This window comes from Acidisoma sp. 7E03 (assembly GCF_054665075.1).
In genome coordinates, this window is record NZ_BAAFHE010000001.1 from 276,336 (window position 1) to 332,819 (window position 56,484).

Here is a 56,484-nt window from a genome sequence, read left to right on the forward strand (position 1 = left end):
GACGGGCTGCTCGACGTGAGCCGGCTTGCCCGCGTCGTCACCACGCCCACCGCCTCCCTCTCCTACAAGCGCGAGCGGGACACGGATTTCCGCGACACGGTGGTAACGCTGCTGATCGACAATTCCGGCAGCATGCGCGGCCGTCCCATCACGGTGGCCGCCATGTGCGGGGACATCCTGGCCCGCACGCTGGAGCGCTGCGCCGTGAAGGTGGAGGTGCTGGGCTTCACCACACGCGCCTGGAAGGGCGGGCAGAGCCGCGAGAAGTGGGTGCAGGAGGGCAAGCCGCGCAACCCCGGGCGCCTCAACGACCTGCGCCACATCATCTACAAGGCGGCCGACGCCCCGTGGCGGCGGGCACGGCGCAATCTCGGCCTCATGCTGCGCGAGGGCCTGCTCAAAGAAAACATCGACGGCGAGGCGCTACTCTGGGCCTATCGCCGCCTGATCACCCGGCCGGAGCACCGCCGCATCCTGATGGTCATCAGCGACGGCGCACCGGTGGATGACTCCACCCTCTCGGTCAATCCCGGCAACTACCTGGAGCGGCATCTGCGCCAGGCGATCCAGGACATCGAGACCCGCGGCCTCGTGGAACTCGTCGCCATCGGCATCGGCCATGACGTGACGCGCTACTACCGCCGTGCGGTGACGATCGTGGACGCCGAGGAGCTGGGCGGCACGATGATGCGCCAACTCACCGCCCTTTTCGACGAGAGCGGCGAAGAGGCTTGGGGCCGCGCCGCAGCGGAGCGGGCACCCGCCGTCGTGTGACACGCGGCGCTTCCGGCGCCGAATCCCCGCGCGAACGCTTTCGCTTCATCCGCCGCTTTGTTATGGCATTTCGCTAGTGCACCGAGTGCCAGCGTCAGACCGGGGGGATGAGTAGCGTGATCCGATACGTCTCGAGCGGACAGGTCGTCCGCCAAGCCTCGGTCAGCAGCGGCGACAGCCTCGTCGTCCTCTCCGGCGGCCTCACGGACGTGACCTATGTCTCCGCTGGCGGCACAGAGATCATCGCATCCGGCGGGCGCAGCTACGACATTTTCGTCGAAAGCGGCGGCTCCGCCATCGTCGCGCAAGGCGGCGTCGCCTCCCTCACCAAGGTAGAAGAGGGCGGCAATCTGACAGCCTCGGGCGGGTCTCTCCTTTCAAGCCACATCTATGCGGACGGCGCCGCACTCCTCGTCGCCGGAGCTACCGCGCAGGGGACCATCATCCAGACGGGCCGGGAAACCGTCGGCAGCGACGCCATCGACGTCAGCGGTATCATCTACGACAACGGCACGCAGATCGTCACCGACGGCGGCAGCGCCACCTATCTTCTCGTCAGCGGCGGAACGCAGGTCGTGCAGAGCGGCGGCAGCGCCCTGGGCACCGAGGTCAATGCAGGCGGCACGCAGATCGTCGGCAGTGGCGGCCAGGTTGCCGCTGTGAACGTGCGCGGCGGCGGCACGCAGCTGGTGCAGAGCGGCGGCTCCGCGATCCTGACCACCGTCTATGCGGGCGGCAGCGAGATCGTGATGGGGCGCACCGACTCGACGAGCCTGGTGAGCGGCGCCGTGCAGATCGTCTCGGGTGGCGGACTTGCGATGCATGACATGATCGCCGCCGGCGCCCGGGCCATCGTCAGCGCCGGCGGCGAAGCCGATTTTACTGTCGTCAGCAGCGGAGTCGCGGTCAGCGCCACGACAGGCGGGCTGCTGAGCCAGACGCAGGTGAGCGGCGGCACGGCGGTTCTCGCCGGCGGCACCGCCCTGGCGACCACCGTCATCGAGGGCGGCAGCGAGGTTGTTCTGACCGGCGGGACCGCCCTCGGCTCGATCATCGCCTTTTCGGGGCATGAGATTGTCAGCGGCGGCGTCGCTCTGTCGACGGTCGTGAGCTTCGGCGGCACGCAGTCGGTCGGCGCCGGCGGAGATGCACGCTCAACCATCGTCTCGGGCGGAGGCACCCTGCGTGTCACCTCCGGCGGAGTGGCGGTGGAAACGCAGGTCGCGAGCGGCGGTACGCTGCGTGTCGTGTCCGGCGGCGCAGCGACGCAAACACAGGTCGCCAGCACCGGCAACATGGTTATCGAGGCGGATGGCCGGGCCAGCGCGACCGCTCTCGCCACCGGTGGCGTCATGCAGGTCATCAGCGGGGGCGAGGCCGTGGCGACCACCCTCTCGACCAGCGCCTACCTCATCGCGCAGTCGGGTGGCGTCGCCCTCGATACCGTGATCCAAGGCAGCGCCTACGCCGTCACCGGCGCCACCATGGTCAGTTCCCTCATCACCGCAGGTGGTGAGGAAGTGCTGACCGGAGGCGGCGCCTCCTTTGCGACGGAAGTGCAGAGCGGCGGCCGCGAAACCGTCGCCTATACCGGCGCCGCGACCGCCCTCAAGGTCGACACGGGCGGCAGCGCCGTGGTGCAGGCAAGTGGCACGGTGGTGTCGGCGAGGATCGCGGGCGGCGTGCTCGAAGTCTGGTCCGCCGGCCATGTGACAGGCGACATTACCTTCGCGGGCGGTGCGGGCACGCTGCAGATCGACGGTGCCGCCGCCGTGCCCTCCGCCGATCAGACCATCTCCGGCTTCGTGCGAGGTGCCAGCATCGACTTCGCCTATCTGACCGGTGGCAACGTCACCTACTTCAACGCCTCGGGGAATCAGGTGACGATTTCCGCAGGCAACGAGGGCATCCACCTGACGGTCCTCAACGCCGGCTATTCCGCGGTCAATCTGGAAACGGCCCCCGATGGCAGCGTTCTGCTGAGGGCACAGGGCGGCAGCGCCAACCCGCCGCAGTTGGAGTCCTACGCCGCCGCCTTCCAGACGGCGGGCTTCGCCAGCGCGAGCGGTGCCGCCAGCGCCTTCGCGACGGCCTTCGGCACGGGAGACAGCTTCGGCGATGCGAGCACCCTGCTCGACGATGACGAATTCACCGCCGCCGAGAGCGGCAGCAGCAATGGCAGCCTTCTTCTCGAAGGCGGCAGCAGCCACCAGCTCGACGGCTACTCAACGATCTATGAAGCGGCGGGGAACGACAGCCTGACCCTTGGCAGCACCGATGCGACGGTCTTCCTGGCGAGCGCCACCACGCTTTCGGCGGGAAGCGGCGACCTGACCGTCTATGCCGGCGGGGCAGATGTCATCTCCGGCGGCAGCGGCGCCCTCACCGTTTTCGCCGGCGGCGACACCGTCTCGGTCACGGGCGGGGGCGGCGCTCTCGTCTTCTACGGCGGTACCGGCACGGCCACGGTCTCAGCCGGATCGGGGCCTGCCACGCTCTGGGGTGGCACGGGGGCCGGCGGCACCACCCTCCTGGGCGGCGCCGGCACGGACATTCTCGTCGCCGGGACGGGCAGCGGGCCTTCCACGCTCATCGGCGGTAGCGGCACGACAACCGAATTCGGCAGCGGCAGCGGCGCCGTGACCTTCATCGCAGGTGCCGGCGGCAACACGGTGATGGCCGGCCAATACGGCACCGGCACCGAGACCTTCTTCACCGCCGCTGGCGCGACCACGCTTATGGCGCTGAATGGCGCGGCCGATACGGTGGTGGGCGGCTCCGGCAATGCGACGGTCGTTGCCGGCAGCGGGCCGGATCTCTTCGCCTTCCTGCAGGGGGCCGCCGGTGGCAGCGAGACGATCTACGGCCTGAAGGCGACCGACCGGCTCGCCTTCGGCGGCTATGCCGGCAATCCCATCGTCTCAGAGACGGTGGTGCGCGGCTCGGACGTCATCACGCTGGTTGATAAGACGACCATCACGTTGGTGGGCGTCGGCCACACGCTGTTCTGAGACGACGCCCTCCGCCCGCCGCCGCACGTGGCGGCGGACGGAGCGCCCCGTCACCTCACGCCGCGGCGCTTGCTTCGCCGGCCGCGAGCATCGCGCGGATGCGCGCGACCTCCACGCCCGCGACCTTCAGCGGGGCATAACCCAGGCTCTCCATGATCAGCGTCACGTCCGTCCGCGCCGAGCCCCAGGCCGGATGTAGCGTCATCGTGCCGCCGGCATTCGCGAAAGAAGGGCGGTCCCCGGTATCGAGATAGCTTTCCGCCGGCAGACCTTCCGCCAGGATCACCTCGTGCCGGTCGAGTTCGACATGCCAGTAGGTGACGCTCTCCATCGCGACGGGCGCGATCCCGCCGGCACCCACCAGATGCTTCACCGGCACCAGCACGCCCTCTGCATAGAGCGCGTGGTCGGGCGACAGGATGAGGTCCCGCGCCGGCAAGCCGGCACCGAAGGCACCGGCCGGCACCCGCACCGGGCGCACGCTGTCGGGTTCGGGATGACGGCTCACCACCACCTGCCGCTGGCCGATCCAGCGGATGGGCAACGCTTCTCCCGTCACCGTCAGTACACGGTCGCCGATCGCGAGATCTTCGACCGCGACCTCGCCCTGTTCGGTGCGGATGCGCGTGCCGGTGGCGAAGCACGGCGCAGCCGTTTCCACGATCTCCGCCTGGCCCTGCGCGCCCGAGACGACCGCAAAGCCCACGCCATCCGCCCCGGCAAAGGTGAAGGTCTGCGAAGCGAGACCACCGGCACTCACTGCGGGATCGGCCGAGGTGACGGCGAGCGTCACCTCGGTGAAGCCGCCGGAGGAGACGACGCTCAAGGATGCGTCCGAATACTGATAGACGGTGTTGATGACATCACCGCTCTGCCAGCCCGAGATGGTAGCGCTGATGCCGTGGCCGCTACTCACGATGTCCTGTTCGTCGATCGTGGCGGCACCCGAGAAGACGATAGTGCCCAGCACGTTCGCTTTGGGTGACTGCGTCTCGAGGATCGCGCCGCCGTTGAGCACGACGTTGGAGACGACCGCATTGCCGCTGATGGCGAGCGTTCCGCCGCTGTCGACGACGGTATCAAGCGCGCTCGTCGTCTTGAGGAAGAGGTCGAGCACGCCACCGCCATGCACGGTTTCACCGCTCACCACCGCGTTGGTGGCGCTGACGATCTGCGTGCCGTCGATCTGGTCGCCGCTCGCCGTGCCGAGTACCGTCTCGACACCGCCTGCGGAGATGATGGACCCGCTGTCGATGCCGCTCACCACCGCCTGGCCGCCATCGAGGATGGTGGCGCCGAGGATGGTGCCGCCGCTCTGCACGTCGAGGAAGCCACCGCTGCCGATGGTGAGGCCCGAGGAGGTGACACCGCTCGAGACGGTGACGGTGCCGCCGGAGCTGACGGCGGCACCGAGCACGATCTTCTCACCACCGCTGCCATCGGCGCTCAGCACCAGGCCGGAGACGGTGCCCGCGAAGGTGAAACTCTCGCTCGCGCCGCCGGAGGTGACGGTCGCCACCGTGTTGCCGCTGACGACGGACGAGGTCAGCGTCGCGCCGGAACCGAAGGTCACGAGATCGATCGCGTCCTCGCTGCCGAAGCCCGAGATGACGGCGCTGACGCCATAGCCCGCGCTGATCGTCGCGGTCTCCTGCAGCAGCCCGGCACCGCTGAACACCAGGCTGCCGGACATGTTGGCCTTGGCCGATTCCAGCAGCACCGTGCCGCCGCTCAAAATCGTCGTGTCGTTCGCCGTCGCGTTGCCGCTGATCGCGAGCACGCCACCATTGGTCAGCGTCGTCTCGTTGACGACACCACCTTTCAGGAAAAGGTCGACCGTCCCACCGTTGTAGACGGTTTCACCCGTGGCCGTCGCACCGGCCGCGCTGATCAGCTGGGTGCCCTGCACCACGTCCCCGGCGGCAGAGCCGAACAGGGTTTCACTCGCGCCATGGGCGATGGTGCTGCCGCTGTCGACGCCGCCGGCAGAGACCAGGACCGAGCCGCCGGACAGGATGGTGGAAGCGGAGAGCGTGCCGCCGCTCTGCACCGTCACGGCGGCGCCGCTCGTCACCGTCTCGCTCACCACCGCACCGCTCGAGACGATCGTGGTCGGTGTCGTGGCGCTCGATGCCGTCGGTGCGAAGGAAATGCCGCGGATGTTGGTGTCGGCCGAGGCCGAGAGGATCGCCGTGAAGCTCTCGTCGGTCGGCAGGCTCGTCGCGCTCAGCGTGTCGGCAATCGCATAGACGTAGGTCTGATCGAGATCGCCCACCGTCTCGTTGGTGGCATAGAGATAGACCTCACCACCGACGACGGTGCCGGTGAGGCCGATAAGGCCGGTGGTGCCGGCGGTCGCGGTATCCGCCACGAGATCGAGGCCGGCCGCCAGCGTATAGTCGAGATGCCAGCTGCCGTCCGAATAGCTCCACTTCTGCAGCCCGCCGTCGCCGAGCCCGCCTGCCTTCGGTGCGCCGCCATCGGCTATGTAGAGGGTGGTTGAGTCGGCAAAGAAGTAGCCCTCGGGGCTGAGATGGATCGTGCCGCCGACGTCGGCGTCGTTGATGCCGTTCTCCTCTCCCGCCGTCAGGGTGACAGCGCCGTCGATGCCCGGCAGCACCGTGCCGGTTGTCGCCGAGGTCGGCAGCGTCGCATAGACGCTGATGTTCGACGTGCCGCCGCTTCCCTGCTTCGAATCTGTCGAGACATAGAGCGCACCATTCTGAATTTGCACGTCGCGCACGTCGGTCGCGGTGTTGATGGCGGTGGCGCCGTTCGCGCCGTCCTGCGCGTAGAAGACACCCTGGGTCGTGTCGCCCTTCACGCCCTGCCCGCCGACGTAGAAGCTGGTGCCGTCCACGGTCGCTACGCTGCGGATGTTGTTCGTGTTGAAGACGTTGTAGAGCGCCGTGCTGGTATCGACCGTGCCGGTATAGCTGATGTCGGCGATGACGCGCGGCACCGCGGTGTATTGCGAGCCGACCAGGCTGGTCGACTGGGCCAGCGCCGCATTGCCATACACCGTGGCGCCGCCGGCATTGTAGGTGGCGGCGTTGACCCCGTAACCGCCGATGACGAGGGACTGGCCGTCCGCCGAGAGTTGCAGATAGCCTTCGGAGGACGAGCCGTATTCGCCGGAGATCGCGTATTCCGTTGTGCCGTTCACGACCGTCGTCGTCTGCGGCAGTACCATGGTGCCGACGATGGACCCGGTGGTGCTGATTTCTTTCAGGGTGATGGGCGTTGCCTGGTTGTCCGTATAGGTGCCGCTGCCGTCCCCGTCTCCAACGATGCTGATGACAAGGTCACCGGCGAAAAACTCGAGGGTTCCGTCAGCCGTATTCGACATTGTTGTTTCCACCCGCGCTGGACAAATGCCCGAGCGGAATACCGAATGTCTAGACGATTGCCTAATGACAGCTTGGCGTCAGTTTGGTGACAGTGGCGGGTCTTTTACGGCTGCGCGATCACCCGAAACGGGTCCGCGTCACTTCCTCGCCTGCCGGGAAAGGCGGGCGCATCCAGCGCCCGCCCGCACGCGCCTTATTCCGGCTTGGCCGCGCGATCCATAGCGCTCTTCACCTCGTCCATCGCCGCCAGGAAGCGGCTGTGGATGAGATCGAGCGCCTCGCTGCTCGACTTGCGCAGCAGGTCTTCGACTTCGCGCAGATCCGAAACGCTCTTCTCATAGGCGGACTTCACGAGATCGGTCTGGCGAACGGTCCGCTCTTTCGGATCGGTCACCGTCACCAGCGAGCGCGTGGCCTCGGCCACCTCCGTCATCTGGCGGCGCATCGCCTCCATCTGACGCTGGGTGATGGCCTGCGCCCCTTCGAAGAGCAGCTTGTTGGCGGCGGTCAGCGCCGCCAGGTTGCGCTTCTGCGTTTCCATCAGCGCCGTCATCTCGGTGCTTGCCGGAAAGCTGAAGGACGCGAACAGCTTGGTGAAGTCGGTCGGGAACTGCGGCAGGTCGGACATGGCTTTACCTCCTCGGCTTGACGCCTTGAAAACGCGGCAGCAGCGTCACCATCCGGTTGCTGCCGGATCGTGGCGCCCCATTTCGCATCCCAAATCCACGGTCTGGCAAGCCTCGCCATGCGATCGACACCGAAGCGTCAACCACGGGCCGGCTCAGATCGCCGGGTCGTAGGTCTCCGGCGTCGGCCCATCCATCGGGTCCACCGCAGGCTCATCACCCAGATGCCGCGCCATCTCGCCCGCGCGCTCCAGCGCCTTGTCCGTCGCGGTCATGGTCGCCGAAAGGTCGGCGCTGTCATCCTGCGTCCAGGCACGGACGGCATAGAGCCAGACGCCGAGCAGGCCTTTGACGCGCAGTCGGCCGCGCAGGCCGGCGGCAGACAGCCCCGCGCCTTCCAGCAGCCATTCCATGCTGCGGGCAGAGAGCCGGGCCAGGAACAGAGCCAGTAGCGGGTCCATCTTGGCTGCATCCAGCACGGCGATGACGCCGGCACGATGCGCCTGCAGCACGTCGAAGCGGCGCATGAGGATGTCGAACAGCCGGTCCTTCACGGGGCCATCGGTGGTCGCACCCGTCAGCGCCGCTTGGTCGGCGATGCTGCCGAAGCGCATGAGCGCGACGAGCTTCGAGGGAAACCGCTGGCGGGTACGCGCGAGATCGAGCCCCGCGACCCGCGCCGCCTCCACGAGGCTGGTGCGGTGCCAGCCGCGCAGGCCGGCTTCGGTGAAGACGGCGGATACCACCGCGGCGTCGAAATCGGCGTCGGTCATGCTCATGATCTCCTCAAGCCGCCTGCGGGGCCGGGCGCTGCCCGCGCCCCGCGGCTTCGTCCTGGCGTGTCAGGCTTCGCCGACGCATTCCAGCATGGCGGCGCGCAGCGCCTCGTCCGGTGACTTGCCGCCGGCCAGCACGAATTGGAACGCGGGGAAGAAGCGTTCGCATTCGGTAATGGCGATATCCACCATGTCTTCCATGCTCTCCAGCGAAGCGCCCGGCGCGCCGCGCAGCAGCACGGCGTGGCGGAAGACCGGCATGCCGTCATCCGCATCCATGCCGAAATGCCCGATCCACAGATGCGTGTTGGCCAGCGCCAACAGCTTGTAGAAGTCCGCCCGACGCTTCTCCGGCACCTTCATGTCGAAGGTGCAGGTGAAATGCATGGCCGAGATTTCGCGGGACCAGTTGAAATAGAGGCCGTAGTCGGACCATTGGCCCGGCGCCTCGGCCGCCATCTCGGCGTCGTTGCGGCGCTCGAAAGCCCATTCGTTCGTGGACACGATCTGCTCGATCACGTCGAGCGGGTTCTTCACGTGGGTGGAAGCGGCAATGGTGGTGGCAGACATCGAAGGTCTCCTCAATGCTGGGAGGAAGGCCGGATCGGCGGCGTCCGTTGCCGCTGCCGGATGATGGGCGCCCCGATGGCCCCCAGTTCCGGCGTCGCGAATCGCCGCCTCCGTCGAAACACTAGGGGCTGGATTGCGTGAACCGCAAGCAAAGCCCGCTCCGTGCAAAGGCTTAGTGGCCGTACTGCCACAAAACTCTCATCAAGCGATCGGGCTCGCGGGCGCCGCCCCACCAGCCGCGCCCACGGGCGGGTCCTGCGGCGCCCCCGGCATCGGGTCGCTCGGGCTGGGGGCGGGAACATCCACGGGCACGGCGGTCAACGGATCGACCCCCGGCGCGGGCGCGACGGTGCCGAGCTTCGCCTCCAGCGCGGCCACGCGGGCCTTCAGCGCGGCAAGCTCGGCCTCGGCCGCTTCCTGCGCCAGACGGGCCTTGGCCGCCATCTCCTGCACCGCCGCAAGCTGTTCGCCGCGCGCGATGTCGAGCTTGTGAATGACCGCTTCGACCCGGGCGGCGAAGACCGCCTCCGCCTCATCTCGCAGTCCTGTGAAGGCAGAAAGCGCACCCTGCGCCACACCCGCTAGATCGTCCATAAAGCGGCCGCGCTCTCTCATCGCTCTCTCCTGCCTTCCACCCGAGGGGTGGGTTGCGTATAAGCCGCCGCCATGAATCCGAACTTGACGCCCTGGCGCATCGCTGCGGCTGATCACGTCCTTATCAGACTTGCGCGGCGGAGGGCAGTAGACATGGGTTCACCCAAGGCACCGGCCAAGATGGCGCTGCAACACGGCCGACGGGCCGGGGAATGCGTGCGATGAAGCCGCTGGTCTTCCCGGACTTCAACCCGGTCCTCGTCAAACTCGGCCCCTTCGCCATCCACTGGTATGCCATCGCGTACATCGCCGGGCTCGTCATCGGCTGGCGCCTGGTGCGCCGCTTCGTCGGCTGGGCGCCCAAGGTCGCAACGCCGCTGCTGGTGGATGATTTCCTGTCCTGGGCGACGCTCGGTGTCGTGCTCGGCGGGCGGCTCGGCTACGTGCTCTTCTATCAGCCGGGCAGTTTCTTCCATCATCCGACGGACATCATCGCCGTCTGGCAGGGCGGCATGAGCTTCCATGGCGGCATGCTGGGCGTCGCCATCGCCATCATCTGGTTCTGCCGCCGCCACCGCATCAACGTCCTCGCCTTCGCCGATCGCATCGCCATGGTGGCGCCTATCGGTCTCGGCTTCGGCCGCATCGCCAATTTCATCAATGGCGAGCTCTGGGGCCGACCGGCACCCAAGTGGTGGCCCTATCCGATGATCTATCCGCGCGTCGACATGGTGCCGCGCTTCCCGAGCGAACTCTACGAAGCCTTCCTCGAAGGACTCTGCCTCTTCCTCGTCATGCTGGCCCTCGGCCGGTCGGAGCGGCGGCGCATGCATCCCGGCCTGATCACGGGCTACTTCCTCATCGGCTACGGCATCGCCCGCAGCACGGGCGAATGTTTCCGTGAGCCTGACGCCTTCCTCGGCTTCCTCATGGAGGGGCTGACCATGGGCCAGTTGCTCTGCGTGCCGATGATCCTGGCCGGCATCGGGCTCGTGCTCTACGCCCGCGCCCGCCCTGCGCTGACGGTGGCCGAGGCTTGACGGGCGCCGCCTCCGCGCCCGAGCGGCTGGACCGCTTCATGGGGCGGGCCAACGCCGCCTACTACGCGAACCACGATCCCTTTGCGGATTTCACGACGGCGCCGGAGATCAGCCAGATCTTCGGGGAAATCCTGGGCGCCTGGGCGGCGGTCGCCTGGCAGATGCTGGGGCGGCCCGCGCCGGTGCTGCTGGCCGAGGCTGGCCCCGGGCGCGGCACGCTGATGGCCGATGCCCGGCGCCTCACCGCCCGCCTGGCGCCTGACTTCCATGCCGCGGCCCAAGTGCATCTCATCGAAACCTCGCCCCGGCTCCGTGCCGAGCAGGCGCGGCGGGTGCCCGAAGCCGCCTGGCATGACGACCTCGCCGCCCTTCCGCCCGGGCCGTTCCTCCTCATCGCCAATGAATTCCTCGACGCGCTGCCCATCCGCCAGTTCCGCGTGAGCGACGGCACCTGGCACGAGCGCTACGTCGCCGAGGGCCGCTTCGTGGAGGCGCCCTGCCAGGCGCCTGCCGGTCTCGACCCGGCGGACGCCGATCCCACCGGCATCCTCGAGCGCAACGAGCCGGCCGAAGCCTTCGTCGGCGCTCTCGCTCGGCGCATCGCGGCGGCCGGCGGCGTCGCCTTGCTCATCGACTACGGCAGCGAGACTAATCCGGGTGACAGCCTTCAGGCGATCCGCGCCAAGGGCTTCGCCGATCCGCTCGCCGCCGCAGGCGAGGCCGATCTCACGGCTCTCGTCGATTTCGGGGCAATGGCGCGGGTGGCACGACACGCGGGCGCTGGGATCCAGGGGCCGGTGACGCAGGGCGCCTTCCTCAGGGCCCTCGGCCTCTTCGCGCGCGCCGAACGCCTCGGCCGGGACCGGCCCGAAGCCGAGGCTGCGGCAATCCGCACCGGCGCCCGCCGCCTCGCCGACCCCCAGGCCATGGGCCGGCTCTTCAAGGTGCTGGCGATCACACCATCTGACTTTCCGCTCCTGCCAGGATTTGCCGCATGACCCTGACTTCGGTGACCGATGCGGCGCTCGCCGGCCTGGCCCACGGTTTCTTTACCCGTCTCGGCGGGGTGTCGACAGGCCCCTATGCCAGCCTGAACGCCAGCCTGTCCGGCGGGGACGATCGCGCGGCGGTTCTGGAAAATCGCGGCCGTGTCGCGGCCGCACTCGGCGCCCGGCCGGAGCATCTCCTCGGCCTCACCCAAGTGCATAGCGCCGCGGTCGTCACGGTGACCGAGCCTTGGGCACCGGGCGAAGGCCCGCGCGCCGACGCGCTGGTGACCCGGGTGCCGGGCCTCGCCCTCAGCGTCATCACCGCCGATTGCGGACCCATCCTCTTCGCGGATACGGCCGCCGGCGTCGTCGGCGCCGCCCATGCCGGCTGGCGCGGCGCGGTCGCAGGCGTGCTGGAGGCGACGGTCGAGGCGATGCTCGCGCTCGGTGCCCAGCGTGAGCGGATCGTCGCGGTCGTCGGCCCCTGCATCCGCCAGCCCTCCTACGAGGTCGCGGCCGATCTGCGCGATGCGGTGCTTGCGGCGAACGCGGCCGATGCGCGCTTCTTCGCGCCCGGCCGGCCCGAGCGCTGGCAGTTCGACCTCGCGGGCTATTGCGCCGCCCGGCTGCGCGGCGCGGGTCTCGGCACCATTGCGGTCACCGAAGGCGACACCGCCGCCGAACCCGACCGTTTCTTCAGCCACCGGCGGCGGACGCTCGCCGGCGGCGGTTCGATTGGCCACCAGATTTCGGGAATCCGATGCGACTGACCCTACCTCTTCGCCTGGGGGTTTTCGCCCTCCCGCTCGCCCTTGCTGCCTGCGGCGATTTTCCGCAGCCCATGCAGGGCCATCCCGGCCGCATGGGCGCGATCCTCGCCCATCCGCCGCCGCAGCGCCTCGTCGTCCCCGTGCCGGGAGAAGCGCTGCTGGCGGACCCCTCGGCCAAGCTCTTCGCCGATGATCTGGCCCAGGCACTCGCCAACCAGACGGTGCCGGCCTTCGCCCAGAAGCCGCAACGTGGGGACTGGGTGCTCGGCGTCTCCGCCAGCATGACGGGCGGGCAGGTTACGCCGACCTACGTCGTCCGGGACCCGCGCGGCCATGTGCAGGGCAAGGAGACGGGCCAGCCCGTGCCGAGCCAGGCCTGGGCGGATGGCGACCCGGCGACGCTGCAAGCCGAAGCCGCCGCCGCCGGCCCGAAGATCGCAGCACTGCTCTCGAACATCGACGCCGCCTTGAAGGAGAGCGACCCGAACAGCCTCTACAACCGGCCGCCGCGCCTCGATTTCTCGGGCGTCACCGGTGCCCCCGGAGATGGCGACACCTCGCTCAGCCGCGAGATGCGGAAGGACATCGTGGGCACTGGCGTGCTGCTGGTCGATCAGCAGGACCAGGCCGACTACCTGATGCGGGCGGTGGTCAAGAAGACCTCGGTCAATGCCCAGACCGACCATATCGAGATCGCCTGGATCATCGACGATCCCAATGGCAAGGAGGTCGGCCGCGTCACCCAGCTGCACGACATCCCGAAGGGCTCGCTCGACAGCTTCTGGGGCGACGTCGCGGTGGTCGCGGCCAGCGAGGCGGCCGGTGGCGTCAAGGAAGTCATCGACAACAACATCGGCAAGAAAGTGCCCGGTCCCCAGGGGGCGCCCGCCGCACCGAAGACGGGCGCCAAGCCACCGGGGTCATGAAACCGTCCCTTGACATGCGCGGGGCAGCTCCGGGCGGCAATCGCGTGGACAGGGGGCGGTGCGGTTGCTAGAAGCCGCGCGAGCCCCGCCTTCCCGCCGCTGCTGACGGAATTTGCCGCATGAAAATCGTTGCCTGCAACAGCAACCGCCCTCTTGCGGAAGCGGTCGCCGCCGCGCTCAACCTGCCTCTCACCAAGGCCTCCGTCCGCCGCTTTGCGGACATGGAAATCTTCGTCGAAATCCATGAGAACGTGCGCGGCGAGGACGTGTTCGTCGTGCAGTCCACCGCCTATCCGGCGAACGACCATCTGATGGAGCTGCTGATCACGCTGGATGCGCTGCGCCGCGCTTCGGCCCGCCGCGTCACGGCCGTCATACCCTATTTCGGCTATGCCCGGCAGGACCGGAAATCCGGCTCCCGCACGCCGATCAGCGCCAAGCTGGTCGCCAATCTCATCACCGAGGCCGGGGCCAACCGCGTGCTCACCATGGATCTGCATGCCGGGCAGATCCAGGGCTTCTTCGACATCCCGGTCGACAATCTCTATGCCGCGCCGCTCTTCGCCCATGACATCAAGGAACGCTACGACGGCCGCAACCTGATGATCGTCTCGCCGGATGTCGGCGGCGTGGTGCGCGCCCGCGCCCTCGCCAAGCGGCTCGACGTCGATCTGGCGATCATCGACAAGCGGCGCGAGCGCGCCGGCGTCTCCGAAGTCATGAACGTGATCGGTGACGTCGAGGGGCGGGACTGCATCCTGGTGGACGACATCGTCGATTCCGGCGGCACGCTGTGCAACGCCGCGGCCGCGCTCATCAAGGAAGGTGCGCGCTCAGCCAGCGTCTACACGACGCATGGCGTGCTCTCGGGCGGCGCGGTCGCCCGCATCGCCTCCTCGCCCATCGAGATGATGACCATCACCGACAGCATCCTCGCGACCGAAGCTGTGCGCCTGGCGAACAATGTGCGCCAGGTGACCATCGCGCCCCTGCTGGCCGAAGCCATGCGCCGCATCTCCGACGAAAGCTCGGTCAGCTCTCTCTTCGACTGAAGGACTTCCCGCGCATGGACAGGATCACGCCGGTTCCCTTCTGGTTCCTTCGCCATGGCGAGACGGACTGGAACAAGCAGAACCTGTCGCAGGGGGACGTGGACATTCCGCTCAATGAAACTGGACGCGCCCAGGCGGCGCGGGCGGCCACGCTGATGCAGGGCCATGCGGTGACGGCGATCGTCTCCTCCAACCTCTCGCGCGCCATGGATACGGCCCAGGCTGTCTCCGCCGTCACCGGCGTCGCCGTCACCACCGATCCGCAACTGCGCGAGGTGAAGTTCGGCGAGCAGGAAGGCAAGCCGATGGGCGATTGGTACGACGACTGGATCGCCGGCAGCTACACGCCGGAAGGGGCCGAGCCCTTCGCCGTGCTGCGCGCCCGGGTCGTCACCGCCATAAACCGCGCCCTGGTGCAGCCGGGGCCGGTGCTCATCGTGGCACATGGCGCGCTCTTTCGGGCCGTCCGTTCCGCCATGGGGCTGGAGCCGAACGTGCGCACGCCGAATGCCGTGCCGATCTTCTGCGAGCCGCCACAGGATGCGGACGGCGCCTGGACCCTCACCCCGGTCGTGCCGGCCTAACTAAGCGTTTCGGGCGGGTCTCGGCCCCCTGAGAGTCGTCCTACCCGGCCACTGAGCCGGGCCTCTACCGGCTTGGGCGCCCTGTCGGCGTTTGGGCGCCGCAGCGGGTATACCCGCGGCATGAAGCCGCGGGTGACGATCAACGGCCGCGCCCATCACCTTGCTAGCCTCGAGGTGGGCCTCGGCCCACCTTCCGAAGTTTCTAGAAATGCGCGCGGGTTAGCAGGTCGAAGAGCAGCAGCAGCGCCAGGCTGACGCCCAGCGCGATGGCGAGCCCGCCCGGTCGGAACCCAGCCTCGCCGTTCCGCGAGGTCACCGGTTTTGCCTGCTCCGCCATGCTTGCCTCCGCCTCTCCCCTAGTCTTGGTGCACGACACGCGGGAAGCGTGCCTTCGCCTCCAGGTCGTCCAGCTTCATGTGGTTACGCATATAAAGCTGGCTAGCATCCCGGACAGGCTGAAAATCCCAAGACGTCTGTTGCCCTTTCTGCAAGGCTTGCCACACGAGGCGCCGCCTCTTCTGGCTTGCCAGCACATCGCTCCGAAGGCGTTCCATGTCCCAGCGCTCGGCAACCTCCGCCCGGAAGGCCGCGAGACGCGGATCGTCCGGCGCGCGCGCGGCGATGTCGTCCCGCTCCTCGGGATCGGCCGCGAGGTCGTAGAGCCGGTCAGGGTCGCCCGGGCAGTGGATGAATTTCAAACTGCCGCGGCGGATCATGACCATGGGAGCCACAACACCCTCGGCACAGTATTCGCCGATCACGGTTCCGTGATTTCCTGCGCCGAGCGCATAGGGGAGCAGCGATTTTCCCTCAAGGTCGGTGGCGTAGTCCGGCTCCCGCCCCTCGCCTGCGATGGCGGCGAGTGTGGGCAGGATATCCACGAGCGACACGGGTTCAGCCACGCGGCGAGGCGCGAAATGGCCGGGCGCGTGCATGATCAGGGGAATGCGCGCCGCGCCCTCGTAGAAGTTCATCTTGTACCAGAGCCCGCGCTCACCCAGCATCTCACCATGATCGGCGATGACGAGGACGATCGTGTTCTCCGCAAACGCGCTCTCCTCCACCGCTTTCAGCAAGCCGCCGACGTGATCGTCGAAATAGGAAATGGCGGCGTAATAGGCGTGGCGCGCATCACGCACCTGCGCCTCGGTGATCACCGACTGATCCTGGGCACAGACATGGCGCAGCCGCGCCGCATGCGGATCGCCCTCCGACACCTCGGGACCGACCTTCGGCATGTCGATCTCGTCCTCCGCGTAGCGCGACCAGTAGGGGTCCGCCATGGTGAAGGGATCGTGCGGATGCGTCATCGAGACGATCATGCAGAAGGGCCGGTCGTCCCCGTCCCGTGCCATGTCATAGATTTTCTGACGCGCGAGGAAACCCACCTCCTCGTCGAAATCCATCTGGTTGGTGCGCACGCAGCGCCCGGCCAGCGTCACGCTGTCCATGTTGTGGTACCAACTCGGACGTTCCGATGGCTCCGTCCAATCCGGCGTCCAGCCGAAATCCGCCGGGTAGATGTCGGTCGTCAGCCGTTCCTCGAAGCCGTGCAACTGGTCGGGACCGCAGAAATGCATCTTGCCGGCGAGGATGGTGCGGTAGCCGGCATCGCGCAGGTAATGCGCGAAGGTCGGCAACTGGGAGGGAAACTCCACGGCATTGTCATAAGCACCGGTTGAGGACGGCAGCCGGCCGGTCATGAGAATGGCGCGAGAGGGCGCGCAGAGCGGGCTGTTGCAATAGGCGGCATCGAAGACCACCCCCTCCCGCGCCAGCCGGTCGAGATGCGGCGTCTTCGCGACGGTATTGCCATAGGCCGGCAGCGCGCCCGCCGTCAGCTGGTCCGCCATGAGAATGAGAATGTTCGGCCGCGATGCCACGATGCGTCGTCTCCTCGGTTTGACCGATTAGTCCCGCTTCGTGGCGAAAGCGTGAAGCCTCTCCGTCCTTATGTTGCTATCACATGAACTTATGCCAAAGCTTCGCCATCTGCCGCCCCTCCCCGCCCTCCTCGCCTTCGAGGCGGCCGCCGCGCACGAGAACTTCTCCGTCGCCGCGCGGTCGCTCGGCATGTCTCAGGCGGCGGTCAGTCAGCATGTGCAGCAGATCGAGCAGGCGGTCGGCCAGCCGCTCTTTCGCCGCCTGCACCGGGGCGTGGCGCTGACCGAGGCCGGGCGAAACCTAGCGGAGGCGCTGACCCAGGGGCTCGACCGGATCGAAGCGACGCTCGCCGCGCTGCGCCAGGCGGCGGAAGCGCCGTCGCTCACCATCGCGACCGATTTCGGCTTTGCGAGCTTCTGGCTGATGCCGCGCCTTGCAGACCTGGCCGACGCGCTCCCCGGTGTCGAGGTGCGGATCGTGACGGCGCAGCATCAGAGACGCGGCCCTGCGCCGGATGCCGACGTCACCATCAGCTTCGGCCCCAGGGAACCCGGCGCGTTCAGGCTCTTTCCCGAGCGGGTGGTGCCGGTGTGCAACCCGGGCTTCGCCGCACGCCACCAGCGCCCGGACGGCGTCTTCGACTGGGCACGGCTGCCCTTGCTCGACCTGGAGACGGGTGAGCCAGGGCGCTGGATGACATGGCGGGAATGGTTCGCCGAAGCCGGTTTCGCGGCCCGGCCGAGCCGCTCGCCAAGCCTGCACCTCAACACCTATCCGCTGGTGGTGGAGGCGGCGATGCAGGGCCAGGGCGCGGCCCTCGGCTGGCGTCCGCTGATCGACCGCCCCGTCGCAGCCGGGCTTCTTGTGCCGATGGGGGTCGACATCGAAAACCCGGCCCGCGGCTACGCGCTCACCCTTCCGGAAGAGGTCACCTCCCGGCCGGCGGTGGAGGCTTTCCGCCGCTGGCTTTTGAGGGAATGTGGTTAGCCCGCACCACGCACGGCAGCGACGAGGGCGCGCGCCTTCTTCTCCACGATCTCCGGCGTATCGCCCGGCTTGTAGATGGAGGAGCCGATGCCGAAACCGGCAGCCCCCGCCGCCGTCCAATCCGGAATGTTCTCGACCGAGACGCCGCCCACCGGCACCACCAGCGTGCCCGGCGGCAGAATGGCGCGGATCGCCTTCACCGTTGCCGGGTTGGCAGCTTCCGCCGGGAAGAGCTTGATCGCATCCGCGCCGGCGCGCAGCAGGCTGAAGGCCTCGGCCGGGGTGAAGAAGCCGGGTGCGGCCATCATGCCGAGGCTCTTGGCGGTGCGGACCAGCTCAGGGTCGGCATGCGGCGTCACCAGCAACTGGCCACCCACGCCATGCACCTCCCGCACCATCTCCGGCGTCATCACCGTGCCGGCGCCGATCAGCAGCCGGTCGCCAAAGGTCTGCGCGAGCTTGCCGATGCTGACCAGCGGCTCGGGCGAGTTCATTGGCACTTCGACGATGGCGACCCCGGCGCGTTCCAGCGCGTGGCAGACCTCCACCACCTCGTCGGGCCGCACGCCGCGTAGGATGGCGATGAGCGGGCAGCGGGCGAACCAGTCTTTCATGGTCATGACGTCATGTCTTTCAGGCGCTGGTCCACTGGACGGCGGCGCCGATGCGAGACAGCCCCAGCGGGGCCGCCTCATAGTTCAATAGGCGCGACACGCCGCCGCAGACGGCGATCGCCTGGGCATAGAGGTCGCAGAGCTTCGCGTCCCCAATCAGCACCACCGGACCGCGATCCGGAGTCGCGGCGAGTGCCGCCCGCACCTCATGGCCCAGCAGCAGGCCCGAGAGGTAGGAGGCGGAGGCCGTCTCCGACAGCCGGTCGAACAGGCCGAGGGCACGCACGCCGAAAAGGTGGCGCAGCAACCCGCCCGGGTCGGCGCTGCGCGCCAGGCCCCGGCGCAGCGCATCCGGGTCGGCCGGCGCATCCGCCTTCATCATCCGGCCGAGAATGGTGTGGCCGCTGAAAGCCGCGAAAGCCTCTCCCGTCATATAGGTGGAGAAGCCGGTGATCCGACCGCTCTCCACACTGACCCATTTGGAATGGCTGCCGGGCATGCAGGCAAGGCCTGCCTCCCCGAACTCGGCGAGCGCGCCGATGATCTGCGTCTCTTCGCCCCGCATCACCTCCGGCACGCCGTTCTCCTCGGCAGTCACGCCGGGAATGATGCGCACTTCGGCGCCGTCATAGGTCACCGGGATGGTGGCGGAGGCGAGATCGGCCGCACCCGCCGGGCAAGGCTTGTACGGCGCCTCGACCCAGCCCTGGCGGCTGCCGATCATGCCCGACAGCAGAACCCGGCGCTCGCCGGCGTTCACCCATGGCTGGATGGTTCGCCGCAGCATGTCGGAAAAGCGGCCGTTCTCGACGAACATGATGCCCGCATGGGCAGAGGCGCGGTCCAGCACGGTGCCGTCCGGCGCCAGCCGGTAGGCGCGGAAGCTGCTGGTGCCCCAGTCGACACCGATCATCGGTTACCTGCTGTCATCATGGTCCGTCCGTCTCGGGAAAGGGAAAGTCCAGTATCGAAACATGGGCGGCAACGACGCGCCAATGACCATCGAGCTTCACCCAGCTCTGCATCTGCCGGCCCGTCTTGCCGGTTGACCGGCGGCGGAACAGCGTGCTCGCGGTACCGAATGCCTCTCCGAAGGTCGTGATCACCGTGCGGGCGAGGTCCCGGTCCAGATCGCCGGTGCCGCGCCCCTGGCGGAAGGCGGCGATTTCCTCCGCCCCATAGAGGTTTTCGCCGCCGCCGTAGCGGATGGTGTGCGGGCTCGCCCAGAACAGCGCCGTCAGCGTCTCGACGTCGTTGGTGACGAGCGCTTGCTCATAGGCGGCGAAGGCCGCCGTGAGTTCGGCGAGCGGGCCCGGCTTGTTGATCTCCACGTCTCTCTCCTCAGGCGAAGGCGGGCGCGACCGGCGCCTGGCACAGGCCGAGCGCTTCCAGATGCGCGGCTGTCCGGATCAGCAGGTCCTCGCGCCAGGGTGCCGCGATGAGCTGCACGCCGATGGGCAGCAGCCCCTCGGCCTGCTGCAGCGGCACGGCCAGCACCGGCAGGCCGATGCAGGTGATGGGCTGGGTGAAGAGGCCGAAGGCCGGGCGCAGCGGCATGGTCTGGCCTTCCAGCGTCAGCATCGCCTGGCCCAGCGGCTGAGCCGGCACGGGGGTCGCCGGCGCGATCAGCACATCCGTCGCACGGAACAGTTCGGCCATGGCGGCCCGCCACAGGGCGCGGACCTTCTGGGCATGCAGATACCATTGTGCCGGCACCATCGCGCCCGCCAGCAGCCGGTCCCGCGACAGCGGCTCCATCTCGTCGCGGCGGTGGCGCAGATGGTCCATGTGCTGGCCTGCCCCCTCCACCGCGGTGATGACGAAGGCGGCCGAGCGTCCGGCAGCGGCACTCTCGGGAGCGGCGAGCGGCACGGCCTGCAGCGCCTCCGCGATGCGGGAGACGGCGTGGCGCGCGGCCGCGCCCATCGGCCCATCGAAATAGCCGGTGAGACGGCCGAAGCGCAGCCCGTCGATGCCTGCGCCCAGCACCGGCGCCACCGGCTCCGCCGGGCGCGGCGCCTGGCCGGCATCCGCCGGATCCCGCCCCTGTAGCACGTCGTAGGACAGGGCGAGATCGGCGACGCTGCGGGCGAAAGGCCCGATATGGTCGAGGCTCGGCACGAAGGCGATGGAGCCGGCGCGAGACAGGCGGCCATAGGTCGGCTTGAGGCCGAAGATGCCGTTGAGGCTGGCGGGCACGCGGATGGAGCCGTTGGTATCCGTCCCCAGCGTCAGCGGCACCAGGCCGGCGGCGACCGCCGCCCCAGACCCGCCTGAGGAGCCGCCGGCACTCCGCGCCGTGTCGTGCGGATTGCGGCTCGGGCCGTAATGCGTGTTCTCGGTGGTGAAGCCGTAGGCGTATTCATCCATGTTGAGCGCGCCGATGCAGACGCCGCCCGCCGCCTTCAGCCGCGCAACCGCGAAGCCATCCGCCGCCGCGGGCGGATTGCCCGCCTCGATCTTCGAGCCTGCGAGCGTCACCACGCCTTCAACGTCGAAGAGGTTCTTGACCGCATAGGGCACGCCGGCTAGCGGCCCAGGGTCCTCCCCACGGGCGAGGGCCGCGTCCACCGCCGCGGCATCGGCGAGCGCGCGCGCCTCGGTGATCTCGGTGAAGGCATTCACCTTGGGGTCTTCGGCGCGGACGCGGGCGAGCGTCGCCTCTGTCACCTCCACCGCCGTCACGTCCCCGCTGCGGATGATGGCGGCGATCTCAGCCGCCGATTGGGTGTGGAGGCTCATCGCGAGGCCCCCGCCTGGAAGACGGGCGCAGGTTCGACGGTCACGTCCACCGGCCAGGCGAGCGCCGGTTCCGCGAAGCGCATGACGAGAGCGAAGGCCTCCGTCACCCGGGCGAGTTCCGCCTCGTCCAGCCCCAAGCCCTGCATGGCAGACGCCATGCGCACATAGGCCGCCGCATCGAAGCCCTCATCCATCCGCCGCTCTCCCTCGCACCTGCAACATGGGCAGATTGCCCCAGGCGCAGGCCCGCCGCCAGGGGGCAGACCCTAGAGACGGAAGAGCCGCGTTTCGCCGAAGCCCAAGGTGACGAAGGCCTCCTCCGGCACGCCCGCCGCCGCGCGGGCGGCGGCGAGATCGCGCGGCGGCGCGTCCACCGCTTCGTCGGTGAGCTGGAAGGTGCCGAAATGCATGCCGACGGACTGGCGCGCCCCCAGCGCCTGATGCGCGGCGACCGCTTCCTCCGGATTGACATGAACCGAAGCCATCATGGCGCGCGGCTCATAGGCGCCGATCGGCAGCAGCGCGAGGTCGGGGGCGCCCAGCCGGGCGCCGATTTCCGCCCAATGCCGGCCATGGCCGGAATCCCCGGCGAAGAGCAGGCGCTTGCCCTGGGTCTTCAGCATCAGCCCGCCCCACAGGCTGCGTCCGCGGTCCCACAGCGTGCGGGCGGAGAAGTGCCGCGCGGGCGTGACGGTGACGGTGACATCCTCGGCGATCGGCAAGTCCTGCCACCAATCCCCTTCCATCACCCGATGCAGCCCGGCCTTGGCGAGGTGGCGGGCATTGCCGAGCGGGGTCGCGACCAGGGGATCGTCCCGCCGCTGGATCATGCGCAGGCTCGGCAGATCCATGTGGTCGTAATGGTTGTGGGACATCAGCAGCAGGTCGATCTTGGGCAGGTCGGCGAAGCGCCGCCCGGGCGGCCGTGCGCGCTTGGGCCCCGCCCAGGAGACGGGCGAGCAGCGCGCGCTGAAGACTGGATCGGTCATGACGGTAAGCTTCGGCAGCCGCACCAGGAAGCTCGAATGGCCGATGAAGGTGATGGAGACATGCCCTTCGGGCACGTCCGCCCACGGGTCGCCCACGGGCGCCGGGTCGGGCGGCAGCTTCGGCCAGGGGCGGCGCTCCTCGCGGAAGCGGTAGCGGATCATGGCGAGCGCCATGCTGCGCCGGCGCTGGCCGGGTGGCCTTTCGCGGGCAAGCGCCGGCTCGTCGATCGCCGCATCGCGGCGGGGGATTTCGTCGGGGCCGGAGCGCGGAATGTCCGGCGCCATCTCGGCTGGGTTGAAGAAGACGATTCCGTCGAAGTGATCCGAAAGCGGGAAGGCTGGGCGGTCGGACAAGCGGCGGCTCTCTCTTCAGGGGTCTGGCTTTAGATGTCTGGCCCCCGATGATCTAGGCGCTGCCGCGGCGATGCCAATGGCTTACCATCGACACCCCGGACTCCGCCTGCTTCGAACGCTCACGTCGTTCCGCGCTCGATGATGGAGAATGGCGTCTCGATCCGCTGCGGCGGAAGGCGCGTGCCCCCCCGCGCGGCGGCGATGGAGCGTAGGATCAGGCTGCCCGCCGCGAAGCCGATGCCCTCGGGATCGACCGACACCGTCGTGATCGACGGGTAGCAGTAGCGCGCCACCTCGAAATCACCGAAGCCCGCAATCGCCAGGCGGCCGGGCACCGCCCAGCCGCGGCGCTGGCATTCCGTCAGCGCGCCGAAGGCCGAGAGATCGGCCACGCAGATCACCGCATCGACGGTGGGCCACGCCGCCATCATGCGCTGCAAGGCCTCGCCGCCCTGGGCCATGGTGATGGGCGGTTCGCCATAGGTGACGATGCGCCCCGGCGGCAGGCCGAGTTCGGCGACCGCCGTCTCGTAGCCGCGCTGGCGCGCCACACCGCGGCTGTCCCGCGGGCTCATACCGCCCATGAAGCCGATCTCGCGGTACCCCCTTTCGTGCAGCCGCCGCACCATCGCCGCCATGGCGGCGGCATTGGAGAAGCCCACGACATGGTCGATGGGTTCGGCCGGCAGGTCCCAGGTCTCGACCACCGGGACGCCGGCCGAGGCGAGCAGACGGCGCACGCGCGGCGAATGGTCGGAGCCGGTGGCGATGATGCCTTCCGGCCGGCGGCGCAACATCGCCTCTACCAGCCGCTCCTCCTTGGCGCGCTCGTAGTCGGTGGCGCCCAGCAGCAGCTGCAGCCCACCCTCCTCCAGCGCGCGTTCGATGCCGCGCGCGGTATCGGAGAAGTTCGAGTTGTTTAGGGACGGGATAAGGGCGGCGACGAAGCCCGAGCGCTTGGAGGAGAGGGTGCCGGCCGTCTGGTCCAACACATAGCCCAGCTCCTCCACCGCCTGCAGGATGCGCGCCCGCGTCTCGGCCGAGACCGCGCCGTCCGCCTTCAGCGCGCGCGACACCGTCATGGCCGAAACCCCGGCCCGCTTCGCCACGTCCGTCATCTTGGGCGGGCGGCGCAGCCGGGCGCGTGGGTCGGCGGCGGGTTTACCAGCCCGCGGGATGGGCATTGACGAAGATGGAATAGAGCGAGGTCTGCGCCGTGATGTAGAGCCGGTTGCGCTTGGCCCCGCCGAAGGTGAGGTTGGCCACCACTTCACCGATGGGAATGCGGCCGATCAGCGTGCCATCGGGCGCGTAGCAGGCCACCGCCTGCCCGGCCGAGGTCCACACATTGCCGTCCCGGTCCACCCGGAAGCCGTCATAGAGCCCGTCTTCGAGCGTCGCGAAGACGCCCCGCCGCGTCACGCTGCGGCCATCCGCCGCCACGTCATAGGCGACGATCACCGCCGGACGGTCCGGCTCGTGCGTCTGCCCGGTATCCGCGACATAGAGAATGCGCTCGTCCGGGCTGAAGGCGAGGCCGTTGGGCTTGAGCAGATCGGTCACCACCGCCGTCATCGCGCCGCTTGCGAGGTCGAGCCGATAGACGTTGGAGGCGCCGATCTCGGAGGGCGCGGCATCGCCCTCGTATTCGCTGTCGATGCCGTAGGTGGGGTCGGAGAACCAGACCGTCCCGTCGCTCTTCTCCACGACGTCGTTCGGGGAGTTGAGGCGCTTGCCCTCGAACCGGTCTACGAGCGTAGTCCAGCGCCCGTCATGCTCAAGGCGGGAGACGCGGCGGCCGCCGTGCTCGCAGGCGATGACGCGGCCCTGGCGATCCAGCGTATGGCCGTTCTGGTTGCCGCAGGGCTGTTCGAAGACGCTGACGGAGCCATCGGTCTCGTCATAACGCATCAGCCGGTTGTTCGGGATGTCCGACCACAGCAGGCTTTTGGCGGCCGGAACGTAGACCGGGCCTTCCGCCCAGCGCATGCCGGTATGCAGCTTTTCCAGCCGCGCCGGCCCGATGATGAGACGACTGAACCGTGGGTCCAGAATCTCATAAGTCATGTGACGATCCCTCTCTTTTCCTTCTCGCCGGACAGCAGGAGGACCGGCGGCTGCCCCGACTATCGCGGGACCGCCGCCGTCCGTCCAGTGCCCGGGCTTGCCGGCTCAACCAGGACCGGGATGGCGCGCTGTCAGCCGACGCCCCAGATCGCCTTGTAATGGCCGCGATAGTCGTTGTCCGGGTCGAACATGTTCTGCGGCCCGCCGTCGAAGGCGATGTTGTCCTTGGTGACGACGTGGAAGGGCGCCACGTAGCCCGACCAGGGCTGCCCGGCGAGGGCGCGGTTCAGCTCGTCCACCAGCTGCCATCCTTGCAGGAACAGCGGCTCGGCGACCGTGACGGACTGATACTGGCCTGCGCGGATGCGCTCATAGGCGGATTTGGAACCGTCACCCGCCGCGACGCTCCGCGGATGCCCGGTGCCGTCCACGCCGGCATCGGCGAGCGAGGGGCCCATGAAGTCGAAATAGATGTCGTTGATGGCGAGGCTATGCGTCCATTTCGCGCCGAACTTCTCGAGCAGCGAGGTGGTGAGCTGCGGCATGCGGTTCGAGGTATCGGCGATGGGCGTATTCTCATAGGCGAGCACCTTGCCGCCCATCTCCTCGATGACCTTCTTCATGCGCTGCGCCTTGGCGACCGCAATCTGATACTGGCTGTCGGTGAAGATGACGACGCGCGGCTTGCCGCCGGCATCGACATAGGCCCAGAGCGCCGCAGCCTTGGCCACCAGCATGGGATCGGTCGAGACGTTGACGCGCACCGAGGTGCCGGGGATGGGGCCGAGCGCCGGGCCCGCATGCCAGGCGACGAGCGGGATATGCGCCGCATCCGCCGCCTGCAGCCCGGGCTTCTGCTCGATCGGGTCGAAGCCGAGGATGACGATGCCATCCGGCTTGAGGGCGAGCGCCTGGGAGAAGCCGGAGGTGCGGCCGGATACCGTGCCCGCGCCGTCGATCACCCGCACGGTCCAGCCCACGGCCTTGGCCGCCTGCTGAAAGCCCTGCGCGACGCCGAGGATGCCGCCGTTCTTCATGTCGCCCGCCAGCACGACGATGCTCTTGCCCGGCGCCGTCTTCGGGCCGGTGGTCGGACCGTCCCAGGTGGTGACATGGCCGGTGTATTTGGCGAGGAAGGCCTGCGCCTCCGACATCGGGTCGGCATGCGCCTCGCCCAACCCGAGGCCGAGAGCGGCCGCCATGGCGCCGCTGCCGGCGAGCAGGGTGCGTTTCGTGATCATTCCGTTTCCTCCGTTTCTTGTTGTCGTGACGGTCGTTTTGATTGTGGGCGAAGGGGTTGCCTCAGCCCCCGGCTTTCGGGCGCAGCCGCACGGCGCGGCGGCGGCGCTGCGCATAGGCCGCGATGCCGATGGCGATGAGCAGCATGAGGCCGTTGAAGAGCGGTTCCACCCAGAAGGAGCCGCCGAACTGCTGGATGCCGGCGATGCCGACGGCGAGGATGACGATGCCGATCATCGTGCCCCAGACGTTGACACGTCCTGGCTTGATGGTGGTGGAGCCGAGGAAGGCACCGACCAGTGCCGGCAGCAGGTATTCGAGCCCGACGCCCGCCTGGCCGATGCGCAGCTTGGAGGCGAGGATGACGCCGGCGATGCCGGTGAGCAGGCCCGAGGCGACAAAGGCGCCGATGGTGTAGCGCCGCACCGGGATGCCGTTCAGGGCCGCAGCCTTCGGATTGGCGCCGATCGCATAGAGGTAGCGCCCGATCGGCAGATATTCGAGCACGAACCAGAGCAGGAAAGCGAGCACCAGCACGTAGAAGCCGGTGATCGGCAGGTGGAACAGCCGCGTGCCGTTGAGCGCCAGGAAGCCATGCGGCAGCACGCCCACCACCTGCTGGCCGCCGGTATGCCACAGCGCCAGCGCATAGAGCACCGTGCCGGTGCCAAGCGTCGCGATGAAGCTGTCGATCTGCGCAACTTCGACCAAGAGCCCGTTGACGAAGCCGATGATGCCGGCGAGCAGGATGACGGCGAGCACGGCAAGCGGCCAGGGAACGCCGTAGTTCACCTGCAGGCTGATCGCGAGGATGTGCCACAGCACGATGCCGTAGCCGACGGTCAGATCGATCTTGCCCGACACCATGGGGATCATCGCCGCCAGCGACAGCATCGCGATGATCGCCTTGTCGGAGATGATCGACCGCAGGTTCAGCATGGTCGGGAACGTATCCGGCAGCAGCAGCGAGAAGAGCAGGATGAGCAGCAGGGTCAGGATCGGCAGGCCATAGACCGGCATGAGCCGGAGGATGCGTTCGCGCAGGCCCGCACCCCGCAATTCGGCCCGGGTCGGTTCCAGCGCATCCGAACGGATGGAGTTGATCGCCATGGATGATCTCCCTCAGGCGGCTTCGGAAGCGGAGGCGGCGGTGATCACCGCTTCCGTGGTCAGCGCATCGCCCGCGAGTTCCGCGATGATGCGCCCGCGATTGAAGACGAGTGCGCGGCTGCAGATATGCGCGATCTCCTCGAAATCCGTGGAGATGACGAGCACGGCGAGACCGGCTTGCTGGGCACGCGCAATGAGCCGATAGATTTCGGCCTTGGCGCCGACGTCCACACCGGCCGTCGGGTCCTCGGCGATGAGCAGTCTCCGGTTGGTCGCGAGCCACCGCCCGACGACGACCTTCTGCTGGTTGCCGCCCGACAGCCCTTCGATGGCGAGATCGGGATCGTTCGGGCTGAGGCCGAGCGAAGCGCCGAGGGCGCGGGCCACCTCCGCCTCCGCGCGGGGCGCCAGAGGCTGGAACAGAGTGCGCCCGGCGGCCCCCGGATTGAGGAAACAGTTCTCGCGGATGCTGAGACTGGGCGCGATCGATTCCTCCGCCCGGTCGCGCGCCATGAGGCCGATGCCGGAGGTCAGTGCCGCCCGGGTCGAGGACAAATCCGGCGCCGTCCCGTCGAGCAGCACGGCGCCCCGATGCGGCACCGTGCCGAAGAGGGCGCGCCCTACCTCCTCCTGCCCTGCCCCACGCAGACCGACCAGGCCCAGAAGTTCACCCGCATGCAGGTCGAAATCGACGGGCCCCGCCTGCGGCGTGCTGAGCCCGCGCACGGAGAGCCGCACCGCGCCCATGGCTTGCGGCGTCTTTTCGAACAAGGAAAGATCGGAGCGGCCGACGATCCAGGAGACGAGTTCTTCCGGCGTCGTCTCGGCCACCGGCTTCTCGCCGATCAGCGCGCCATCCCGCATCACTGCCACGCGGTCGGCGATACGGAAAATTTCATCGAGCCGATGGGAGACGTAGATCATCCCGACGTTCTGGGCGCGCAGCCGGCGGATGGCGGCGAAAAGCCGCTCCACCTCGTTCGCCGGCAGGCTCGCCGTCGGCTCGTCGAGGACCAGAAAGTCGCAGTCGACGACGAGGGCGCGGGCGATGGCGACGAGGGATTTCTCGGTGCGGCTGAGGGATGAGACGCGCGTCTCCGGGTCGATGTCGCAGCCGACGAGGGCGAGCGCCTGGCCGGCACGTTGCGCGGTCTCCCGCCAGTCGATGGGGCCGAAGCGGCGGCCGCGCCGGGCGAAGCCTTCGGCGAGGCTCATGTTTTCGGCCACCGTCATCCATTCGATGAGGCCGAGATCCTGGTGGATGAAGGCGACGCGATGCGCGCCCGCGACGACGGCCCCCTGAACGTGGTGCCGGTAGGGCACGCCGTCGATCGAGACGGTGCCTTCGTCGGCCCGCACGATGCCGCCCAGGATCTTGATCAGCGTCGACTTGCCGGCGCCGTTCTCGCCGAGCAGCGCGACCACCTGGCCGCGCGGCACGGTCAGGCTCACGCCCTTGAGCGCGCGCGTGCCGCCGAAGGATTTGGCAACACGCTCGAAGCGAAGTCCGCTTCCTTGGTTCATCCCTGCCTCCCCGGGGATGTGTCTCCCCGTGTTTCATTAAGGCTTTCATGCCGGACGTCTTGGCTCGTCCGGTCGGTCGTCGCGGGCCTCGCCTACGAGGCGCCGCAGATCTCAGAGGCTCGCGGTGATTCCGCCGTCGACGTAGAGGATGTGGCCGTTGACGAAGCTCGATGCGTCGGATGCGAGGAAGATTGCGGCCCCCGCCAGCTCCTCCACCTCACCCCAGCGCCCGGCCGGCGTGCGCTTGGCGAGCCAGGCACTGAAAGTTTCGTCGTCAACCAATGCCTGATTCAATTCTGTCCTGAAATACCCGGGACCGATGGCGTTGACCTGAAGACCATGCTTGCCCCAGTCCGTCGCCATACCCTTGGTCAGCATCTTCACGGCGCCTTTGGTGGCGGTATAGGGAGCGATGCCGGGACGCGCGAGTTCGCTCTGCACCGAGCAGATGTTGATGATCTTGCCACGGCCGCGCGGGATCATGACACGCGCGACGGCCCGGCCCACGTAGAAGACGCTATCGAGATTGACCGTCGTGATGCGGTGCCAGGCTTCCAGCGGAAACTCCTCGAGCGGCGTGCGATATTGCATTCCCGCATTGTTAACCAGGATATCGATCGCGCCGATCTCGGCTTCGATCCGCGCGACCGCCGCACTCACCGCCGCATGGTCGGTGACGTCGAAGCCCGCGGCATGAACCGTCATGCCTCTCTCGGCGAGGGCCACGCGCGCCGCTTCCAGCGCCGCCGCATCCCGGCCATTGAGCACCACGGTCGCGCCCGCGCCACCCAGCGCCTGCGCCATCGCGAAACCGATTCCCTTGCTGGAACCGGTGATGAGCGCGATGCGGCCGGTGAGATCAAAAAGCGTCACGCTTCCCCCGAAACTGTCGTGAGCCCACCCGGGCCCTGCCCGTCTTGCGCGGTGCCTGAATGGGAATGTTAGCGATAACGGACCTTGTGTCAAGAAAGGCGGTGCGCGTCCAGCCCGCGGGCGAAGCTTCGTCAGGTTTGATGACCACGCCCCGTTCATCGTCACCCGCGGCTTCACGCCGCGGGTCTACCCGCTCGGGCGCCCCAACGGGTCGATGCCCGGCTCGGCGGCCGGGCATGACGATTGCTGCGGCGATCCCACCGCGGGTCGGACGTAGTCTAATGCTGCATCAACACCGGCAGATCGGCATCCTGCAAAATTTCGCGCGTCGCGCCGCCCAGCAAGCACTCCGCCCAGCGCGCATGCGTATAGGCGCCCATCACGAGAAGGTCGGCGCCCGCCGCATGCGCCTCGTCGAGCAGCGCGCGGCCGACGCTGCGGCCCGCCAGTCGTACGCGCCGCTCGCGCACGGCGACGCCAGCCGCCCCCACCTCGGCCAGCGGCGGCGGGGACACGGCCTCGCCTTCGTCGATCATCAGCACATCAACCTGCTCGGCCTTCAGAAGGAGCGGCTGCGCGGCGGTGACGGCCCGCTCCGCTGCCGGGCTGGGTTTCCAGGCGATGGCAATATGGCGGCCGAAGGGGCGCGCGCTGCCCGCGGGCACGAAGAGGCTCGGCAGATCGAGCGAGAAGAGAGCCACGTCCATCGCCTGCGCCGCGTCCCGCGCGGCACCCGGCGCATGGCCGATGACGAGAACCTCGTGCGGCTGCGCCAGCCGCGCGATCACCGCTTCCGTCTCCCCCGTCTCGACCTGGAAGCTCGCCGCCGTGCCCGCCACCCCGCAGGCCTCGAAGGCCGTGCGAATCGCCGCGATGCGGGAGGCCTCCGTCGCGTCCCGGCGCTCCAGCGCCGCAGGCCCCGCCACCTCCTCGGTCGGCATCAACCCCTCCGTCGCCGGATGGCGGATGGCGAGGGCGACGACTCGCGCGTCTCCCAAGCGCGCCGCGGCCTCGGCCGCCGCCTGCAGCACCCAGGGCACCGTCTCCACCCGATCGAGCAAAGCGAGAAGAGTCTGAGCCATGGGCAGGGTCCTGACAGGCAGCGGAGAGACCAGACTGCCACGATTCCCGGCGGCTCGCGACCTGGGGCGCCCGCGCCGCCTCGGACACGCTCACAAGGAAGTCAGCGCGCCAGCCCCGCCCGCACCTTCCCGTCGGGGCCGAAATGGGCAAACCTGCTGTTTTCCGGGAAAAGCGGCTTTCGCTTTCCCGCGTTTTTCCAGAGGAAGTCTGCCGTTGCCCGACGTGATGGAGGCCGAGACCATCCGGCCGGTAACGGCCCGTGCTTGGCTGCGCCTGCAGACTGCTGACGCGCATACGGCTGTGGACGATCTCTTCGCCCGCTTCGATACCCGGAGCGAGTCGGAGTATGGCGGCATGCTGGCAGCCCATGCGGCGGCCCTTCTGCCCATCGAGACCTGGCTCGACCGTCATGCCGGTGCCGTTCTGGCCGATTGGCCGGAGCGCCGGCGCGGCCCGGCGCTCCGCGCCGATCTCGCAGCCCTCGATACCGCCCTGCCGGCCGAAGAGTGCTTCGAAGCCTCTCCCTCCCCCGCCGCCATTGCCGGCATCCTTTACGTCCTGGAAGGGTCCCGCTTCGGCGGCCGTGTCATCGCGCGCGGCCTGCCGCCAGGTCTGCCGCGCCGCTATCTGGACCCGGCCGGCGCTCCGAACTGGCCCTCGTTCCTGGCCTGGCTCGAGGACCGGCTTGTCGCGGACGACGCGCGGGCCGAGGCGGCCACCGCCGCGGCCGCCGTCTTCGCACGCTTCCTCAAGGCGGGCACCGCCCGCCCCGAGCCTGCCGCGTGAGCGCCGAGGCCGAGGTCGACCTCACCAATTGCGATCGCGAGCCGATCCACCACCTCGGCGCCATCCAGCCGATCGGTCTGCTGCTCGCCTTCACCGCCGATTGGCTGGTGGCGCGCCTCTCCGCCAATGCGGAGACCTTCCTCGGCATGGCCCCGGATGACGTCATCGGCCTGCGGGCGCAGGATCTGCTGCTGGACGGGGCGCTCCACACCCTGCGCAACCGGCTGACCCTGCTGCACGGGCCAGACGCGGTCGAGCGCGTCCTGGGTCAGCCGTTGCTGAGCCATGCGCCCGGCCAGCTCTTCGACTGCGCGCTGCACGTTTCGGACGGGCTGATCATTCTCGAAGCCGAGCCCGCGGCGGCCTCGGACTACGTCGATTCCGCGAGCCTCGTGCGGTCGATGATGGCGCGGCTGGACCAGCCGGCCGATCTCGCAGGCTATTTCAAGATGGGCGCACGCCAACTTCGCGCGCTCACCGGTTTCGATCGCGTCATGGTCTACCGCTTCGACCGGGACGGCTCGGGCGAGGTGGTGGGCGAAGCGGCGCGCGCCGACATCGGTAGCTTCTTTGGCCTGCACTACCCGGCCTCGGACATCCCGGCGCAGGCGCGCGCGCTCTATCTGCGCACGCCCTTCCGCATCATCGCGGACGTCGGCGCTGCGCCAGTGCCGATCCTACCGGCGCGGAACCTCTCCGGCGCACCGCTCGACCTGTCCCTGTCGGTCCTGCGCGCGGTCTCCCCCATCCATCTCGAATACCTGCGCAACATGGGGGTCGCAGCCTCCATGTCGGTCTCCATCATTCTCGGCGGACGGCTGTGGGGGCTCTTCGCCTGCCATCATTACGCACCGCTGTGTCCAAGCTTCCAGCGCCGCACCATCGCCGAGCTCTTCGGCCAGATGTTCGCCCTCAAGCTCGAAAGCCGGGACCGCCAGGAAGCCGCGGCCTATGAGGAAGGAGCCCGCCGCGCGACAGACCGTCTTCTCGCCGCAGTGGCTGGCGACATCTCGCTGCTCGACAAGCCGGATTGGGTCGGGGAGACACTGAGCGGCATCATCCCGAGCGAAGGCATCGCCATCTGGATCGGCGGCAAGGCCGCCTGCGGTGGAGACGCTCCGCCGCCCCAAGCCATTCCGGGCATCGCGCGGCGGCTGAACGCCCTGGCGGCCGGGCAGATCTTCGCGACCGATCACCTCGCAGCGGTCGTGCCAGGCGCGGAGGCTTACGCCTCCCAGGCTGCCGGAATGCTGTCGATTCCCATCTCGCGCGCGCCGCGCGACTACGTGCTGCTGTTCCGGCCGGAGCGGGTGCGCCACGCCCGCTGGGCGGGTGACCCGCACAAGCCGGCGCAATATGGGCCGAACGGCACCCGCCTTACCCCGCGGGAAAGCTTCGCGGAATGGCGGCAGGAGGTGCGCAACCGCAGCGAACCCTTCTCGGATGCCGAGCTGCGGGTAGCCGAAACCCTCCGCGCCTCCCTGATCGAGGTGGTGCTGCAACTTTCCAGCGTTGCCGAAAGTGAGCGGCGGAGCGCCGCCGAGCGGCAGGAACTGCTCATCGCCGAACTCAACCACCGCGTGCGCAACATCCTGGCGCTGATCCGCGGCTTGGTGCGCCAGTCCCGCGGGGGGCATGCGAGCGCTGCCGATTATGTCGCGGTCCTGGATGGGCGGATCGAAGCGCTCGCCCGCGCGCATGACCAGATCACCGAGGACAATTGGAGCCCGGGCCCTCTCGTCTCCCTGATCGAGACCGAGGCCGCCGCCTATCTGGGCGGGAAGAAGGACCGCCTTCGGCTGGATGGCACGCCCGTGCTTCTCGAACCCACCGCCTTCTCCACCCTCGCCCTCGTGATGCACGAGCTGATGACCAACTCGGCCAAGTATGGCGGCCTCTCGGACAATGGCGGGGTCAAGGTGAGCTGGACGCTGGATGAGTCGGGCGACCTGACGCTCGACTGGCGGGAGCATGGCGGCCCCGTCGTCAAACCGCCGCTGCGCCAGGGCTTCGGCACCACCATCATCCAGCGCTCCATCCCCTATGATCTCAAGGGTCAGGCGCAGGTCTGGTACCGGGCCACCGGATTCGAAGCCCGCTTCGTCATCCCCGGCCGCTACGTGCGCCCGGCGGCCCTGGCGCCGGTCACGGCCCCCATCGTCACTCCGGCGGCCGCGACCCTCTCGGACGAGGGCGAGGAAAAGGTCATCGCCGGCATCGTCCTGCTGGTCGAGGACAGCCTCATCATCGCGATGGACGCAGAGGACATCCTGCTCCGCCTCGGGGCGGATCAGGTGCTGACGGCCGCGACCGTCGCCCAGGCGATGACGGAGCTGGACCGGGCGCAGCCCACCCTGGCGGTGCTCGACATCAATCTCGGAGAGGAAACCAGCCTCGCCATCGCAGACCGGTTGAAGGCGAGCGGCATCCCCTACCTCTTCGCCTCCGGCTATGGCGACCAGCTGGAGCTGCCAGCCGACCATGCCGGCCGGCCGACGGTCCGCAAGCCCTATACGCTCGCGAGCCTGGCGCGCGCCCTGCAGCGCCTGACGGGCTGAGGGCGCGGCGGCTCACATCCGCGGGCCGCGCCCTTCGAGATAAGGGCCGATCAGCGCGAGATCGGCAGGCCCGAGCCGGGTGGCCGCCGTATTGGCCTGATGCCAATAGGGATAGGCGAGCGGTGGCCGGCTGACCTTCTCCAGCCGCGCCACTTCTTCCGCGGTGAGGCTCAACTCTGCCGCCTTAAGATTGGCGGTGAGTTGCGCCTCGGTGCGCGCCCCGATGACGAGGGAGGTGACGGCCGGGCGCGTCAGGCTCCAGGCCAGCGCCACTTCGGCCGCCGATACGCCCCGCGCCTCGGCAATCGCCACCAGCGCCTCGATCGTGTCGTAGAGCCGCCCTTCCTCATAGACAGGCGGCTCGCCCCATTCCTGCAGGTGCCGCGTGCCTTCCGGCGCCGGTTGGCCGCGGCGGTACTTACCGGAGAGAAGTCCGCCGGCCAGCGGGCTCCAGACGAGGATACCGAGCCCCTGGTCGATGCTGACGGGGATGAGTTCGTTCTCGGCGTCCCGGCTCTGGAGCGAGTAGTAGATCTGCTGGCTGACGAGCGGCACGAAGCCGCCGGCGCGCGCTGCCTCCATCGCCTTCATCAGATGCCAGCCCGAGAAGTTGGAGGCGCCGACGTAGCGCACCTTGCCGGAGCGGACGAGCGTATCGAGCGCCTCCATGGTCTCTTCCAGGGGGGTCTGCCCGTCCCACTCGTGCAGCTGGTAGAGGTCGATATGGCTGCGGCGAAGGCGGCGCAGGCTCGCCTCGCAGCCCGCGACGATATGGTGGCGGGACAGGCCTTCGTCGTTCGGACCGCGCCCCATGGGGAAGCGCACCTTGGTCGCCACCAGCAGGTCCTGCCGGCGGCCATCCAGCGCCTCGCCCAGAATCTCCTCGGACCGGCCGTTGGAATAGACATCCGCCGTATCGACGATGTTGATCCCGGCATCGAGGCAGAGGTCGAGCTGGCGGCGGGCGCCGGAGAGGTCGGTATTGCCCGTCTTGGCGAAGAAGCTTTCGCCGCCGAAGGTCATGGTGCCGAAGGTCAAAACGGAAATCTTGAGGCCGGATCGGCCAAGCAGACGGTACTGCACATCATCCTCCCGGGTTTCTTGGCCGGAAGGCTAGGCAGTTTCCGCCCCCGCCGCCAGGGCCCAGCCCGCCGCCATTTCTGCCCCGCGAGAAACGCATATGCGATGGCAGAAACTCTGTATAACGAGGAAGAATGCTGCCCGCGCCACTCTCCCTTCCACGAGATCGGCCGCTGCGCGTCGTGGGGGACGTGCACGGAGACATCGCCGGCTTCCGCTATGCCGCGGACACGGACAAGTTCGTCGTCCAGCTCGGCGATCTGGTGGATTATGGGCCGGACAGCGCCGGCGTGCTCCGCCTCATGTTCGCGCTCATCGATCGCGGACAGGGGCTGTTCCTGCTTGGCAATCACGATCTCAAGCTCGCGCGCTATTTGATGGGCCAGAAGGTGCGCAGCAATGGCGAGCTGGTGGCGACGGCGCGGCAGATGGATGCGCCGCTGCGCGCCCGCTTCCTCGCCGAGGCGGCCCGCGCGCCGCTATGGCTGCACAGCGGCGAGCGGCTGTTCGTGCATGCGGGTTTCCATACCGAGATGCTGCAGGGCCCCTCGACGCCCATGGAAATTGGCCGGGCCATCGGCATCCATGCGAGGGCGCTCTTCGGCGAGCCCACCGGCCATGCGCAGGCCGATGGCTTCCCCGAACGCAGCCTGCGCTGGGTGGGGCGGATTCCGCCGGGCCTTACCGTCTATGTCGGGCATGACCGGCGCAGCCAGGACGGGCGGCCGCTGACGCAATGGGCGCGCGGCGGTGGGCGGGCGATTTTTCTCGATACCGGCGCCGGCAAGGGCGGGCACCTGTCCTGGATCGATCTGCCGCCCGAAAACGAAGCCTGAGGCTCAGGGCAGGCGCAGCGCCGCGGTAATGCGGAGATCGACGCGATCGGCAATCAGCGGCCGATCCGCCGTCATGCCGAAGGCCGTGCGGTCCAGCCCGCCTTCGGCCGCGACCAGAAGCACCGCGACGCCCTGGCGCGTGCCGTGGGTGACAGTGCCCGTCAGCACCATCGGCTGCGTCACCCCCCGGATGGTCAGATGGCCGGTGACGGTGAAACGGCCGCCGCTGCCGATCGCCGCATGGTCGCTTTCGAAGCGGATCTCGGGGAAGCGGGCGTGGTCGAAATAGGCCGCCCCGCGCAGCGTGGCGGCGCCGCCGAAGGGCACGTCGATCGCGTCGTCGGCAACGGTGACGGCGATGCGGGCGGCTTCCGGCTGGGCGGGATCGAGCAGGATGTGGCCGGCGAAGCGGGTGAAGGCACCGTTCACCGGCACGGTGCCGGCAACGACGGTGTGGAAGCGGATGTCGGCGCTGTCCGGCCCGATGGGATAATCGATGACGGCGGCGGAGGCCGAGCGGCCGAGGACCAGCGCAAGAAGCAGAAGCGCGGCCCGCAGGCTCGCAACGATCGGGCGTGTCATCGCGTTGCCTCTCAAGCTACGACAGAACTACGCTCAAAAGCGCCGCCCGGTTTCCCCTTACCGGTGTCGCATCGAGTTTTTAACCGCTCTGGCTAGAAACTGGAGAAGGATAGAGCGATTAGGCGCCCTACCCTTTTCCGAGTTGGGGCTGAGGGATCGGCGTCGCTGTCAACGGCGCCGTTCCAGGCGGAGCGAGATACGCACTCTCGCCCTTGAGCACGTCACGGAACACGTCATGCCCGGCCCCCGAGCCGGGCATCTACCCGGCGAGGCGCCACGACAACGTCTGGGCGCCCCCACAGGTTGACCCGCGGCAGAAAGCCGCGGGTAGCGATGAACGAAGCATTTCAATCAAAACCTGACAGACTTGCCTCGTCCTTCTTGTTCGAAATGAAGTACGAGCACTCACCCCGAAACCCGGCGGCGCGCCTTGAAGGCCGCGACCATCTTCGCCGTCTCGACCTCGCTCGGCAGGGCACTTTTCGGCACGCGCCGCCCGGCAGGCTTGGCCGTCTTCCCTTCGGGCTTGCGGGCCGGGACCGCGCCCGCCAGCAGGTTTGGGGGAATTTCCGACAGGAAGCGGGAGGGCTTGCTCTTCCATTGCCGCCGCCGCTCCACCCAGGAGAGGTGCAGCGTATGCCGTGCCCGGGTCAGGCCGACGTAGAAGAGCCGCCGCTCCTCGGGCAGCGAGCCTTCCGTCTCCGCCCGGCGGCTGGGAAACACCCCCTCCTCCAGCCCGGCCATGAAGACATGGTCGAATTCCAGGCCCTTGGCGCGATGCAGCGTCATCAGCTGGATGCTGTCCGGCCCCTCGGGCTCGGCATCCAGCGCGCCAAGCGCTGCCGCTTCCGCGAAATCCGCGACCGAGCCCAGACGGTCGGCGCGCGCCAGCAGCGTCTGCCAGCTGCGCCGCAGGCTGGGGCTGCGCGCCAGCGGATCGGCGAGGCCGCTGGCCTCGGCCGCCAGCCGCAGCGCCTCCGCCGGGCTGGTGCGGCGCGGATCGATTCCAGCTGCGATCTGGCGGGCGACGGCGAGCACGCCCCGGAACCCGGCGCGCTCGGCCTCGGCCAGCGGCGCATGCTCGACGCAGGCGGCCAGCGGCTCCTGCGCCTCGGTCGCGAACTGCCGCAGCCGGGTGAAGGCCTGGCCGGAAATGTCCCGCTTCGGCATGGCGCAGGTGCGACGGAAGGCATCGTCTGCCGCCGCGTCCCAGGCCTCCTGCCCGCCGCGCATGGCATGGCGGCTGAGGGCCAAGCGCAGCCAAGCAATGGCGCCGAGGATTTCCCGCGGCAATTCCACCTCGCGCTCGCTCACCACCTGGACCGGCAGCCCGGCCTCGCGCAGCGCCTCCAGAATGGGATCGGCGACGAAGCCGGCCCGCACCAGAACCGCACATTCCCGCAAGGGAAGATCGGGCGCCTTGTGCCGCAGACTCTGCACCCAGCCCAGCACGGCGCGGCCTTCATCCTCCGCCGTCTCGACGCCCCTGAGGATGATCGCGGCGCCCGCCGATCCACTGGCATCGGCGACGTGCAGGCGCTTCTGCAGAGCCTCGGGGTCCTGCGCCGAGACGGCATTGGCGGCGGCGAGGATCGTGCGGGTGGAGCGGTAGTTGGTCTCCAGCCGGATGGCGCGGGCGGCGCGCGGAAAATCCTGGCCGAAGCGGCGGATATGGGCGACCTCGGCGCCGCGCCAGCCATAGATCGACTGGCAGTCGTCACCGACCGCGAAGACCCGGCCGTGGCTGCTGGCCAGCAGGCGCAGCAGCCGGTGCTGGGCGGCATTGGTGTCCTGATACTCGTCTACCAGGATTTCGCTCCAGCGGCCGGACCAGCGGTTGGCGAGCGCGGCATCCGCAGCCATGGCCTCGGCCGGCAGGATCAGCAGATCGTCGAAGTCGAGGGCGCGCTGGCGCCGCAGTTCCTCCTGATAGGCGGGCAGCAGGCCCCGAGCCTGGTCCAGCACCTCGGCCTCGAACCGGGCGAAGGCCGGCACGCGCGGCGGCGCCTTCTTGCCGGTGACCCCGTAGTTGCGCAGGAGGGACATGGCCTCGAAAACCTGGGCACTCTCCTTCGCATCGCGGATGCCGGCGACCTGCGCCATCAGCGCACGGGCGCGCGCGGCATCGAGAATGGCGAAGCCGCGCGGCAGGCCGGGCACGGCGGCCACATCCTCGGTCAGGAGCCGCGCCATGCAGGCGTGGAAGGTGCCGACCCAATGCGGCGCGCGGGGGCCGAGCTTCCCCGCCATGCGCGCGCGCATCTCGGCCGCGGCGCGGTTGGTGAAGGTGATGCAGAGCAGGCGTTCGGGCGGCTCGCCGCGGCTGAGGATGAGGTCGATCGCGCGGCGCGCGAGCGTCTCCGTCTTGCCGGAGCCGGCACCGGCGAGCACGAGCTGGGGCGCCTGCGCCAGGACCGCCGCCTGCTGCGCGGGGTTCAGCCCCTCGAGATGATCCGACATGATGCAGCAGCTAGCACGGCGGCGGGCTGATTCGTCAGGGGCAGCGGGACGCAAGGCTGACCATGGCGGCGGAGGGTGACAGGACGGGGCGACCCAGCCGCACCGCGAGGCCAAGGGCGACGGCGATGGAATGTCGCACCTGGCACTCCTCGGCCAGATGATCCTGGCTGTCGAAGAAATCCGCGCGCGGATAGCGGCCCTGATTGGGCAGGGCGAGGAAATCCCCGCCGTAGAGGGCCGCGAGCGTCCGACCGAGGGTGGACGCGGGCGGCGCATCGGCGAATTCGGTGGGCCAGCCGCCGATGACGCGCACGCCCTGGCCCGCGGCGCGTTCGCGGAAGGCCCGCAGTTGCTCCGCCCCATCCCCCGCCGCGATCGCCCCGGGCGACGGGTCCGCGCGATGCAGGTGCGCGAGGAAGGCGCGGTTGGCGGCAGCCTCGGCAAGATCATGGCCGATGCCGTCCCCCACGGCGTTCATCGTCGTGAAGGCGGGATGAGCGAGAGCCGGGCGGAGCGCCGCGGCCGCCATCTCGACGAGGCTCGCGACGGCATCGGGCAGCGTGCCCGAGAAGGCCGCGGCGAGGCTGCGCCGCAGGCCCAAGCGCCACAGCCAAGTGCGGTCGTGGCGCCAGAGGATGGCGGCGTCCGGCCCCGCTCGGCTCGCCGTGGCGCTCGTCACATATTGCTGCAATTCCAGAGGGATATAGACAGTGTCTCCAGCGTCGAGATGCGGCAGCCAAAGGGCGAATTGCAGATCGAGGCCGAGCCCCGAGGCGACGCCCGCATTGATGCATGGGAGATCCAGCATCGGCCCGATGACGGCGCAGCGATGGGAGAAGAGCGCGTTGGACCCCGCGAAGATCACGAGCTTCGGTCCGTGAACGGCCTCGGCTGCCGCGATCTTCTCGGCCCAGGCCCGGCGCAGCGGGCCGAGATCGAGCGGCCGGTCGAGGATCAGGGCGAAGAGCGCGCCATAGAGAAGCAGGGACACGCACAGCAGGGCCACGAGGGTGGAGAGCCGTCGCATCTCAGAAGCGGAAATAGAGGAAGGGCGGCGCGGCGCCCGCGAAGACCAGCGCCTGCAGCGTGAAACCGCCGGAGAGGACGAGGCCCAGGGCGCGCCCGCGCGTGGACAGAGCATGCAGCTGGGGCACCGCGAGGACGATGATCCAGCCGAAGGCGAGGAGCGCACAGGCTTCCGGCAGCGCGAGCGTCCGCGCGTCGCCGAGCGCCGCGAGCACCGGCACCGGCCGCGCGAGCAGGCCGAGCGGTGGCCAGAGCGCGATGAGCCCGCGCGGCAAGGCGATGCCGTTCAGACCACCGAGGCCGCACAGGATGCTCCAGGCGGCTGCCATGTCTGCCGCGCGAAACGGCACCCAGGCGAGCACCACGGCGAGCAGCGTCAAGGCCCGTGCCAGCGGCCAGGGCAGCCGCGCCCAGCTCGGCGCATGCCGGTCCCAGAGCTCATGGGCGATGAGATAGAACCCGTGCAGGCCGCCCCAGAGCAGGAAGCGCCAATCGGCCCCGTGCCACAGGCCGCCGAGCAGCATCGTCACCATCAGATTGAAGCGCCGCCTTGCCTCGCCGTGGCGATTGCCGCCCAGCGGAATGTAGAGGAAATCGCGCAGGAACTGGCTCAGCGTGATGTTCCAGCGTCGCCAGAAATCCCGTATCGTCAATGCTTTGTAAGGGCTGTTGAAGTTGAGCGGGAAGCGCAGGCCGACGAGGCGCGCGAGCCCGATCGCGATGTCCGAATAGCCCGAGAAGTCGAAATAGATCTGCAAGGCGAAGGCCAGCAGCGCGACCCAGGCCTCGGCGAAGGTCAGGGCCAAGCCCTGCGCCGCCGCATCGAAGCCACGATCGGCGAGAGGGGCGAAACTGTCGGCCAATACCAGCTTCTTGGCGAGGCCGAGCAGGATGATGGTCAGAGCCTCCGCCACTTCGGCCGGAAGGACCCGTCGGCGGGGACTGGCCGCGATCTGCGGCATGATCTCGGCCGGCCGCACCAGCGGTCCGGCCAGAAGATGCGCAAAAAAGGCAATACAGTTGGCGTAAGGCAAAAACGGCCCAGCACGACCTGTGCTACGGCAAGAGGAAAGATACATAATCTGTTGAAAGGTAAAGAAACTGATCCCGAGTGGCAGCATCAGGCCGGGCGCGGTCAGCCCCAGCGATCGGGCGATGAGCGTGCCGTATTTGAAGAGCGCCAGCAGGCCGAGATTGAGCGCCACCGCACAGAGGAACCAGGGCCGTGAGGCCACCCGCCGCGCGAGCCAGGCATTGCCGAGGATGGAGCCCGCCAGAAGCGGCACATCCCAAGGGTTTCCAGAGGCATAGAAGACGAAGCTCATACCCAGAAGAAAGATCAGCGCGGCGCGATCCCCACCCCACCATGCCGCCAGCCGGAAGCCCACCAGGGCGAGGGGCAGGAAGCCGAAGAGAAAGAGCGGCGTGCCGAAGAGCATGACAGCACAGCTTGTGCACAGTCTTTATGTTTCGTAAACGAATCAAAGAGCCTGCATTCGTTTTGTCATCGGGCGCCCGGGTGCTATAGCGCCTGCGCATCGCCCTGGGCTTTCCCGGCCTCTCCGCCGATGCGACGTGAGACGGAGCCGACGTGACCGACGACCTGCCCCCCAACCCCGCTCTGCTGCCGGCCGGCCTGCGCGACCTGCTGCCCCCCGCTGCCGAAATCGAGGCGCGGTCGATCGAAGCGATGATGGATGTCTTCGCCGCTCACGGCTATCAGCGCGTCAAACCGCCGCTGGTCGAGTTCGAACACAGCCTGCTGGCCGGCACGGGCGCCGCCGTCTCGGAACAGACCTTCCGGCTGATGGACCCGGACAGCCAGCGCATGCTGGGCCTGCGGGCCGATACCACGCCGCAGGTGGCCCGCATCGCCAATACCCGGCTGGCGGCTGCCCCCCGGCCGCTCCGCCTCTCCTATGCCGAACACTGCCTGCGCGTACGCGGCACGCAGCTCGCGCCTGACCGGCAGGTGGCACAGGCCGGCATCGAGCTGATCGGCTCGGACGCGCCGGAAGCGGATGCCGAGATCATCCTGACCGGAGCCGAGGCGCTGGCCGCCCTCGGCCTGACGGCGGTGAGCTTCGACCTCGCCATGCCGACGATGGCCGCGATGCTGCTCGACCATGGCGGCTTCAAGCCCGAGCATCGCGCGAACCTCGCCCATGCGCTGGACCGCAAGGATGCGGCAGCCGTCAGCCGGCTCGGCGGCGCCATCGCCGAGGTGCTGACGCGCCTGCTGCTCGCGGCCGGCGAAGCGACCGGCGCGCTTGCCGTGCTGGCCGAGGTGGAACTGCCGCCCGAAGCGCGCGCCCTTGCCGACCGTCTCGCCGCCGTCGTCGCCGCCGTCCGCGCACGCGCCCCTGCGCTGCGGCTGACCGTCGATCCGCTGGAGTTCCGCGGCTTCCGCTATCACACCGGCCCCTCCGTCACCGTCTATGCCCTGGGCCACCAGCAGGAACTGGGTCGGGGTGGCCGTTATCTCAGCGGCGAGCAGGAGCCGGCGACCGGCCTCACCCTCTTCCCCGATGCGATTCTGGAGGCGGCGCGGCCACCGCTTCTGCGCCCCCGCCTCTACGTGCCCGCGGGCACCGAGGCGAGCCTCGCCGCCCGGTTTCGAGCGCAAGGCTTCGCTACGATCGCCGCTCTCGGCGACGAGACCGACCGGCCGGAGGCGGCCGCACGCCGCCTCGGCTGCACCCATCTGCTGCAGGATGGCGCCGCCACGGCGCTGGCCTGACCCCGACCCAACCTGACCGACTTATAAGAAGAGTTTCCGGAGTACCCGCTCATGGCGAATGTCGCGATCATCGGCGCCCAATGGGGTGACGAGGGCAAAGGCAAGGTGGTGGACTGGCTGGCGAGCCGCGCCGACGTGGTGGTGCGCTTCCAGGGCGGTCACAATGCCGGCCATACGCTGGTCGTGGGCGACCAGACCTACAAGCTCTCCCTGCTGCCGAGCGGCCTCGTGCGCGGCAAGCTCGGCGTCATCGGCAATGGCGTGGTCGTCGACCCCGAAGCGCTGCTGACCGAGATGCAGCGCCTGCAGGCGCAGGGGCTGACCATTACGCCCGAAACCTTGCGCATCGCCGAGAACGCGCCGCTGATCCTGCCGCTGCATGGCGCGCTGGACCGCGCCCGCGAAGCCGCCCGGGGCGAGCACAAGATCGGCACCACCGGGCGGGGAATCGGCCCGGCCTATGAGGACAAGGTTGCCCGCCGCGCCATTCGCCTCTGCGATCTGGCGGAGCCAGAGACACTGTCGCACAAGCTCGACGAGCTGCTGCTGCACCACAACACCCTGCTGACCGGCCTCGGCGCGGAGCCCTTCGAGAAGCAGGCGCTGCTCGACCGGCTGCTGGAACTCGCGCCCCTCCTGCTGCCCTTCGCCGAGCCCGTCTGGGAGCTGCTGGACGAGGCGCGCCGCGCCGGCCGGCGCATCCTCTTCGAGGGTGCCCAGGCGGTGATGCTGGACGTGGACCACGGCACCTATCCCTTCGTGACGAGCAGCAACACCGTCGCCGCCACCGCGGCCTCGGGCGCAGGCGTCGGCCCCTCGGTCGTCGGCACCGTGCTCGGCATCGCCAAGGCCTATACGACTCGCGTGGGCTCCGGCCCCTTCCCGACCGAGCTGTTCGACGAGACCGGCCGCACGCTGGGCGAGCGCGGCCATGAATTCGGCACGGTGACGGGCCGCCCCCGGCGCTGCGGCTGGTTCGATGCGGTGATGGTGCGCCAGGCGGTGAAGGTCGGCGGCATCCAGGGCCTGGCGCTGACCAAGCTCGACGTGCTGGACGCGTTTCCGGTGCTCCGCATCTGCACGGGCTATGAGATCGACGGCCGCACCGTGCATCACCTGCCCGCGGCGCTCGGCGCCCAGGCGCGGGCCCGCCCGATCTACGAGACGCTGGAGGGCTGGAGCGATTCGACCCGGGGTGCGCGCTCCTATGCCGATCTGCCGGCCCAAGCGATCAAATACATCCGCCGCATCGAAGAGCTGGTGGAATGCCCGGTGACGCTGCTCTCCACGAGCCCCGAGCGAGACGACACCATTCTGATGAAGGACCCCTTCGAGGGGTAAGGCGACGGTGGGTTGAGCTCGGCCATGCTGAGCCCAGCCTACGCCTATCGTCGCCAAACGCGAAAAGGGCGGATAGCCTGCGCCATCCGCCCTTTTCTATCTCGCAAACCAGCCGCGCCAGAGCGCGGCCGCCGCAATCAGCCCTGGCGGGCCTTCATGCGCGGGTTCTTCTTGTTGATCACATAGACCCGGCCGCGGCGGCGGACGACGCGGCAGTTCTTGTCGCGGGTCTTCGCGGAACGGAGGGAGTTACGCACCTTCATGGTTCAGGCCCGATCTTGGCAAAGCCGGAACCACAGAGCGGCCCGGGCTGGAGTTTCATAAACACGACAATGGACGAGGCCGGTCACCCAGCCCGTCGCGGTGTGCGGTGCATAAGGAGGCCGGGGCTCGCTGTCAATCAATGTCGGGCGCTTCCGCCCTTCCCGCAGGGCGATGGAGCCTTGCGCCGCCACGCCGCACAGCACCGCCCTCTCCCTCGGTTCTGACGCATTCGTGAAGCACGCTGCACCGCAACATTTTGGGCAGAATTGCTTGCTCCCCAGCGGCAAACATGCCAGTCCAGCCTAATCCTTAATGCTGGGTAGGATCACGATGCGTCTGCTGATCACGGGTGGGTGTGGCTTCATTGGATCGGCCGTGGTGCGCCACCTGATCCGCGACACGGATCATTCCGTCATCAATGTCGATGCCATGACCTATGCGGCCTCCGAGGAAGCACTGGAAGAGGCCCGCACGAGCAACCGCCACGAGCTGATTCGCGCCGACATCGCCGATGCCGCGGCGATGCGCGAGATCTTCGCGAGCCGTGAGCCCGATGCGGTGATGCATCTCGCCGCTGAAAGCCATGTCGACCGCTCGATCGACGGGCCCGGCGATTTCATGCGCACCAATATCATGGGCACCTTCACCCTGCTGGAGGCGGTGCGCGGCTATTACGGCACGCTGACCGGCGCCAAGAAGGAGGGCTTCCGCTTCCACCACGTCTCGACCGACGAGGTGTTCGGCGCGCTGGAAGAGAACGACCCGCCCTTCAGCGAGACCACCCCCTACGACCCGCGCAGCCCCTATTCCGCCTCCAAGGCCGCGTCCGACCATCTGGTCCGCGCCTGGAACCACACCTACGGCTTGCCGACCTTCGTCTCCAACACGACGAACAACTATGGCTTCTGGCACTTCCCCGAAAAGCTGATCCCGCTCGTCATCCTCAATGCCCTCGAAGGCAAGACCCTGCCGGTCTATGGCGACGGCTCCAACAAGCGCGACTGGCTCTTCGTGGAAGACCACGCGGTCGCTTTGGTGAAGGTGCTGACCCAGGGCAAGCCGGGTGAGACCTATTGCATCGGCGCCCGCCAGCCGCGGACCAACCTCGAAGTGGTGCATGCGATCTGCGCCGAGCTCGACCGCCGCGTGCCCGACCCGGCCGGCCCGCGTTCGCGCCTGATCCAGTTCGTGACCGACCGCCCGGGCCATGATTTCCGCTACGAGATCGACCCGTCCAAGGCCGAGGCCGCGCTCGACTGGAAGGCGGCGCATGATTTCGAGCGCGGCCTGTCCCGCACCGTCGAGTGGTACCTGAACAACCGGGAATGGTGGGAAAAGATCCGCGGCGGCCGCTATCAGGGCCAGCGCCTCGGCACCGCCGCCTGATAACCCTCCCCGCCTGACGATCGCGCGCACAAGAGAGAACGAGAATCCGATGAAAGGTATCCTGCTGGCCGGTGGTTCCGGCACGCGGCTGCACCCGATGACGCTGGCGGCCTCCAAGCAGCTGCTGCCGGTCTACGACAAGCCAATGGTCTATTACCCGCTGACCACGCTGATGCTGGCCGACATCCGCGAGATCATGCTGATCTCGACCCCGGCCGACCTGCCGCAGTTCAAGCGCCTGCTGGGTGATGGCTCCCGCTTCGGCGTGAAGTTCACCTATGCCGAACAGCCGAAGCCGGACGGCATCGCCCAGGCCTTCCTCATCGCGAAGGAATGGCTGGCGGGCGAGGCCTGCGCGCTGGCCCTCGGCGACAACATCATCCATGGCGAGCATCTGTCGACGCTGCTGCGCGCCGCCTCCGCCCGGCCGGAAGGCGCCACCGTCTTCGCCTATCAGGTGCGCGACCCCGAGCGTTACGGCGTGGTGAGCTTCGACGATACCGGCCACGCGCTGGAGATCGTCGAGAAGCCGGCGGTGCCCAAGTCCAACTGGGCGGTGACCGGCCTCTATTTCTACGACAAGCGCGTCACCCACTTCGCCGAAAGCATCAAGCCCTCACCCCGCGGCGAGCTGGAGATCACCGACCTCAACAAGATCTATCTCGAAGAAGGCACGCTGCATGTGGAGCGGCTGGGCCGCGGGGCGGCCTGGCTCGATGCCGGCATGCCGGACAGCCTGATGCAGGCAGCGACCTTCGTGCAGACCATCCAGTCCCGCCAGGGCATGCTGGTCGGTAGCCCCGAGGAAGTGGCCTTCCGCCGTGGCTTCATCACGGCGGACGAGCTGCGGGTGCAGGCCAAGGCGCTGGGCAAGACGGAGCTCGGCCGCTTCCTGAACGAACTCGCCGACGGCCACATCTGATCCTCGAGGAGGCTGCGCCATGAAGGTTGAGAAGCTCGCCATCCCCGAAGTCCTGCTCATCACGCCGCCGAAATTCGGCGATGCGCGGGGCTTCTTCTCGGAAACCTTCAACGCGAAGAAGCTGCAGGAGGCGACCGGCATCGCCGGCCCCTTCGTGCAGGACAATCACAGCCTGTCCGTGCCGCGCGGCGTCATCCGCGGCCTGCACTGCCAGCTTGCCCCCTTCATCCAGGGCAAGCTGGTGCGCTGCGTGCGCGGCGCGATCTGGGACGTGGCGGTGGATGCCCGCGTCGGCTCGCCGACCTTCGGGAAGTGGGTCGCCGCCGAACTCTCCGCCGAGAACTGGCAGCAGCTCTGGATTCCGGGCGGCTTCGTGCATGGCTTCTGCACGCTCGAGCCGAATACCGAGGTCGTCTACAAAGTGACCGGCGATTACGACAAGGCGAGCGAAGCCGGCGTGATCTGGAACGACCCCGACCTCGCTCTGCCCTGGCCCGTGGCGCCGGAAGAGGTCGTGCTCTCCGACAAGGACAAACTCCTGCCCACGCTGCGCGAGGCGGGCACGCTGTTCACCTACGAAGGCTGAGCCCATGACGATCGGACCGATCCTCGTCACCGGCGGCCAGGGCCAGGTGGCTCTTGCGCTGGGGCGTCTGGCGCCTGCCCGCGGCATGGAGGTCGTCGTCCTCGGCCGTCCCGATTTCGACTTCGATCGGCCGGAGACGATCACGGCCGTCTTCGAGAGCCGCCCCTGGGCCTACGTAGTGAACGCCGCCGCCTATACGGCGGTGGATGCGGCGGAAGGCGACGAAGCCGGGGCTGCGCGCGCCAACCGCGACGGCCCGGCGATGCTCGCGACCCTCTGCGCGGGCCGCGACATCCCCTTCATCCACATCTCGACCGACTACGTCTTCGATGGCGACAAGGGCGCGCCCTATGTCGAGACCGACCCCACCAACCCGACCGGCGCCTATGGCCGCACCAAGCGGGACGGCGAGGCGGCGGTACTGGCCGCGGGCGGCAAGTCGGTGATCCTCCGCACCGCCTGGGTCTATTCCGACACGGGCAAGAATTTCGTGAAGACGATGCTGACGGCGGGCGCGAAGCTGCCGAAGCTGCGCGTCGTCGCGGACCAGATCGGCAGCCCGACCGCGGCCGAGGACCTGGCTGCCGCCATCCTCGACATCATCGCGGTGATCGCGCGTGACGGCTGGCAGCCGGGCTTCGGCGGCCTGTTCCACGCGACGGGCGCGGGGGAGACGAGCTGGCACGGGCTCGCCATCGCGACCTTCGAGGAAGCGCAGCGCCATGGCGGCCCCTTCCCCGAGGTCGAGGCGATCACCACGGCCGACTGGCCGACCCCGGCCAAGCGCCCAGCCGACAGCCGGCTGGACAATGGCAAGCTGGCAGAGACCTTCGGCGTGCGTCTGCCGGACTGGCGCGCGAGCCTGGCCCGGACCATCGACCGGCTGCTCGCCCCTCAGGGCTGATCCCATGCCGGGCGAGACGGTGCCCCGCTGCGCCATCCTGCTCTCCACCTATAACGGCGCCGCCTATCTGGCACCTTTCCTGGAGAGCCTGCTGGCCCAGAGCGAGCCCGGCTGGCTGCTGTTCTGGCGGGACGACGGCTCCCGCGACGGGACCGTCGCGCTGATGACCGCTTGGGGGCAGGCTAACCCCGGGCGCCTGCGGCAAGTGGACCAGCCCCAGGGCAATCAGGGGGTGATGGGCAGCTTTATGGCCCTGCTGCGCGCGGCTGAAGCCGAGGGCATGCCGGCCGCCTTCTTCGCCGATCAGGACGATGTATGGCTGTCTGAAAAGCTGGCGCAGGGCTTGAGCCTTTTGGCCGAGGTGCCCGCGGGCCAGCCGGCGCTCTACTGCGCGCGGCAGCGACTGGTGGATCAGGATTTGCGGGAGATCGGGCTGTCCGCCTCCCTCGCCGGCCCGGCAGGTTTTCCCACCTGCCTCACCCAGAACATCGCGACCGGCTGTACGGTGGCCCTCAACCGCCCGGCGATCGCGCTGATCGCGGCGAGCCGCCCGCCCGCAGCCGGCTGGCACGACTGGTGGTGCTATCTGCTGGTGTCGGCCGCAGGCGGTACCATCCTGCGCGACGAGCGCGCCGTGATCCTCTACCGCCAGCATGGGACGAATCTGGTCGGGGCGCCCTCTTCTCCCGTGCGGCGTGCCCTGGCGGCGTTGCGACGCGGACCACAAGAATTTATGTCTGTATTTAGGAAAAATGTAGCAGCGCTCGAAGACAATGCCGCCGCCCTTACGCCCGAGGCCCGGCGCCAGCTCGCGCAGATTTCCGAAAGTCTGAAGGGCAGGCTCCCCGCCCGCTTGCGTGCGCTCGGGATTCCCGGTTTCCAACGCAACAGCCGGGTGCAGACGGCGCTCTTTCGTCTCTGGTTCCTCACCGGCTGATGACAGTCCCGCAATGCGGGCAGTGCAGACCCGCATGAATATACAGAGTAATGGCGCCCGAACCCTTCTTGTCGCACTGCAACACTTGAGCTAGCACGGGCCGTCTTCTTCGCCTCCGCTCCGCTTTCAGGAGCTTCGGCTGCCCTCCCCCGTCCGCCTCCCGTGTCACTCGTGGAAGGACCCTCATGGCCCGGAACAAGATCGCCCTGATCGGCGCCGGCAATATTGGCGGCACGCTGGCGCATCTGATCGGCCTTCGGGAACTGGGTGACGTGGCGCTCTTCGACGTCTTCGGCGGCGTCGCCGCCGGCAAGGCGCTGGACATCATGCAGGCGAGCCCCGTCGAAGGCTTCGACGCCACCCTGGTCGGCGGCTCGGATTACGCGATGATCGCGGGATCGGACGTGGTGATCGTGACCGCCGGCTTCCCCCGCCTGCCCGGGATGTCGCGGGACGACCTCGTGGCCAAGAATGCAAGCGTGATCGCGCAAGTCGCCGAGGGGATCGGCCAATACTGCCCCGGCGCCTTCGTCATCGTCATCACCAATCCGCTCGACGCCATGGTGGGCGTCATGCAGCAGAAATCGGGCCTGCCGCCCGAGCGCGTGGTGGGCATGGCGGGCGTGCTGGACAGCGCGCGCTTCCGCCTCTTCCTGGCTCAGGAATTCGACGTCTCCGTGGAAGACGTCACCGCCTTCGTGCTGGGCGGCCATGGCGACGCGATGGTGCCGCTCGTGCGCTATTCGACCGTCGCCGGCATTCCCGTCCCCGATCTCATCGCGATGGGCTGGACGACGGAGGAGCGCATTGCCGCCATCGTCTCCCGCACCGCCAACGGCGGTGGCGAGATCGTGAAGCTGCTCGAACGCGGCAGCGCCTTTTATGCGCCGGCGTCCTCTGCCATCGCCATGGCGGAGAGTTATCTCCGGGATAAGAAGCGGGTGCTACCCTGCGCCGCCTATTTGACCGGCCAATACGGCATCCACGACCTCTATGTCGGCGTTCCCGCCGTCATCGGGGCGCGGGGCGTCGAACGTATCGTCGAGATCAGGCTGAACGAAGCCGAGCAGGCCGCTTTCGAGCGGTCCTGCGCCGGGGTTCGCAGCCTGGTTGACGCATCCAAGCAACTGGTGGGCTGAACCTCATGAACATCCATGAATACCAGGCCAAAGAGCTTCTGAAGGCCGCAGGTGTGGCCGTGCTCGATGGCCACGTAGCCTGGACCCCGGACGAAGCGGCCGCCGCCGCCGAGAAACTGCCGGGGCCGATCTACGTCGTGAAGTCGCAGATCCACGCAGGTGGGCGCGGCGCCGGCCGCTTCGCCGACGATCCGAACGGCAAGGGCGGCGTCAGGCTCGCCAAGTCCCCGGCGGAAGTCCGCGAAGCGGCCGCCGCCATGCTGGGCCACACCCTGATCACGAAGCAGACCGGCCCCGCCGGTAAGACCGTGAACCGGGTCTATATCGAAGCCGGCTGCGACATCGCCCGCGAGCTGTATCTCTCGCTGCTGGTGGACCGCGCCACCTCGCGCATCCTCATCATGGCCTCCACCGAAGGCGGTATGGAGATCGAAGAGGTCGCCGAGCATTCGCCTGAGAAGATCCTGCGCACGGCGATCGACCCGGCGACCGGCATCTCCGCCTTCCATGCCCGCGGCCTCGCCTTCGGCCTCGGCCTCACCGGCAAACAGGTCGGCGCCTTCACCAAGTTCGTGCTGGCGATGTACAAGGCCTTCGTCGATCTCGACTGCGCGATCGTCGAGATCAACCCGTTGGTCGTGACGAAGGCCGGTGACGTCGTGGCGCTCGACGCCAAGGTGAGCTTCGACGACAACGCCCTCTTCCGCCATCCCGAGCTGGAAGAACTGCGCGACGAGGCCGAGGAAGACCCGAAGGAGCTGGAGGCGAACAAGTACAGCCTCTCCTACGTCGCGCTCGACGGCACCATCGGCTGCATGGTGAACGGCGCCGGCCTCGCCATGGCCACCATGGACATCATCAAGCTCTACGGCGGCGAACCCGCGAACTTCCTGGACGTGGGCGGCGGCGCCACCAAGGAGCGCGTGACGGCGGCCTTCAAGATCATCCTCTCCGACCCGAACGTGGAGGGGATTCTGGTGAACATCTTCGGCGGCATCATGCGCTGCGACGTCATCGCCGAAGGCGTGATCGCGGCGGCCCGCGAAGTCTCCCTCACCGTCCCGCTCGTGGTTCGTCTCGAGGGCACCAACGTCGCCCTCGGCAAGGAAATCATGGCGAAGTCCGGCCTGCCGATCATCGCGGCCGACAATCTTGCGGATGCCGCCGAAAAGGTGGTCCGCGCCGTTAAGGAAGCCGCATAACATGGCCATCCTCGTCGACAGCAATACCCGCGTCATCACCCAGGGTTTCACCGGCGCCCAGGGGACGTTCCATTCCGAGCAGGCGATCGCCTATGGCACGAAGGTCGTCGGCGGTGTCACGCCGGGCAAGGGCGGCTCCGTCCATATCGACCTGCCGGTCTTCGACACGGTGCGCGAGGCGCGCGAGAAGACCGGCGCGACCGCCAGCGCGATCTATGTGCCGCCGCCCTTCGCGGCGGACTCGATCCTCGAGGCGATCGACGCCGAGATGCCGCTGATCGTCTGCATCACCGAAGGCATTCCGGTACTGGACATGGTGAAGGTGCGCCGGGCACTGCTGGATTCGAAGTCCATCCTCGTCGGGCCGAACTGCCCGGGCGTGATCACGCCGGATGCCTGCAAGATCGGCATCATGCCGGGCCACATCCACCGCCGCGGCAAGATCGGAATCGTCAGCCGCTCGGGCACGCTGACCTATGAGGCGGTGGCGCAGACCACGGCGGCGGGCCTCGGCCAGAGCACCTGCGTCGGCATCGGTGGCGACCCCGTGAAGGGCCTCGACTTCCTCGACGTGATCGAGATGTTCCTGAAGGACGACGAGACCGAAGCGCTGATCATGATCGGCGAGATCGGTGGCCAGAGCGAGATCGTCGCGGCCGACTTCATCAAGCAGAGCGGCACGAAGAAGCCGGTCGTCGGCTTCATCGCGGGTGCGACCGCCCCTCCGGGCCGCCGCATGGGCCATGCCGGCGCCGTCATCTCCGGCGGCAAGGACACGGCGGCCGCCAAGACCGAGGCGATGAAGGCCGCCGGCATCCACGTTGCCGACAGCCCGGCCTCGCTCGGCAGCACGATGGTCAAGGCGCTGGGCGGTTGAGCCCAGCGCTAGTTGCGCTGAACAAATGTCCTGCTCTGCGAAATACGACTAGAGTAGGGCATTACTATGCACAGGGATCAACCCAGGCGTTTGACTGGGTTGTCTCCTAATCAACCAGCACGGACTATTTTTGACGGGCGCCGCGGCTTATAGCACGTGCCATCAGCGGCGGCCCCGCCCGACCGGCGGGACTGTATTCAACGGAGCCCCCATGCCAGGCGTCGATCTTCTCGCGACCGCGTTCAACGGTGCCAATGCTGCCTTCATCGCCGATCTCTACGCTCGGTGGGTGCGGGACCCCGCCTCGGTGGACCCAAGCTTCGCGACCCTCTTCGAGGCCCTCAACGACGAAGCCCGCTCGGTTCTGACCGACGCCTCCGGCGCTTCCTGGGCGCCCCGCCACTGGGAAATCGAGTCCGACGCGCCGCCCGCGCCGAAGAAGGCCGAGGGCAAGAGCGCACCTGCCGCCGCCGCGCAATCGAGCCCCGGCGTGCCGATGGCGCGCGCCGCCGCCGCCAGCCACGCGCACGAAGACACGATCAATTCCATCCGCGCCATGATGCTGATCCGCGCCTATCGCGTGCGCGGCCATCTCGGCGCCAAGCTCGATCCGCTCGGCCAGCAGGAGCGCCGGAAGAATCCGGAACTCGATCCCGCGACCTACGGCTTTACGCCGGCCGACTACGACAAGCCGATCTTCATCGACAATATGCTCGGCCGCGAAACGGCGACCCTGCGTGAAATCCTGGCGGTGCTGCAGGCGACCTATTGCGGCACCATCGGCATCGAATTCATGCACATCCAGGACGCCGCGCAGAAGGACTGGCTGCAGCGGCGCATCGAAGGCGTGGCTTGGCGCAACCAGCTCGGGCCCGACTGCCGCAAGAAGCTGCTGCAGGAGCTGACGGAAGCCGAAGCCTTCGAAGTCTTCTGCCAGAAGCGCTACGTCGGTACCAAGCGCTTCGGCCTCGAGGGCGGTGAATCCACCATCCCCGCCCTGCACACCATCATCCGCACAGCCGCGGAAGGCGGGGTCAACGAAATCGCCATTGGCATGGCGCATCGCGGCCGCCTCAACACCCTCGTCAACGTCGTCAAGAAGCCCTTCACCGCGGTCTTCAGCGAGTTCGGCGGCATGAGCCCGAAGCCGGACGACGTCCAAGGGTCGGGCGACGTGAAATACCATCTCGGCACCTCGACGGACGTCGAGATCGCCGGCCACAAGGTGCATCTCTCGCTCCAGCCCAACCCGTCCCATCTCGAGGTCGTCGACCCGGTTGTGGTGGGCAAGGTCCGTGCGCGCCAGGACGAGGCGGGCGACACCAAGTCCCGCCGCTCGGTCATGGGCATCCTGCTGCACGGCGACGCCGCCTTCGCCGGCCAGGGTATCGTGTATGAGACGCTGGCGATGAGCCAGCTCATCGGATACCGCACCGGCGGCACTATCCACGTCATCACCAACAACCAGATCGGCTTCACCACCGTGCCGGCCCATGCCTATTCGGGCCTCTACTGCACGGACGTCGCGAAATCGGTACAGTCCCCCATCATCCACGTGAACGGCGACGACCCGGAAGCGGTCTATTTCGCGGCCCGCCTGCTGACCGAATTCCGCCAGGAATTCGGCTGCGACGTGGTGCTCGACATCGTCTGCTACCGCCGCCATGGCCACAACGAATCGGACGAGCCGGCCTTTACCCAGCCGATCATGTATCGCGCCATCGGCGCGCTGAAGACGACCCGCACCCTCTATGCCGAGAAGCTGGTGGCGGATGGCGTGATGAGCGCGGACGAAGCCCAGGGCGTCTGGGATCGCTTCACCGACAAGCTGGAAGAGTCCTTCCAGGCCGCCAAGTCCTACCGGCCGAACAAGGCGGATTGGCTGGAAGGCAAGTGGACCGGCCTCAACCGGGGTGAGGACGACGAGACCCGCCAGGAAGAGAAGACCGGCGTCTCGCTCGAGACCCTCAAGGACGTCGGCGCCGCGATCTCCCGTGCGCCGGAGAATTTCGATCTCAACCCCAAGATTGCCCGCCAGCTCGAAGCCAAGAAGGTCGCGATCGACAGCGGTGAAGGCATCGACTGGGCGACCGGCGAGGCGCTGGCCTATGGCTCGCTGCTGCTCGAAGGCCATCGCGTGCGGCTTTCCGGCGAAGATTGCCAGCGTGGCACCTTCAGCCAGCGCCATGCCGTGCTGATCGACCAGACCAACCAGAACGAATACACGCCGCTCAACAACATCCGCGACGGCCAGGCGAAGATCGAGATCTACAACTCGCTGCTGTCCGAAGTCGGCGTGCTCGGCTTCGAATACGGCTATTCGGTCGCCGATCCCCGCACCCTGGTTCTGTGGGAAGCGCAGTTCGGTGACTTCGCGAACGGTGCCCAGGCGGTGATCGACCAGTTCATCGCGAGCGGCGAGACCAAGTGGCTGCGTATGTCGGGCCTCACCCTCCTGCTGCCGCATGGCATGGAAGGCCAGGGGCCGGAGCATTCCTCCGCCCGTATGGAGCGCTATCTGCAGCTCTGCGCCGAGAACAATATGCAGGTCTGCAACATCACGACGCCGGGCAACTACTTCCATGCGCTGCGCCGGCAGCTGAAGCGGAACTACCGCAAGCCGCTCGTGATCATGACGCCGAAGAGCCTGCTGCGCCACAAGCTCGCGGTCTCGCCGCTCAGCGAAATGGCCGAGGGCACGAGCTTCCGCAAGGTGATCGGCGAGATCGACGATCTGGCGCCCGCCGAGAAGATCCGCCGCGTCGTGATCTGCACCGGAAAGGTCTATTACGACCTGCTGGCGGCGCGCCGCGAGGGTGGCATCCAGGACGTCGCGATCATCCGCCTGGAGCAGATCTATCCCTTTCCGGCGATGGGCCTGCGCACCGTGCTGCAGAGCTACCCCAATGCCGAGGTCGTCTGGTGCCAGGAGGAGGCCGAGAATTACGGCGCCTGGAGCTTCGTCGACCGCCGGCTGGAGCGCGTGATGGTGGCGATCGACGCCGCCTCCAAGCGCCCCCGCTACGTCGGCCGCGCCGAAGCCGCGAGCCCGGCGACCGGCTCTGCCAAGACCCACGCCCAGGAGCAGGCAGCGCTCGTCGCCGCCGCGCTTCAATAAGCCGCCCGTTACCTTAGTCAGTCCGATCAGGAGCGACGATGCCGACCGAGATCAAGGTTCCCACGCTTGGCGAGAGCGTGACCTCCGCCACCATTGCCCGGTGGCTGAAGCAGGAAGGCGACACCGTCGCCGCCGACGAGCCCTTGGTCGAGCTGGAGACCGACAAGGTGACGGTGGAGGTCAATGCACCAGCTGCCGGCACCCTCGGCCCTATCCTGCAGAAGGACGGCGCGGAAGTAGAAGTGGGCGCGGTGCTGGGCGAAATCGCCGATGGCAGCGCGGCGGCCAAGGCGCCCAAGGCGGCGGCCCCGGCGAAGGCCACACCCTCCTCCCAAGCTCCGGCGGCGGGCGGCGCCACGGTCGACATCGTGGTCCCTGCCCTCGGCGAAAGCGTGACCTCGGCGACCGTCTCCCGCTGGCTCAAGAAGATCGGCGACACCGTCGCGGCGGACGAGCCGCTGCTCGAACTCGAGACGGATAAGGTGTCGGTGGAAGTGCCCGCGCCGACGGCCGGCACCCTCGCCGCCCAGGCCGTCGCCGATGGCAGCGAAGTCGAAGTCGGCGCCGTGCTGGGTACGATCGCGACGGGTGCTGGCGCTGCCGCCCCAGCGCCGCACTCTGCCGCCAAGCCCGCGGCCGGCGTGAACCCGCCGCCGCCGGCGCCCGGCCCCGTGCCGCGCCCGGCCGCCGCGGCCGCTTTCCCCGCAGCCCAGAAGCGCATGACGGAAGCCGGCGTCTCGGCCTCCGACATCGGCGCGGGCTCCGGCAAGGACGGCCGCATCACCAAGGGCGACGTGCTCGATTTCCTATCCAAGCCGCAGCCGGTCGCCGCCAAGCCGGCCCCGGCGCCCAAGGCCGCCCGCCAGGATGAGCCGCGCGACGAGCGCGTGAAGATGACCCGCCTGCGCAAGACGGTCGCGAACCGCCTGAAGGAAGCGCAGAACACGGCGGCGATGCTGACCACCTTCAACGAGGTGGACATGTCGGCAGCGATGCAGCTGCGCGCCCAGTACAAGGACGCTTTCGAGAAGAAGCACGGCGGCGTGCGCCTGGGCTTCATGTCCTTCTTCGTGCGCGCCTGCGTCTCGGCTCTCAAGGAGTTCCCGGCCGTCAATGCCGAGATCGACGGCGAGGACATCGTCTACAAGAACTACGTGCACATGGGCATCGCCGTCGGCGGCCCGAACGGCCTCGTGGTGCCGGTGCTGCGTG

50 protein-coding genes and 1 pseudogene (2 of these 51 running past the window's edge) are annotated in these 56,484 nt (G+C 68.4%); 25 read left to right on the forward strand and 26 right to left on the reverse strand.

What is annotated here, in order from left to right; all coding sequences use genetic code 11:
- Together cobT and ACYQ6W_RS01375 are read left to right on the forward strand one after the other, a co-directional pair.
- Positions 1–774, forward strand: partial view of a cobaltochelatase subunit CobT gene (gene cobT / locus ACYQ6W_RS01370; protein ID WP_459673078.1) — the 3' end only. The gene continues 1,104 nt to the left of window position 1, outside the view; the window shows 774 of its 1,878 coding nt (coding positions 1,105–1,878); the start codon falls outside the window, past its left edge; the stop codon is at positions 772–774.
- Between the two features lie 116 nt (positions 775–890).
- A complete protein-coding gene (locus tag ACYQ6W_RS01375; protein ID WP_459673079.1) occupies positions 891–3,785 on the forward strand; it encodes an AIDA repeat-containing protein in 2,895 nt (964 codons plus the stop codon).
- A 55-nt stretch (positions 3,786–3,840) separates the two neighbouring features.
- On the opposite strand, the gene ACYQ6W_RS01380 is transcribed toward ACYQ6W_RS01375, so the two are convergent.
- The 5 genes from ACYQ6W_RS01380 to ACYQ6W_RS01400 all read right to left on the reverse strand — a co-directional run bounded on the left by ACYQ6W_RS01380 (position 3,841) and on the right by ACYQ6W_RS01400 (position 9,722).
- Complete coding sequence (locus tag ACYQ6W_RS01380) at positions 3,841–7,134, reverse strand: Hint domain-containing protein (protein ID WP_459673081.1); 3,294 nt, start codon at positions 7,132–7,134, stop codon at positions 3,841–3,843.
- Between the two features lie 194 nt (positions 7,135–7,328).
- Positions 7,329–7,763 carry a phasin family protein gene (locus tag ACYQ6W_RS01385; RefSeq protein WP_459673082.1) on the reverse strand — a complete coding sequence of 145 codons (435 nt, stop codon included), beginning with the start codon at positions 7,761–7,763 and terminating at the stop codon, positions 7,329–7,331.
- Between the two features lie 153 nt (positions 7,764–7,916).
- A complete protein-coding gene (locus tag ACYQ6W_RS01390) occupies positions 7,917–8,540 on the reverse strand; it encodes a TetR family transcriptional regulator (RefSeq protein WP_459673084.1) in 624 nt (207 codons plus the stop codon).
- A gap of 63 nt (positions 8,541–8,603) precedes the next feature.
- Positions 8,604–9,107: a type III secretion system chaperone family protein gene (locus ACYQ6W_RS01395; protein WP_459673085.1), complete on the reverse strand. Its 504-nt coding sequence runs from the start codon at positions 9,105–9,107 to the stop codon at positions 8,604–8,606.
- 201 nt (positions 9,108–9,308) lie between these two features.
- Positions 9,309–9,722, reverse strand: coding sequence for an accessory factor UbiK family protein (locus ACYQ6W_RS01400; protein WP_459673086.1), 414 nt, complete (start codon positions 9,720–9,722; stop codon positions 9,309–9,311).
- A gap of 200 nt (positions 9,723–9,922) precedes the next feature.
- Here ACYQ6W_RS01400 and lgt point away from each other — a divergent pair, with 200 nt between their 5' ends.
- The 6 genes from lgt to ACYQ6W_RS01430 all read left to right on the forward strand — a co-directional run bounded on the left by lgt (position 9,923) and on the right by ACYQ6W_RS01430 (position 15,062).
- Positions 9,923–10,741, forward strand: a complete 819-nt coding sequence (gene lgt, locus ACYQ6W_RS01405) for a prolipoprotein diacylglyceryl transferase (protein WP_459673087.1) — start codon at positions 9,923–9,925, stop codon at positions 10,739–10,741.
- A 38-nt stretch (positions 10,742–10,779) separates the two neighbouring features.
- Positions 10,780–11,739 carry a class I SAM-dependent methyltransferase gene (locus ACYQ6W_RS01410; protein ID WP_459673432.1) on the forward strand — a complete coding sequence of 320 codons (960 nt, stop codon included), beginning with the start codon at positions 10,780–10,782 and terminating at the stop codon, positions 11,737–11,739.
- The gene (pgeF, locus tag ACYQ6W_RS01415; protein WP_459673088.1) at positions 11,736–12,500 is read left to right on the forward strand and encodes a peptidoglycan editing factor PgeF; all 765 of its coding nucleotides are present in this window, start codon (positions 11,736–11,738) and stop codon (positions 12,498–12,500) included. The genes ACYQ6W_RS01410 and pgeF overlap by 4 nt, the downstream gene beginning before the upstream one ends.
- Positions 12,491–13,426, forward strand: coding sequence for a hypothetical protein (locus ACYQ6W_RS01420; RefSeq protein WP_459673089.1), 936 nt, complete (start codon positions 12,491–12,493; stop codon positions 13,424–13,426). The genes pgeF and ACYQ6W_RS01420 overlap by 10 nt, the downstream gene beginning before the upstream one ends.
- A 119-nt stretch (positions 13,427–13,545) precedes the next feature.
- Positions 13,546–14,478, forward strand: coding sequence for a ribose-phosphate pyrophosphokinase (locus ACYQ6W_RS01425; RefSeq protein ID WP_459673090.1), 933 nt, complete (start codon positions 13,546–13,548; stop codon positions 14,476–14,478).
- A 14-nt stretch (positions 14,479–14,492) separates the two neighbouring features.
- On the forward strand, positions 14,493–15,062 hold the full coding sequence (locus tag ACYQ6W_RS01430) for a histidine phosphatase family protein (RefSeq protein ID WP_459673091.1): 570 nt from the start codon (positions 14,493–14,495) through the stop codon (positions 15,060–15,062).
- Between the two features lie 202 nt (positions 15,063–15,264).
- Here ACYQ6W_RS01430 and ACYQ6W_RS01435 read toward each other — a convergent pair whose 3' ends face one another.
- Positions 15,265–15,399, reverse strand: a complete 135-nt coding sequence (locus ACYQ6W_RS01435; protein ID WP_459673092.1) for a hypothetical protein — start codon at positions 15,397–15,399, stop codon at positions 15,265–15,267.
- Positions 15,400–15,418: 19 nt separating this feature from the next.
- A complete protein-coding gene (gene betC / locus ACYQ6W_RS01440; RefSeq protein WP_459673094.1) occupies positions 15,419–16,945 on the reverse strand; it encodes a choline-sulfatase in 1,527 nt (508 codons plus the stop codon).
- 91 nt (positions 16,946–17,036) lie between these two features.
- Here betC and ACYQ6W_RS01445 point away from each other — a divergent pair, with 91 nt between their 5' ends.
- Positions 17,037–17,933, forward strand: a complete 897-nt coding sequence (locus tag ACYQ6W_RS01445; RefSeq protein WP_459673095.1) for a LysR substrate-binding domain-containing protein — start codon at positions 17,037–17,039, stop codon at positions 17,931–17,933.
- Here the strand turns inward: ACYQ6W_RS01445 and ACYQ6W_RS01450 are convergent.
- From ACYQ6W_RS01450 to ACYQ6W_RS01510, 13 genes are all read right to left on the reverse strand, one after another.
- Positions 17,930–18,553, reverse strand: coding sequence for a 2-dehydro-3-deoxy-6-phosphogalactonate aldolase (locus ACYQ6W_RS01450; RefSeq protein WP_459673097.1), 624 nt, complete (start codon positions 18,551–18,553; stop codon positions 17,930–17,932). The two genes, ACYQ6W_RS01445 and ACYQ6W_RS01450, sit on opposite strands and share 4 nt — an antisense overlap.
- A 13-nt stretch (positions 18,554–18,566) precedes the next feature.
- Positions 18,567–19,460 (reverse strand): 2-dehydro-3-deoxygalactonokinase, encoded by an 894-nt coding sequence (locus ACYQ6W_RS01455; protein ID WP_459673098.1) that lies wholly within the window; start codon positions 19,458–19,460, stop codon positions 18,567–18,569.
- A gap of 16 nt (positions 19,461–19,476) precedes the next feature.
- Positions 19,477–19,878 (reverse strand): oxalurate catabolism protein HpxZ, encoded by a 402-nt coding sequence (gene hpxZ / locus ACYQ6W_RS01460; RefSeq protein WP_459673099.1) that lies wholly within the window; start codon positions 19,876–19,878, stop codon positions 19,477–19,479.
- A 10-nt stretch (positions 19,879–19,888) separates the two neighbouring features.
- Positions 19,889–21,289, reverse strand: coding sequence for an AtzE family amidohydrolase (locus tag ACYQ6W_RS01465; RefSeq protein WP_459673100.1), 1,401 nt, complete (start codon positions 21,287–21,289; stop codon positions 19,889–19,891).
- The gene (locus ACYQ6W_RS01470; RefSeq protein WP_459673101.1) at positions 21,286–21,483 is read right to left on the reverse strand and encodes an AtzG-like protein; all 198 of its coding nucleotides are present in this window, start codon (positions 21,481–21,483) and stop codon (positions 21,286–21,288) included. The genes ACYQ6W_RS01465 and ACYQ6W_RS01470 overlap by 4 nt, the downstream gene beginning before the upstream one ends.
- 72 nt (positions 21,484–21,555) lie before the next feature.
- Positions 21,556–22,632 (reverse strand): MBL fold metallo-hydrolase, encoded by a 1,077-nt coding sequence (locus tag ACYQ6W_RS01475; RefSeq protein WP_459673102.1) that lies wholly within the window; start codon positions 22,630–22,632, stop codon positions 21,556–21,558.
- 119 nt (positions 22,633–22,751) lie between these two features.
- Positions 22,752–23,750 carry a LacI family DNA-binding transcriptional regulator gene (locus ACYQ6W_RS01480; RefSeq protein WP_459673103.1) on the reverse strand — a complete coding sequence of 333 codons (999 nt, stop codon included), beginning with the start codon at positions 23,748–23,750 and terminating at the stop codon, positions 22,752–22,754.
- A gap of 43 nt (positions 23,751–23,793) precedes the next feature.
- Positions 23,794–24,699 (reverse strand): SMP-30/gluconolactonase/LRE family protein, encoded by a 906-nt coding sequence (locus tag ACYQ6W_RS01485; protein WP_459673104.1) that lies wholly within the window; start codon positions 24,697–24,699, stop codon positions 23,794–23,796.
- A 131-nt stretch (positions 24,700–24,830) separates the two neighbouring features.
- Positions 24,831–25,940: an ABC transporter substrate-binding protein gene (locus ACYQ6W_RS01490; RefSeq protein WP_459673106.1), complete on the reverse strand. Its 1,110-nt coding sequence runs from the start codon at positions 25,938–25,940 to the stop codon at positions 24,831–24,833.
- A 61-nt stretch (positions 25,941–26,001) separates the two neighbouring features.
- Positions 26,002–27,048 (reverse strand): ABC transporter permease, encoded by a 1,047-nt coding sequence (locus ACYQ6W_RS01495; protein ID WP_459673107.1) that lies wholly within the window; start codon positions 27,046–27,048, stop codon positions 26,002–26,004.
- A gap of 12 nt (positions 27,049–27,060) precedes the next feature.
- Positions 27,061–28,572, reverse strand: coding sequence for a sugar ABC transporter ATP-binding protein (locus tag ACYQ6W_RS01500; RefSeq protein ID WP_459673108.1), 1,512 nt, complete (start codon positions 28,570–28,572; stop codon positions 27,061–27,063).
- A 111-nt stretch (positions 28,573–28,683) separates the two neighbouring features.
- Positions 28,684–29,445: an SDR family oxidoreductase gene (locus ACYQ6W_RS01505; RefSeq protein ID WP_459673109.1), complete on the reverse strand. Its 762-nt coding sequence runs from the start codon at positions 29,443–29,445 to the stop codon at positions 28,684–28,686.
- 278 nt (positions 29,446–29,723) lie between these two features.
- A complete protein-coding gene (locus tag ACYQ6W_RS01510) occupies positions 29,724–30,527 on the reverse strand; it encodes a universal stress protein (RefSeq protein ID WP_459673110.1) in 804 nt (267 codons plus the stop codon).
- 214 nt (positions 30,528–30,741) lie between these two features.
- On the opposite strand from ACYQ6W_RS01510, the gene ACYQ6W_RS01515 reads away from it, so the two are divergent.
- Both ACYQ6W_RS01515 and ACYQ6W_RS01520 read left to right on the forward strand, forming a co-directional pair.
- Positions 30,742–31,314 (forward strand): biliverdin-producing heme oxygenase, encoded by a 573-nt coding sequence (locus tag ACYQ6W_RS01515; protein WP_459673111.1) that lies wholly within the window; start codon positions 30,742–30,744, stop codon positions 31,312–31,314.
- Entirely contained in the window at positions 31,311–33,872 is a 2,562-nt protein-coding gene (locus ACYQ6W_RS01520; RefSeq protein WP_459673112.1) for an HWE histidine kinase domain-containing protein, read from the forward strand. Before ACYQ6W_RS01515 ends, ACYQ6W_RS01520 begins: the two co-directional genes overlap by 4 nt.
- 12 nt (positions 33,873–33,884) lie before the next feature.
- Here ACYQ6W_RS01520 and ACYQ6W_RS01525 read toward each other — a convergent pair whose 3' ends face one another.
- Complete coding sequence (locus ACYQ6W_RS01525) at positions 33,885–34,955, reverse strand: aldo/keto reductase (protein WP_459673113.1); 1,071 nt, start codon at positions 34,953–34,955, stop codon at positions 33,885–33,887.
- Positions 34,956–35,086: 131 nt separating this feature from the next.
- Between ACYQ6W_RS01525 and ACYQ6W_RS01530 the strand changes: the two genes are divergently transcribed.
- Positions 35,087–35,788 carry a metallophosphoesterase gene (locus ACYQ6W_RS01530; protein WP_459673114.1) on the forward strand — a complete coding sequence of 234 codons (702 nt, stop codon included), beginning with the start codon at positions 35,087–35,089 and terminating at the stop codon, positions 35,786–35,788.
- A gap of 3 nt (positions 35,789–35,791) precedes the next feature.
- On the opposite strand, the gene ACYQ6W_RS01535 is transcribed toward ACYQ6W_RS01530, so the two are convergent.
- The 4 genes from ACYQ6W_RS01535 to ACYQ6W_RS01550 all read right to left on the reverse strand — a co-directional run bounded on the left by ACYQ6W_RS01535 (position 35,792) and on the right by ACYQ6W_RS01550 (position 41,295).
- Complete coding sequence (locus tag ACYQ6W_RS01535; RefSeq protein WP_459673115.1) at positions 35,792–36,370, reverse strand: YceI family protein; 579 nt, start codon at positions 36,368–36,370, stop codon at positions 35,792–35,794.
- A 405-nt stretch (positions 36,371–36,775) separates the two neighbouring features.
- Positions 36,776–38,830 (reverse strand): ATP-dependent helicase, encoded by a 2,055-nt coding sequence (locus ACYQ6W_RS01540; protein ID WP_459673116.1) that lies wholly within the window; start codon positions 38,828–38,830, stop codon positions 36,776–36,778.
- A 34-nt stretch (positions 38,831–38,864) separates the two neighbouring features.
- Complete coding sequence (locus ACYQ6W_RS01545; RefSeq protein ID WP_459673118.1) at positions 38,865–39,857, reverse strand: hypothetical protein; 993 nt, start codon at positions 39,855–39,857, stop codon at positions 38,865–38,867.
- Position 39,858: 1 nt separating this feature from the next.
- Positions 39,859–41,295 (reverse strand): MBOAT family O-acyltransferase, encoded by a 1,437-nt coding sequence (locus tag ACYQ6W_RS01550; protein WP_459673119.1) that lies wholly within the window; start codon positions 41,293–41,295, stop codon positions 39,859–39,861.
- Between the two features lie 152 nt (positions 41,296–41,447).
- Here ACYQ6W_RS01550 and ACYQ6W_RS01555 point away from each other — a divergent pair, with 152 nt between their 5' ends.
- A complete protein-coding gene (locus ACYQ6W_RS01555) occupies positions 41,448–42,596 on the forward strand; it encodes an ATP phosphoribosyltransferase regulatory subunit (protein ID WP_459673121.1) in 1,149 nt (382 codons plus the stop codon).
- 51 nt (positions 42,597–42,647) lie between these two features.
- Positions 42,648–43,937 (forward strand): adenylosuccinate synthase, encoded by a 1,290-nt coding sequence (locus tag ACYQ6W_RS01560; protein ID WP_459673122.1) that lies wholly within the window; start codon positions 42,648–42,650, stop codon positions 43,935–43,937.
- 137 nt (positions 43,938–44,074) lie between these two features.
- On the opposite strand, the gene ykgO is transcribed toward ACYQ6W_RS01560, so the two are convergent.
- Positions 44,075–44,200, reverse strand: a complete 126-nt coding sequence (ykgO, locus tag ACYQ6W_RS01565; RefSeq protein ID WP_227306753.1) for a type B 50S ribosomal protein L36 — start codon at positions 44,198–44,200, stop codon at positions 44,075–44,077.
- Positions 44,201–44,531: 331 nt separating this feature from the next.
- On the opposite strand from ykgO, the gene rfbB reads away from it, so the two are divergent.
- From rfbB to odhB, 11 genes and pseudogenes are all read left to right on the forward strand, one after another.
- Positions 44,532–45,587 (forward strand): dTDP-glucose 4,6-dehydratase, encoded by a 1,056-nt coding sequence (rfbB, locus tag ACYQ6W_RS01570; RefSeq protein ID WP_459673123.1) that lies wholly within the window; start codon positions 44,532–44,534, stop codon positions 45,585–45,587.
- A 49-nt stretch (positions 45,588–45,636) separates the two neighbouring features.
- On the forward strand, positions 45,637–46,509 hold the full coding sequence (gene rfbA / locus ACYQ6W_RS01575; RefSeq protein WP_459673124.1) for a glucose-1-phosphate thymidylyltransferase RfbA: 873 nt from the start codon (positions 45,637–45,639) through the stop codon (positions 46,507–46,509).
- Positions 46,510–46,528: 19 nt separating this feature from the next.
- Positions 46,529–47,095, forward strand: a complete 567-nt coding sequence (rfbC, locus tag ACYQ6W_RS01580) for a dTDP-4-dehydrorhamnose 3,5-epimerase (RefSeq protein ID WP_459673125.1) — start codon at positions 46,529–46,531, stop codon at positions 47,093–47,095.
- A gap of 4 nt (positions 47,096–47,099) precedes the next feature.
- The gene (gene rfbD / locus ACYQ6W_RS01585) at positions 47,100–47,999 is read left to right on the forward strand and encodes a dTDP-4-dehydrorhamnose reductase (RefSeq protein WP_459673127.1); all 900 of its coding nucleotides are present in this window, start codon (positions 47,100–47,102) and stop codon (positions 47,997–47,999) included.
- A 4-nt stretch (positions 48,000–48,003) separates the two neighbouring features.
- Positions 48,004–48,936, forward strand: coding sequence for a glycosyltransferase (locus ACYQ6W_RS01590; RefSeq protein ID WP_459673129.1), 933 nt, complete (start codon positions 48,004–48,006; stop codon positions 48,934–48,936).
- A 185-nt stretch (positions 48,937–49,121) separates the two neighbouring features.
- A complete protein-coding gene (gene mdh, locus ACYQ6W_RS01595) occupies positions 49,122–50,075 on the forward strand; it encodes a malate dehydrogenase (protein WP_459673131.1) in 954 nt (317 codons plus the stop codon).
- Positions 50,076–50,080: 5 nt separating this feature from the next.
- Positions 50,081–51,277 carry an ADP-forming succinate--CoA ligase subunit beta gene (gene sucC, locus ACYQ6W_RS01600; protein ID WP_459673134.1) on the forward strand — a complete coding sequence of 399 codons (1,197 nt, stop codon included), beginning with the start codon at positions 50,081–50,083 and terminating at the stop codon, positions 51,275–51,277.
- A gap of 1 nt (position 51,278) precedes the next feature.
- Positions 51,279–52,154, forward strand: a complete 876-nt coding sequence (gene sucD, locus ACYQ6W_RS01605; RefSeq protein ID WP_459673136.1) for a succinate--CoA ligase subunit alpha — start codon at positions 51,279–51,281, stop codon at positions 52,152–52,154.
- Positions 52,155–52,365: 211 nt separating this feature from the next.
- Positions 52,366–55,272, forward strand: a complete 2,907-nt coding sequence (locus ACYQ6W_RS01610; RefSeq protein ID WP_459673137.1) for a 2-oxoglutarate dehydrogenase E1 component — start codon at positions 52,366–52,368, stop codon at positions 55,270–55,272.
- Positions 55,273–55,310: 38 nt separating this feature from the next.
- A pseudogene (locus tag ACYQ6W_RS01615) lies at positions 55,311–55,526 on the forward strand (biotin/lipoyl-containing protein); the annotation flags it as partial.
- A gap of 111 nt (positions 55,527–55,637) precedes the next feature.
- Positions 55,638–56,484 carry the 5' portion of a 2-oxoglutarate dehydrogenase complex dihydrolipoyllysine-residue succinyltransferase gene (odhB, locus tag ACYQ6W_RS01620; RefSeq protein WP_459673433.1) on the forward strand. 362 nt of this gene lie beyond the right edge of the window, so only the first 847 of its 1,209 coding nucleotides appear in the window; its start codon is at positions 55,638–55,640; its stop codon lies off the right edge, out of view.

What these genes read in the sequence shown, in the direction of transcription:
- ACYQ6W_RS01395 (WP_459673085.1), bottom strand. Translation starts at nt 9,107, where the DNA reads ATGTCTGCCACCACCATTGCCGCTTCCACCCACGTGAAGAACCCGCTC.
- ACYQ6W_RS01590 (WP_459673129.1), top strand. Translation starts at nt 48,004, where the DNA reads ATGCCGGGCGAGACGGTGCCCCGCTGCGCCATCCTGCTCTCCACCTAT.
- ACYQ6W_RS01490 (WP_459673106.1), bottom strand. Translation starts at nt 25,940, where the DNA reads ATGATCACGAAACGCACCCTGCTCGCCGGCAGCGGCGCCATGGCGGCC.
- ACYQ6W_RS01480 (WP_459673103.1), bottom strand. Translation starts at nt 23,750, where the DNA reads ATGACGGACGTGGCGAAGCGGGCCGGGGTTTCGGCCATGACGGTGTCG.
- ACYQ6W_RS01535 (WP_459673115.1), bottom strand. Translation starts at nt 36,370, where the DNA reads ATGACACGCCCGATCGTTGCGAGCCTGCGGGCCGCGCTTCTGCTTCTT.
- pgeF (WP_459673088.1), top strand. Translation starts at nt 11,736, where the DNA reads ATGACCCTGACTTCGGTGACCGATGCGGCGCTCGCCGGCCTGGCCCAC.
- ACYQ6W_RS01380 (WP_459673081.1), bottom strand. Translation starts at nt 7,134, where the DNA reads ATGTCGAATACGGCTGACGGAACCCTCGAGTTTTTCGCCGGTGACCTT.
- ACYQ6W_RS01465 (WP_459673100.1), bottom strand. Translation starts at nt 21,289, where the DNA reads ATGAGCCTCCACACCCAATCGGCGGCTGAGATCGCCGCCATCATCCGC.
- ACYQ6W_RS01445 (WP_459673095.1), top strand. Translation starts at nt 17,037, where the DNA reads ATGCCAAAGCTTCGCCATCTGCCGCCCCTCCCCGCCCTCCTCGCCTTC.
- rfbC (WP_459673125.1), top strand. Translation starts at nt 46,529, where the DNA reads ATGAAGGTTGAGAAGCTCGCCATCCCCGAAGTCCTGCTCATCACGCCG.
- rfbA (WP_459673124.1), top strand. Translation starts at nt 45,637, where the DNA reads ATGAAAGGTATCCTGCTGGCCGGTGGTTCCGGCACGCGGCTGCACCCG.
- lgt (WP_459673087.1), top strand. Translation starts at nt 9,923, where the DNA reads ATGAAGCCGCTGGTCTTCCCGGACTTCAACCCGGTCCTCGTCAAACTC.
- ACYQ6W_RS01530 (WP_459673114.1), top strand. Translation starts at nt 35,087, where the DNA reads ATGCTGCCCGCGCCACTCTCCCTTCCACGAGATCGGCCGCTGCGCGTC.
- ACYQ6W_RS01470 (WP_459673101.1), bottom strand. Translation starts at nt 21,483, where the DNA reads ATGGATGAGGGCTTCGATGCGGCGGCCTATGTGCGCATGGCGTCTGCC.
- ACYQ6W_RS01430 (WP_459673091.1), top strand. Translation starts at nt 14,493, where the DNA reads ATGGACAGGATCACGCCGGTTCCCTTCTGGTTCCTTCGCCATGGCGAG.
- ACYQ6W_RS01420 (WP_459673089.1), top strand. Translation starts at nt 12,491, where the DNA reads ATGCGACTGACCCTACCTCTTCGCCTGGGGGTTTTCGCCCTCCCGCTC.
- ACYQ6W_RS01500 (WP_459673108.1), bottom strand. Translation starts at nt 28,572, where the DNA reads ATGAACCAAGGAAGCGGACTTCGCTTCGAGCGTGTTGCCAAATCCTTC.
- ACYQ6W_RS01410 (WP_459673432.1), top strand. Translation starts at nt 10,780, where the DNA reads ATGGGGCGGGCCAACGCCGCCTACTACGCGAACCACGATCCCTTTGCG.
- sucD (WP_459673136.1), top strand. Translation starts at nt 51,279, where the DNA reads ATGGCCATCCTCGTCGACAGCAATACCCGCGTCATCACCCAGGGTTTC.
- mdh (WP_459673131.1), top strand. Translation starts at nt 49,122, where the DNA reads ATGGCCCGGAACAAGATCGCCCTGATCGGCGCCGGCAATATTGGCGGC.
- ACYQ6W_RS01495 (WP_459673107.1), bottom strand. Translation starts at nt 27,048, where the DNA reads ATGGCGATCAACTCCATCCGTTCGGATGCGCTGGAACCGACCCGGGCC.
- ykgO (WP_227306753.1), bottom strand. Translation starts at nt 44,200, where the DNA reads ATGAAGGTGCGTAACTCCCTCCGTTCCGCGAAGACCCGCGACAAGAAC.
- rfbD (WP_459673127.1), top strand. Translation starts at nt 47,100, where the DNA reads ATGACGATCGGACCGATCCTCGTCACCGGCGGCCAGGGCCAGGTGGCT.
- ACYQ6W_RS01610 (WP_459673137.1), top strand. Translation starts at nt 52,366, where the DNA reads ATGCCAGGCGTCGATCTTCTCGCGACCGCGTTCAACGGTGCCAATGCT.
- ACYQ6W_RS01485 (WP_459673104.1), bottom strand. Translation starts at nt 24,699, where the DNA reads ATGACTTATGAGATTCTGGACCCACGGTTCAGTCGTCTCATCATCGGG.
- sucC (WP_459673134.1), top strand. Translation starts at nt 50,081, where the DNA reads ATGAACATCCATGAATACCAGGCCAAAGAGCTTCTGAAGGCCGCAGGT.
- ACYQ6W_RS01550 (WP_459673119.1), bottom strand. Translation starts at nt 41,295, where the DNA reads ATGCTCTTCGGCACGCCGCTCTTTCTCTTCGGCTTCCTGCCCCTCGCC.
- ACYQ6W_RS01540 (WP_459673116.1), bottom strand. Translation starts at nt 38,830, where the DNA reads ATGTCGGATCATCTCGAGGGGCTGAACCCCGCGCAGCAGGCGGCGGTC.
- ACYQ6W_RS01510 (WP_459673110.1), bottom strand. Translation starts at nt 30,527, where the DNA reads ATGGCTCAGACTCTTCTCGCTTTGCTCGATCGGGTGGAGACGGTGCCC.
- ACYQ6W_RS01385 (WP_459673082.1), bottom strand. Translation starts at nt 7,763, where the DNA reads ATGTCCGACCTGCCGCAGTTCCCGACCGACTTCACCAAGCTGTTCGCG.
- ACYQ6W_RS01435 (WP_459673092.1), bottom strand. Translation starts at nt 15,399, where the DNA reads ATGGCGGAGCAGGCAAAACCGGTGACCTCGCGGAACGGCGAGGCTGGG.
- rfbB (WP_459673123.1), top strand. Translation starts at nt 44,532, where the DNA reads ATGCGTCTGCTGATCACGGGTGGGTGTGGCTTCATTGGATCGGCCGTG.
- ACYQ6W_RS01455 (WP_459673098.1), bottom strand. Translation starts at nt 19,460, where the DNA reads ATGATCGGTGTCGACTGGGGCACCAGCAGCTTCCGCGCCTACCGGCTG.
- ACYQ6W_RS01425 (WP_459673090.1), top strand. Translation starts at nt 13,546, where the DNA reads ATGAAAATCGTTGCCTGCAACAGCAACCGCCCTCTTGCGGAAGCGGTC.
- ACYQ6W_RS01450 (WP_459673097.1), bottom strand. Translation starts at nt 18,553, where the DNA reads ATGACCATGAAAGACTGGTTCGCCCGCTGCCCGCTCATCGCCATCCTA.
- ACYQ6W_RS01545 (WP_459673118.1), bottom strand. Translation starts at nt 39,857, where the DNA reads ATGCGACGGCTCTCCACCCTCGTGGCCCTGCTGTGCGTGTCCCTGCTT.
- ACYQ6W_RS01560 (WP_459673122.1), top strand. Translation starts at nt 42,648, where the DNA reads ATGGCGAATGTCGCGATCATCGGCGCCCAATGGGGTGACGAGGGCAAA.
- ACYQ6W_RS01390 (WP_459673084.1), bottom strand. Translation starts at nt 8,540, where the DNA reads ATGAGCATGACCGACGCCGATTTCGACGCCGCGGTGGTATCCGCCGTC.
- ACYQ6W_RS01400 (WP_459673086.1), bottom strand. Translation starts at nt 9,722, where the DNA reads ATGAGAGAGCGCGGCCGCTTTATGGACGATCTAGCGGGTGTGGCGCAG.